We start from the raw sequence: 43,963 nt of genomic DNA, 5'->3' as shown, positions 1-43,963 counted from the left end.
CCAGCTGCGTGTCGGCCAGCACCCGGATTTCGGTCGGGGTCATCGCGGCGACCTGTGCGGTGGACAGCCCGCTCATCTGCGTCGTCGTCAGCCCCGACAAGGCCAGCGCCGGTAGGGAAGCAACCTGCCGCGTGGTCAACGCGGCCATTTGCGCCGGGGACAGCCCGGCAGCCTGAGTGTCCGACAAACCGGCCAGGCTCGTCACGGTCAGGTTGGCGATTTGGCTGGTGGACAGGGCAGCCAGCTGATCGTTGCTGAGCGCGCCCAGGCTGGTCGCGCGAAAGCCGCGAAGCTGCGTGGTGGACAATGCCGTCATTTGCGCGTCGGAGAGATTGCTGATCTGGTCGGTGCTCAGCCAACCCAGTTCGGTTGCTGTGAACGCGGCCAATTGGGTCGGCGCCAGCGTGCCCAACTGCGTTGCCGTCAGCCCCAGCACGTTGGTGGTGACCAGTGCGCCGATTTGCACGGTGGTGAGCGCGGCAAGCTGGCTGGTGGTGAAATCGCCGACATCGGTGCTGGTGAGGACCGATATCTCCGTCGTCGTGAGCGAGGCAACCTGCACCGGCGTCAGCGCCGCGATCTGCGTATCCGCCAGCGAACGCAATTGCGCCGCTGTCAACGCGCCAACCTGTGTCGTGGACAGGGCCGCGATCTGCCCCGTGCTGATGCCGGACAAGCCCAGGGCGGATAGCGAGGCAACTTGCCTGGTGGACAACGCGGCGAGCTGCGCCGTGGTGAGGGCGCCCGCCTGCGTATCGGACAGCCCGGCAATGCCGCCGACCCCGACCCAGGCCATCTGGCTGGGCGACAACGCCGCCAATTGCGCGGTCGTCAAAGCCCCGATGGCGACCGAGCCCAACCCCTGCATCTGGCTGGTGGACAGGGCGGCAATCTGGGTGGTGGCCAAGCCGCCCATCTGGATCGCCGTCAGCGCGCCCATCTCCGTCACTGTCAGCGCCGCCAACTGCGTGGGCGCCAGCGCGCCGATCTGCGTCGACGTGAAGCCCTGCATGTTCGTCGTCAGGAACCCGGTCATCTGCAGCGGCGACAGCGCGGCCAGCTGCGAGGTCGACAGCAGCCCCACCGCTGCCACCGATAGGCCGGAAATCTGTGTCGTGCTGAGCGTGGCGATATCGGCCGGGCTGAGCGAGGCGATCTGCGTATCCACCAGCATCCGTAACTGGGTGTAGGACATCGCCCCCACTTGCGCGGTGCTGAGCGAGGCGACCTGTCCGGTGGACAGGCCGGTGATGCCGGTCGTGGAAAGCCCAGCCACTTGCTTCGGCGTCAACACCGCCAATTGGTCCGACGTCAGCGCTGCCGTCTGCAGATCTGACAGGCCGCCCAGCGCCGAGGTGGTGACCCAGGTCAGCTGCGCCGGGGTCAGCGCCGCAAGCTGATCGTTGGTCAGCGCCGCCATGTCGCCGGAGTTCAACCCACGCACCTGGCCGGTCGCCAGCGAGGCGATCTGGCTCGGTGCGAAATAGCCGATCTGCGCGCTAGTGAGCCCTCCGAGCTCGGTCGTCGTTAGCGCCGTCAACTGAGTCTGGCTCAGCGCATTGATCTGGTTTGCCTGCAGCCCCTGGATCCCGTTGGTGCTGAACGCGGCGATCTGCGTCACCGCCAGGGCAGCGATCTGGGTGGTGAGCAGCGCCCCCACATTGCCCGCCACCATGCCGCCCAACTGGGTGATGTTGAGCACGGCCACCTGGCCGGTCGTGAAGGCGCCCATCTGCGTTGTGTTCATCGCCCGGAATTCCGTGGCGGTCAGCCCGGCGACCTGCGTCGTGGTCAGCCATGGCAAAGCAGTCGTGGTGAGCGCAGCGGTGGCGGTGGTGGAGAACGCGGCAATTTGCGTCGCAGTCAACGCGCCGACCTGGTCCGACGTCAGCGCCGCCGCCTGCATGTCGGTCAAACCGGCAATGGCCGCCGTCGAGAGCCCGGCGATCTGGGCCGGCGTGACGGCCGCCATCTGCGTGGAGTTTAGCGTGGCAATGGCGGCGGACGTCATGCCCGCGAGTTGCGCCGGCGTCAGCGTCGCGATTTCCCCGGCGGAGAAGGCGCCGATCTGCGTCGTCGTGAGGCCGCCCAACTGCGCTGGAAGCAACGCCCCCAGCTGCGCCGTCGACAGCGCCCCGATCTGCGCCGAACCCAACCCGGACACGCCGCCCCGGCTGAAGGCTGCGATCTGGCTGGTGGACAGCACGCCAAGCTGGTCCGTCGTCAGCGCCCCGACGGCGCCGGCGCTCATCCCGTTCAGCTGTGTGACCGTCAGCGCCGCGATCTCCGTCAGCGGCAGGGTGGCGATCTGGGTTTCCGTCAGCACGCCGATCTGCGTGGTGGTCACGCCGCCGAGTTGCGCGGTGCTGAGCGCGCCGAGCTGCGTGCTGCTGAGCGCGGCAAAGGCGGTGGTGGTCAGCGCGCCTGCCTGGCTGCTGGTGAGCGCCGAGAATTGCGTGGAGGTCAACGCCGCGGCCTGCGTGTCGGCCAGTCCCTTGACCGCGGTTGGCACCAATGCGGCCACCTGGTTGGCCGACAGCGCGTTCAATTGCAGCAGAGTGAACAGGCTGACCTGGCTGGAGCTGAGGCCCGAGATCTGGACCGGGTCCATCGTCGCCAACTGGGAGGGCAGCAGCGCACCGATCTGCGTCGCGTTCAGCAAGCCCATTTCGGTGGGCGTCAACCCAGCGAGTTGCGTGTTGCTGAGCGAGGTGAGCTGTGTGCCCAGCGCGGCCACCTGCGTCCGGGACAGCCCTCCCACCTCCGCCGCCGAGAACGAGGCGAATTGCGATGGCGTCAGCGCCGCCAGTACCGTGTTGGACAGGCCGGCGACTGCGGTGCCGGCGATCGCGCCCACCTGCGACGCGGACAAAGCAGCCAGTTGCGTGGTGCTGAGCCCCGTCATCCCGGTGACGGACAGGCCGCCGATCTGCGTCGTGGTGAGCGAGGCGAGGCGGGTGGTGGAGAGTGAGGCAACCTGGCTGGACGCCAAGCCACCCGCCTCCGTCGCCGTCAGCGCCGCGAATTGCGTGTCCGACAGAGTGGCGAGCGCCGTCGTGGTCAGCCCCATGATCGACGCCGGGGAGAGAGCGGCAATTTGCGCGGGCGACAGCACGGCCAATTGCGTCGTCGTCATCGACCGCAACTCGGCCGCGGTGAGCCCGGCAAGTTGTGCCGGGGTCATCACCGAGATTTCCGCCGGGCCGAACGCCGAGAATTGGTTGCCATTCATCGCCGCGAGTTGGCCGGCGCTGAACCCGACCTGCGCCGTGGTGATAGAGGCGATTTGCTGCATGGTGAGCGCGGCGACCTGATTCCCGGACAGTTCGGACAGCTGCACACCCGTGAGCTGTTCGAAATCCGTAATCGTCATCTGGCTCAGCCGCGTTGGCGCGATCGCCTGCAGCTGTGTCGATGTGTATGATGCGACCGATGTAACCACGCCACGTCTTCAGCAAGCGCGGTGCCACAGAAATTTGGCGGAAAACCGCCGTTTTATCGGTGCACCGCCTCTGCCTACCCGGCAATGCACGCCGGGTCCCGGCAATTCCTGCCGGCCGGTGCGGCCTTGACAGGACTCCCGCCCAACCCCGAGCGTTCGGCAACGCCGAACAGGGGTTCACATGACGGACATTCCACCCGCCTGGGCCGTAGCGACCGTCGAATGCGCGGGCACGCCCGTGGCGTGCCTGGAAGTCGCCGGGTCGCTGTATGCGCTAGCGCCGTCGCTGGCGCGCGTTGGGCTGCCGGGGATGCAGAGTGTCGCCGCATTGTTCGCAGACTGGGGTGTTGCCGCCCCTGCCCTCTCCCATGCGGCCACGGTGGTGGACCAGGCGGACCTGGTGACCCCAGTCCGGCGGCTGGCGCCGTTGCTGTATCCGGGCAAGATCCTGTGCGCCGGGGCCAACTACTTCGACCACCTGGCGGAAATGGGCATGCCCGGCGCCAAGAAGGCCGACCAGCGCCTGTTCTTCTTCATGAAGCCGCCGCGCAATGCCGTGGTGGGTGAGGGCGACACCGTGCTTATGCCGATCGGCACCAACGCCTTCGATTGGGAGGTGGAACTGGCCGCCGTCATCGGCACGCGCGCACGCAACGTGGTAGTGGAGGATGCCCTGTCCCATGTCGCGGGATGGACCGTAGCGGTGGACTTCTCCGCCCGCGACCACAACCGGGCGCCGGAGACGTTCTACAAGCTGGATTGGGTGGCCGGCAAAGCCAACGATACGTGCTGCCCGATGGGCCCGCGCATCGTGCCATTCGACGCATTGCCGAACCCGCAGGATGTGGGGCTGACGCTGGATGTAAACGGCGTGCGCAAGCAGAATGGTCGCTCCACCGAGATGATCTTTTCCGTCGCCGAGCAGATCAGCATCGCATCCCGCATCATGACGCTGGACCCCGGTGATGTGCTGCTGACGGGAACGCCCGCCGGCGTGGGCGTGCCCAAGGGAACGTTCCTCGCCGTGGGTGACCGGGTGGACGCCGCGATCGAGGGCATCGGCACGCTCAGCACCCGGATACAGCCACCGCAATAAGGGGGGTACGCCGTGATCATCCGACGCAGTTTGCTGGCCGGTCTCGCCGCACTTCCGCTGGCTCGCCCGTTCGTGGCGCGGGCACAAACCGCGGCGCTGCGGGTGTCGACCGCAGCGCCGCCCAGCGACTTCCTCAGCAAATCGCTGGAGGGCTTCAAGGAAGCGGTGAACGCGGCGAATGCGGGCATCAAGGTCGACGTGTTCCCCGCCTCCACCCTGTTCAAGCAAGGGACGGAGGTACCGGCGCTGCAACGCGGCACGCTGGAAATGAGCACGATGACCACGTTCGAGGTGGCGCAGCAGATCCCGGAAATGGGGCTGTTCAACCGCGCCTATTTGTTCCGCGATTACGACCATCTGCGACGTGTCTTCGATGGCCCTGTCGGCACGGACTACCGGGCGCTGGTGGCGGACAAGATGGGCATCGTGATCCTAGCCACGACGTATCTCGGCACGCGGCACGTGAATTTGCGCCAAGCCCGGCATGTCGCCGCGCCAGCGGATTTGTCGGGGGTGAAGATGCGCATGCCTGCCGGGCCCGAATGGCTGCTGCTGGGCCGCACCATTGGGGTGAGCCCGGTGCCGATGGGCATGCCGGAAGTGTACTTGGCGCTGAAAACCGGGACGATCGACGGACAGGAAAACCCGCTCTCGGTCATGTCGGCGGCCAAGTTTTACGAGGTGACGCAGCAGGTGGTGCTGACCACGCACATGATCCAGCCGGTGTTTATCAACGTCGCCAAACCCGCCTGGGATAAGCTGAGCCCGGCGCAACAGGCCGTGGTGCAGGATGCGGCGGCAAAGGCGGCCGCGGCCAACCAGGATGGGCGTCTGGCGGACGAACGATCCATCATCGATGCGCTGAAGGAGCGGAAACTGCAGGTGGATGCGATCGACCTCGCGCCATTTCGCGCCCTGGCCGACAAAGTCTACGCCGATTCCGACGCTGCGAAGGCGTGGGATGCCGGTTGGATGAAGCGGGTTGCCGCTGCCTAAGTTTCTGCACAAGGCGGCCGAGCTGGTTGCATGCGCGATGTTCGCCTGCGTGTTCGTCGTGTTTCTGCTGAAAATCGTGATGCGCTACGCCGCCGGGGACGCGCTGGCGTGGGCGGATGAAGTGTCCACCGTGCTATTCGTGTGGATGATCTTCTGGACCAACGCCTTCATCGTGCCGGACCGCCACCAAATAGCGTTCGACCTGCTGTACCGGCATTTGCCGCCAGCTGGCCGCCGGGTGATTGCCGCATTGCGCTTGTTGCTGGTGGGCGGCCTGTTCGCTTGGTCGTTGCCCGGCGTGGTGGATTACCTGCGGTTTCTTTGGCGGGAACGCACGCCCGTGCTGCAATGGCGGCTGGACCTGGCCTATGCCTGTTTCGGCATGTTTGTCGCCGCGGTGGTGGTGCGATCCGCGTGGCACTTGGTCGCTCTGGCGCGCGCCAACTGGCGCGACGAGGTTAAAATATGACCGGGCCATGTCCGTAGGATTATCCATACTGGCGGCCGTCTTCCTAGGTGCGGCGGTCTTAGGCTCCCCCATCGGGTTGTCGATGCTGGCGGGTGGCTTCGCGTATCTGATCGCGACGCATCAGGATGTGGGCCTGGTCGTCGACCAGACGATGAACGGGCTGTATAATTCCTACCTGCTGATCGCCGTGCCGCTGTTCATCTTCGTCGCCAACATGATGAACGCCAGCGGCGTGATCGAGCGGCTGCTCACGTTCGGATTGGCCTTGGTCGGCCGCTATCCCGGCGGGCTGGCCCAATTGAACGTGGTGTCCAACCTGGTGTTTTCCGGCATGAGCGGCAGTGCCGTGGCAGACGCCGCCGGGCCCGGGCTGATCGTGGCACGCATGATGACCAAGGGCGGCCGCTACCCGGCGGGATTCGCCGCCGCCACCTCCGTTGCATCGGCCACGATCGGGCCGCTGGTGCCACCGTCGATCCCGATGATCTTTTACTCGCTGATTGCCAATACCTCGGTTGGCGCAATGTTCCTGGCGGGGCTGGTACCGGCGATGCTGATGGCGGGCGCCTTGATGGTGGCCATCGGCATCATCGCGCGGCGCCGGGACTTTCCGCGCGAGGCGCCGACGCCGTTTTCCGCAATGCCCCGCCTGCTCTGGCGCGCGCTGCCACCGCTGGCGCTGCCCGGGCTGCTGCTGGGGATCATCTATTCCGGCATCGCCACGCCGACCGAGGCCGCCGCCATCGCAGCGGCCTATGCGCTCGTGCTCAGCCTGGTGGTGTATCGCACGCTGCGTCTGCCAGCTCTCATCCCAGTGATCCGCGACACGGTGCGCACCACGGCATCCATCGGGCTCATCATGTCCGGCGCCTTCGTATTCAACTACGCCATCGCCAATGAAGGTGTGCCGGGCGCGTTGCAGGCGCTGCTGCTGAGCCTGAACCTATCCGCCACCGGATTTCTATTGTGCATCAACCTGCTGATGCTGGTGCTGGCGGTGGTGATCGACGAAGTCACCATCCTGCTGGTCGTGGTGCCGCTGCTGGTGCCGGTCGCGCAAGGCATCGGCATCGACCCGGTGCATTTCGGCGTCGTCGTGGTGGTGAACATGATGGTAGGGCTGGCCCTGCCGCCGCACGGCCTGCTGCTGTTCGTGGTGCAGGGCCTCACCGGTACGCCGCTTGGTGAGATCTTCCGCGAAATACCGGTTTTCATCCTCACGATGATTCTGGTTCTGCTGATCGTCACCTTCGTGCCCGACCTGGCGCTCGCCCTGCCGCACGCCGTCGGCTACGACACGCGCTGAGTTATTCGGGTGGCAGGGGATTGCAGGCGGCGGCGGTCGATCGCGCCAGAAGCACCATGCGGCGCGCGGCGATCCCGGCGCCGGCCATTTCGCCCAGCGCATGCGTCAGCAACGGATTGGACAGCAGGGCGTGGGCGGCGGCGTTGATCGCGGCCTCCGACCCGGCGACCAACCCGGCCGCCAGCACACTGCGCCGAACCAGCCCCAGCGTGCCGAGTAGGCCCGGGCGCATGCCGTGCAGCGCCGCCACCTGGCGCACCAGGCGAATGCCGCGCCAACTCACCAGCAGCACGGCCAGCGCCGGGGCTGGCGTGGCCGCGATGCCGGCCGCCATTTGGAACGCCGCACTGCGGCCCAGCGCATCCGACCGGGCGCGCAGATTGGCCGCCGGGCCGGCGCGCAGCAGGGCGATGATGGCATCGGGGTCGTTCGCCGCATCGATGGCGGGGACCAGCGTTTCGGCCTCGGGCAGGGTTGCGGCCCAGCGGCGGGCGGCTGCGTGGATCCGGCCGGCCTCCCCGCTGCCCAGCGCTGCACGCAAGCGATCTACGCGGCCCAATGCGAACAGCCCGCGCAATTCGCGCCAGATCGATGCAAACAACAGCCCAAACCCGGCGACGGCGACCGCCAACGTCACCCAACCCAGCCAGGCCGCACGGTCGAATTGCGACAGGACGAAATTGCCCGTCTGCAGCGCGGCCAGCCCAACGACCAGCACCGCAACGCCCGCAAGCGCCAGTGTGGCGCCACCGGCGCGGGGCGCCGGGTCGACCAGCGCCTCGGCCACCGGCATCTCTGGATCCAGCCGCGGGGCTGTCGCGTCCTCGATGATCACGCGGGGGCCGGGCGGCCTCATAGCAAATCGTCCAGTAGGAAGGTGAGCAGGGCATCCAACTCGATATGCGGGACGCCCGCACGGCCGGCACCGGGGAGGCGCGTCGGCTCGAACGCTGGCAGGTCGAAGAACTCACCGGCCCAGAACGTGTCATCCGGTGGCGCGTCCGGCACCTCGCCGGGGTAGGACAACCCTACGCCCTGCCCGGCGATCCGCCCCCGTACGGCGGACACGGCGCGCCCGTCCAGTTTCATCGTCGCGTCCTCCGTGCAGCGGATCGAGCTGATGGCGAAATGCCGCGTTTCCACATCGCCGCCACCCGGCGTCAGCGCCGCGATCAGCGCCCGCAAATTGCCGCGCTGCCGGCTGGCGACGTGGTCGGCCTTGGTCGCGGCATAGGCGACCCGGCGGATGACCGGCGGCGGGCGGCGCAGGCTGAACAATGCCGCGATGGTTTCGGTAAACGACGCCCGCCAGCGCAGCGCCCCGGCCGCCGCCGTCAGCGCCGCCTGCGCGTCGGCGAAGCTGTCCCGCCCGGTGTGCAGCGCCGTCAGCAGATCGGCCAGCACCACCATCCGATCCAGATGGCCAAAGAGCGGCGACACCAATCCCTCCCGCACCGAGTCGCGATAGGCGTCGTATCGGTCGGTTAGCAGGCTGGCCAGGCCACCTCGGCCGCGCATCGGGAAGAAGCCGATCCAGGGTGGCTCGGCCCCTGGCGCCGGCATCAGGAAGCGACCTGGTTGCAGGAAGACCATGCCGTCCTCATCGCGCAGCCGGTGCATCGCCTCGCGATACAGGCGATGGCCGGTCGCGGCCAGCGCCTCGTCCCGCGGGGCAGTGCCTGGCAGGCCGGCAAGGAATTGCAGAAATGGCTTTGCAGCGTCCGCGCCCTCCAACCGGCGCAGCACACCGTCCGACCAGGCCGCAAACTCCACCGCCAGCAGGGGCAGATCCAGCAGCCATTCGCCGGGATAGTCCAGCAACTCCAAGCGCAGCACCCGTGGCGGCAGACTGCCGGCGAGGCCCGAACGCGGCACCGTCAGGTCCAGTGCGAGCAGCGAGACCGCCCCGGTGCGCGCAGGCCAGGATGGCGGGTCGGCGGCCAGGGCCTGCAGATGCGCCCCCTCGTCGAAGCGCGGCACTGGGCCAGCACCGATCGAGGCCAGGCGCACGCCCAATCGCCTGCCACCCAAACGTGCCGACAGCGCCGGCAACACCGGCACGCCCGCGCCCATCGCCAGCAGATTGGCCGCCAGCGAGGTCAAGAATGCGGTCTTGCCGGCCCGCGCCAGGCCGGTGACACCAATACGAACGGTGCCACCGACCAGGTCGGTGAGCGAAGGGATCAGCTTTCGCGTTGGATCAGCTCGATCTTGTAGCCATCGGGGTCCTCGACGAAGGCGATGATGGTGGTGCCGTGCTGCACCGGGCCGGCAGGCCGCGTCACCTTGCCGCCGCCAGCCTTTACCGCCTCGCACGACGCGGCCACGTCCGGCACGCCGACAGCCAGGTGACCGAAGCCGGTGCCAACCTCGTAAGGGGTCTTCTGGTCCCAGTTATGCGTCAGCTCGATCTCCGCCTGGTCGGGATTGGCGCCGTAGCCGACGAAGGCCAGGGTGTAGCGGCCGCCGGGCACGTCGCGGCGGCGAAGTTCCTTCATGCCCATGAGGGTGGTGTAGAACGCGACTGATTTGTCGAGATCCAGAACGCGGATCATCGTGTGCAGATAACGGCTCATGACGCCTCTCCGGTGTGTGGGTCCAGGCCGAGCAGGAACAGCCCGGCCGCATCCGCCCGGGCCACGCAGTCCGCCCGGTCGGTAAACAAGGTGCCGCCTGCCTCGAACGCAATCCCCCGTAGGCCGGCTGCAGCAGCAATGTCGATCGTGCGAGGGCCGATCGTTGGTAAATCTGCACGGCGATCCTGCCCCGGTTTCACCAGCTTGACCAGAACACCGCCTGGCCCAGGGCGGCTGAGCCCGGCGGCGCGGGTAACCATGGCATCCGTGCCCTCGATCGCCTCCACCGCCAGCACGATGCCCTGCTGCACAACGCAGCCCTGGCCGACATCCACCTGGCCCAGCGCTCGCACCACGGCTACGGCACGGGCAATATCGGCCGTTGCCTCCGCATCCGGCACGGCGCGGGACAGCAGGCCGCGGGGGCCGATCGCCTCCGTCAGCACCTCGTGTGCGCCGAGGACGCGAAAGCCTTCGTCGCCGAGCACCTTCACGATGGCGGCAAGGAATCCGTCGTCCCCGGCGAAGGCGGCACGGCCAATGCGGGCCAGCAGCCGGGCGCCCTCGGCGTCTGGGCGGAGATGTAGCAGGGAGGGGCGGCGGACCGGTCCGACCAATACGATGTCACGGCACTGGTGGGTGCGAAGCAGTTCCAGGATGCGCCCGGCAGCGCCCAAACGAGCGGGGGCATTGGGAAACGGCGCCACGACCACCGGTTCGGCGAAGCCGTCCAGCGCCACGATGAACACCGGGCGCCCGGCCGCAATCGCCGCCTCCGCCACACGGCCCGGCAGCGGGCCACCCCCTGCGATGATGCCCAGCGGGGCGCCCTCCTTTGGGGCCGGCCCGGCAGTCATGGGGTCAGCCCTCTTCCTCGGTCGCGAGGGGCGCGGTGCGGATCAGGCCACGTTTGCTGTGGACGCTGGCGAAGGCCACCATCTCCATCACCAAGGGCTGGTCGGCATATTGGGCACGCACTGTTTCCAGCCGCTGGGCGAACACACCCTCCGACCCGAAGAGCGTGCGGAACGCAGCGCGGATCGTATGCAGCCCGGCCTTGTCTACGCCGCGGCGGCGCAGGCCGATCACATTCAGGCCCGCCAAGCGCGCCCGGTTGCCGATAACGCTGCCGAAGGGAATGACGTCCGCCTCGACGCCAGAGACGCCGCCGACCATGGCAGCCCGGCCGATCCGCACGAACTGGTGCAGCGCCGCGGCGCCACCGATGACGGCGCCATCACCAATTTCCACATGACCGCCCATCACCACGTTATTGGCGATGATGACGCCGTTCCCCAGTTCGCAATCATGCGCCACGTGGACGACGGCCATCAGCAGGCAGTCGGCGCCGACGCGAGTGATGCCCGTGCCCGTCACCGTGCCGCGATGAATGGTGCAATGCTCGCGGATCTGGGTGCGCGCGCCGATTTCGCAGCGCGTCGGCTCACCCTTGTACTTCAGGTCCTGTGGCGCAAGCCCGACGGTACAGAACGGATACAGTACCGCGCCATCGCCGATGCTGGTATGGCCATCGACCACGACGTGGCTCACCAGCGTCGCGCCCGGGCCGATCTCCACGTCCGGACCGATGGAGCACCACGGGCCGATGGTCGCATCGGGGGCAACCCTGGCGCCTTGCGCAACAATGGCAGTGGGATGGATGGTCAAAACCGCTCCGCCCTGGCTAGGGAACATAACATGGGTGAATCCTTGCAGCCGGGGCAACCATGCGACGGCATTGCCGAGTTCGCCAAAACACGTGTTGTTACGCCGGTCTTATTCGCTGGGCGTCTGGCGATCCATGATCATGGCGGCGAACGTCGCCTCCGCCACCGAAACGCCGTCGACCGTGCCGACGCCGTGGAATTTCCACACATTGGCGCGCCGCCGCTCCTTCACGACGCGCAGGCGCAGCTGATCGCCCGGCACGACCGGGCGGCGGAACTTCGCGCTCTCGATCGTCATGAAATACACCAGCTTGCCGGCCGCATCCCCACCCAGCGTTTCCACCACCAGCACGGCCGCGGTCTGCGCCATGCTCTCGATGATCAGCACGCCGGGCATGACGGGATGGTTGGGGAAATGGCCCTGGAAGAATGGCTCGTCCACCGAGACGTTTTTCACGCCGATGGCGGAGTGATCCAGGATGACGTCCACGACCCGATCGATCATCAGCATCGGGTAGCGATGCGGGATGTCGTGCATGATGCGCGCGATATCCAGCGTTTCGAAGGTCACAGGCGGCTGAATGCTATCCACGCTTACGCTTCCCCCTTGGCGGGGCGGGCTGTCAACTTGCGTAATACGGCGACACTGCGAAAGAATTCGCGCACCGGCACGGCGGGCGCGCCCAGTACGTCGGCCCCTGCCGCAACATCCCGCATAACTCCAGATTGGGCGCCGACACGTGCCTTGGCCCCGATCCGAAGATGGCCAGTAAGGCCCGCCTGCGCCGCAACCACCACGAAATCCTCTAACACGGTGGAACCAGAAATCCCCGCCTGCGACACAACAATGCAGCAGCGCCCGAGGCGGACGTTGTGACCGATCTGCACCAGGTTGTCGAGGCGGGAGCCAACCCCGATCACGGTATCCTGAGTCGATCCACGGTCGATTGTGCTGTTGGCCCCGACTTCTACGTCGTCTTCCAGCACGACGCGGCCCAATTGCGGCACGGTGACAAAGCCGGCAGGCCCAACGGCGAAGCCAAATCCGTCCTGCCCGATCCGGGCGCCGGTGTAGACATAGACCCGCGCGCCTAGAATCGCATGGCTGATGGAGGCCAAAGCCCCGACCCGGCAATGCGGCCCCATCTGCACGCCCTCGCCGATTACGGCGCCCGGACCGATCCGGCAGGACGCACCGATTTCGGCCCCGGCGCCAATCACCGCGAGCGGCCCGATCTCGGCCGTTGGGTCCACAGTCGCGGCTGGGTCGACGACGGCGGAGGGATGGATGCCCGGCTTGGCCGGTGGCGCCGGGTAAAACAGGGCGGCCGCGCGAGCCCAACCGAGATATGGCTCTGGCGTCACGATCGCGATCGTCGTCGCGGGCACCCGTGCAGCCATATTGGGGTGCACGATCACTGCACCCGCACGCGTCGCTTCAAGCAGCGGTACATACTGCTTGTTGTCGAGGAAGCTCACATGCTCCGGACCAGCGGCCTGGAGCGGTGCCACGCCGTGCAGCATCAAATCCCCCGCCACGGCCACGCCTGCCGCCTCTGCCACGGCAGAGACAGCATGCGGGCCTGTGCGATGGAAGAACCGCGCGTCGCCTGCGCTAGCCGCGGTCACAGCCTGTTACCGCTTGGCTGGTGGCGCAGTCGGGGGCGCCGAGGCGGGTGTCGCAGGCGTCGCCGGGGTAGCAGCCTGGGCCTGGGCCAAAGGTGAGACGCCATCCGGCGGGATGGTGACCGACGGCATCACCTTGTTCATCTGCTGCGTCACCTGGTCGGTGATGTCGAACTCGTTGATGTTCAAGGCGACCTGAGCCCGGTGCAGCACCAGGTTCATGCCCCGGCTCTCCGCAACTTGACGAATGACACCGATCAGCGTCCGCTCGATCTGGCTGAGCGAGTACTGCGCCGTCTCCTGGATGATGCGGTTGCGATCACGGAAGCTCTTCTGCGCGTTGGTGATACGCTCCTGCAGCTCCCGCTCCTTGGCGCGAACCTGGTCGGGCGACATCGACCCGCGCTGTGCTGCGAGCTGCTGCTGCAGGTCGCGCCAGGCAGCCTGCTCCTTTTGGGCGTCCTCGTTCAGCTTCTCACGCCGTTCGCCTATCACCTTCTCCACCTGCTGGGAGGCAGTGGCGGCGCGCATGATCTCCGGCACGCCGAGCACGCCGATGACGGCGGCAGGCGGGGTTGCGCCCTTCGGCAGGGCGGGCAGGTCCGGCACGGGGATGTTCGGCAGCTGCACCGCAGCCTGCTGATCCGGCGCGTCGACGGCATCGGTGCCGCCGGGCACGCCAGCCATGCCGCCCTGGATCTGCACCGGGGGGGGCGGCGGCAGGTTCTGCTGCACGGGGGCAGCAGGGCGGGGTGCCGGACGCGGGGCCGGGGTCGCGGGCCGAGCAGCAGGCGCAGCGTTATGCTGCGGCGGGATGAAATATCCCTGCGCAGACGCCTGACCGACGCCGGCTAGTAGGGCCGCAGCGGCAAACAGCGCCGTGCGGAAGGGCGGGCGGGTGGTCAATTTGGTATTCAATTCAGAACCTCGTGCCGAAGCCGAACCGGAAGAACTGGGTCTGGTCATACTTCTTTTTGACCACAGCCTGCGCCAGGTCGATGTTGATCAAGCCGAACGGTGTCTTCCAAGAAACGCCCACACCCGTGCCGACGCGGGGGGATAGGCTGTCCGCGCCGACGATCTTCTGCGTGACGCCGCCCTGGATCGGGTTGCCATAGAAGTCGCGGGCAAACTGCGCCCCTTGCGAGCTCACCTGGCTCAGCCCACCCACGTCCACAAAGGCACGACCTGACAAGCCCAGATCGGCCGAGATCGGCAGGGGAAAGCGGAGCTCGGTAGACTGCGTGTAGATGAAGTTGCCGCCCACGCTGTCGGCACCGAAGATGATGCCGCCAGCCTGAATCGGAACCGAGTGCGGACCGGCGCCACCGGATTGGAAGCCACGCAAATTGTCGCCGCCCAGGAAGAACCGGTCGATGATGTTTTCGGTGTGGTTGCCAATCGAATTCAGGTAGCCGGCGCCGGCGGAGATCGCGATGCCCCAGTCGCTGTCGCCGGTAAACCGCTCCAACGGGATGTAGTACGTGCCGTCCAGCTTGTTACGCACATAATGCGCCGTGCCGCCGAGGCCCGCTACGTCCAACCCATACCGGATGACGAACCCGGTATGCGGATCGGTCTGGCTGTCTCGATAGTCGAGCGTGAGCGTCTGGCCGATCTGCGACAGCAGCGTGCCGCCGGCCTCGTTCTGGACATACAAGCTGGCGTCGTTGGTGACGTCGTACACGTTGCGATCAACCAGCGAGTAAGCCAGCGCCTGCCGCAAATGGTCGTTGATCTCGTAGCCCAAGCGCAGGGAGAACCCCGTCCGACGCTCGTTATAGTTCGAGATCGACTGGTTGTTGTTTTCGACATGGAACACGTCCACGCCGGCAACCAGGTTCTGGTCCAGGAAGTATGGGTCGGTGGCGGAGAAGTTGATCTCCGACCGCTTCTGCGCGAGCACGCCCGACAGGCTGGCATCGATGCCGGTGCCGATCAGGTTCTTCTCACGCAAACCCGCGCTCAACAACGCGCCGGCGTCGGTGGAGAACCCACCGCCAAGGCTGAGCTCGCCGGTCGCCTTCTCGTCCACCGCGGCCGTCACGATCGCCTTGTCCGGGGTGCTGCCCGGCGCGGAGGTGATGTTGACCGTGTTGAAATAACCCAGATCGTTCAACCGCTGGCGCGAGCGGCGAATGGCAGCCGCATTGAACGCGTCGCCTTCCGCAAGCTGCAGTTCGCGACGGATCACCTTGTCCTTGGTGCGGGTGTTACCCTGGATGTCGATGCGCTCGACGAAAATCCGCGGGCCTTCCGTCACGTCGAACACGAGATCGACCGTATGCTTGGCGGCGTCGCGCGCAATACGGGGCCGCACGAGCACAAAGTTGTAGCCCCGCGCCTGGGCCGCGTCCTGCAGCGCCGTCACCGAACGCTCGACGGCCTCACCGTCATAGATCTCGCCCTTCTGCTGCTCGACATACTGCAGCAGGTCGGCGCCGTTCAGGTTGCGCAGCTTGGAGTCGATGCTGATCGAGCCGACGGAGTATTGCGCGCCCTCGGTCATGGTGAAGGTGACGAAGAAGGAGGAGCGATCCGGCGCCAACTCGGCCGTGGCGTTCTTCACCTCGAAATCGGTGTAGCCATTCTTCAGGTAGAAACGGCGCAGCAATTCCTTGTCGTAGTCGATGCGCGCCGGGTCATAGGTGTCGCTGCTGGAGAGGAAGCGGTAGAACGCCTGCTCACGCGAGCTGATGATTTCACGCAGGCGGCTCTCGCTGAAGGCGCGGTTGCCGACGAAGCTGATCTTGCTGACCAGGGTCGCCGAACCCTCGTTGATCTCGAAAATGACGTCGACGCGGTTCTGGTCGAGGCGGACGATCTTCGGCTCGACCGTGGTGCCGAAACGGCCGCGCTTGGCATACGCGTCCAAGATCTTCTGCCGGTCGGATTGCGCTAGATCAGATGTGAAAACCGCGCGGGGACGCAGGTCCATCAAGGGTCGCAGCGTGGTGTCGACGATCTTGTGGTTGCCCTCGAACGCGATGCGATTGACGATCGGGTTCTCGACCACCTTGACGACCAGGTTCTGGCCATCCCGGGTGATGGACACGTCCTTGAACAGGCCGGTGGCGTAAAGCGTCTTCAGGCTGCGGTCGATCCGGTCGGGGTCAAACGCATCGCCGGGCTGGACAAGCATATACGACTGGATTGTACCAGGTTCGATCCGCTGGTTTCCGGTCACCTTGATGGCCGCGATCCCGGCGCCCGACCGAATGGGTGCGCGCGTTGGGGAACGCGCCGCCGCTTGGCGCGTCGCGTTGGCACGACGGGTCTGCGCCTGGGCCCCGTCGGTATGAACCATCGGAAGCGTCGCGATGCAGACGGTGGTGAGTAGCATAAGGCGTATACGGGACAACGGCTTTAATCCCCCCGGGACGGGCGCTTGTAGGCAGACATTGCCCGGTCGCCAAGACCATCGCACCACCAACTCGTCATACGTGGCACCATAGACACGGCGCCCGCGCCGCAACAACCGGTCTTAAGCACCGGGCGCGCGTCCCGTTTACCGCGATTTCACCCCATTAACCCGGCTACCCAGTGAAAGAGACCAAAGCTGGTTAGGTCATTCCATGTCACAAAAAGAAACAAGCAGGCGATCAATGCCAGGCCTGCGCGAAAGCCATATTCCTGTGCCCGCGCCGGCAGCGGCCGGCCCCGCAGGGCCTCCAGCGCGTAGAACACCAGGTGACCGCCATCCAGGATGGGGATCGGGAACAAGTTGATCAGCCCCAGGTTCACCGACAGCAACGCGATGAAAGAGACCAGGCTGCCAATGCCGTTCTGCGCTACCTGCCCCGATAGCTGAGCAATCTTCAGCGGGCCGCCGAGGCCTGAGGTGCCGCGCTGCCCAACGATGATCTGCCAAACGCCGACCAGCGTCTGCACTGCGACGTCCCACACATGGGTCACGCCATCGACCACGGCGCCCACTGGGCCGACCGGCCGCAACGCCCCGCCGATCCCCAGGACGCCCAGCTTGCCACCGCCACCGTCGTCGACAGAGGCGGGTACAACCGCCAGCGTCGCCGGAGCGCCATCCCGTAGGATCTGCACCTGCAGCGGCTTGCCGGGGCTGACTGAGATAATGCGAACGATGTCTTCGAAGTTGTTGATTTTACGATCGTTGATCTGCACGATGTGGTCGCCAGACTTGAACCCCGCGCTTGCCGCGGGAGAGTTCGCCATCACCTGCTGGACTACAGGATCCCCAGGCTCGCCCTGGATGGCGAACATCACGCTGAACAACACTGCCGCCAGCAGGAAGTTAGCGACCGGGCCGGCTGCGACAACGATGGCCCGGGACACGACGGATTTCTCGTGGAACGTGCGACCGTGCTGCCACCCGGCACGCACTTCGTCCGATACATCTTCCGGCCGTTCCTGGCCGTGCAACTTCACATAGCCACCAAGGGGCAGCCAGCACAGCCGCCATTCGGTGCCGACGCGATCGGTCCAACGGGCAAACGGCTTGCCGAAGCCGATGGAGAATGCCTCCACATGCACGCCGCGCCAGCGGGCGGCGAGGTAGTGACCCATCTCGTGGATGAACACCAACACGCCGAGGACGACGAGGAAGGAGATAACGGTCCGTAATGCGTCGGGCAAAATCATCATTCCGAATTCCTACGCAGCCGGGCGCGCGCTGGTGTTCACGACGTGCTCTGCCGCAAGCCGGCGGCCGGTCTGGTCCAATGCCATAACCTCCTCCAGCGACGTGGCGTGTGGTGCGCCCATCTGGTCCAGCACGGCCTCGACAATCCCGGCGATGTCCAAAAAGCCGATGCGACGGTCGAGGAAGGCGGCCACCGCCACTTCATTGGCAGCATTCAGGATTGTGGGTGCGCCACCGCCCGCTCGCAAGGCATCGCGGGATAGGCGGAGAGCGGGGAACCGAACCATATCAGGATCCTCGAACTCCAGCTTGGCGACCTTGGCCAGGTTTAGCCGGGGCGAGTTGGTGGACAGACGCTCCGGCCAAGCCAGGGTGTGGGCGATGGGGATGCGCATATCCGGGCTGCCCAGCTGCGCCAATACGCTGCCGTCACTGTAGCAGACCATGCCGTGCACCACCGATTGCGGGTGGATCAGCACGTCCACCTGCGATTCTGGCAGATCGAACAGGCGTGCGGCCTCGATCAGTTCCAGCCCTTTATTGAACATGGTCGCCGAATCGATGCTGATCTTGGCACCCATCGACCAAACGGGGTGGCGCAGGGCGGCCTCGGGCGTGGCGGCCTTCATCTCCGCGAGCGTCGCGGTGCGAAACGGACCACCAGATGCGGTGAGCACGATGCGCTCCACTGCGCGGCCATTCTGCTCGGCCATCGCCTGGAAGATCGCGTTATGCTCGGAATCGACCGGCAGCAGCGTCGCGCCCGCGTCGCGAACAGCCTGCAGCATGATCTCCCCGGCGCAGACCAGCGCCTCCTTGTTGGCGAACGCGATAGCGCCGCCACGGCGGATCGCCGCCAGGGTCGAGGGCAACCCGGCCGCCCCGGTAATCGCCGCCATAGTCCAGTCGACCGGAATGGAAGCCGCCTCCGTCACCGCATCGTTGCCGGACGCGACGCGGATCGGATGGCCCGACAAGGCCTCGGTCAGCGCTGCATGCTGTGTTGGGTCGCCGATCACAGCCAAGTCGGCACCAAGGGCAATGGCCTGCTGCGCGAGCACGGCCACATTCCGCCCACCCGTGAGGCAGCGGACCTGGAACCGGTCGCGATGGGAAAGCAGCAAATCAACCGTGCTGCACCCGACGCTACCGGTGCTGCCCAACACGCTAATGCTTCTCATGGCCGGGGCAACCCGGTTTGGGAAATCGCGGCGAACGCGGCCAGAGCCAGCCCGGCGACCAGCGCTGCGGCCATCAAACCATCCAGCCGATCGAGCATGCCGCCATGGCCGGGGATGAGCCGGCCCGAATCCTTCACCTTATAATGGCGCTTCACAGCACTCTCACCCAAATCACCCAATTGGGACGCCACGCCGAGGATCGCCGCAGCCAACCCGGCCCAAACGCTCAGTCCCGCTATCACAATTCCTCCCGCTATCGCCGCCGCCAAGCCGCCAACAGCGCCGCTCCAGGTTTTACCCGGGGAAATCGAGGGTGCCAAACGGCGCCCTCCGATCAGGCGGCCGGCCACGTAGGCGCCGATATCACTGCACCAAACAACAATAAGAATGAAAAATACGCCGCGCGCGCCCAAGATATCGCTCACGGCCCATAGCGCGGCCAGGGCAGCGGCGGCGTATAGCACGCCCAGGGCCAGCGGAATCGGGTGGCGGCGGCACATGACCGCCCACTCCCAAACCACGCCGGCAAAGCCCACCAGCAGCATCACCGCCAGCGGCCAGCCGCCGAGCCATGCGCATAGCAGGACGAGTGGGCCTAGGACCGATGCCGAAACCACACGCAGCCGCAGGTCCGCCCAACGCGACCCTTTCGCTTGCTCAGCCAGGACGGGCCCCGAACCGCCGTTCGCGGCGGCTGAACTCGGCCAGGGCAGCGGCGAACTCGGCCGGCCCGAAATCCGGCCATAGCACGTCGGTGAAGACCAGTTCGGCATAGGCCGACTGCCACAGCAGGAAGTTGCTCAGCCGGTGCTCCCCGCTGGTGCGAATGACCAGGTCCGGGTCGGGCATTCCGGCAGTGGAGAGCAGCCGGGCAAACGCCGTCTCGTCCAGATCGGCAAGGTTTAACGTGCCGTCGCGCACCGCTTCGGCCGCCAGGCGGGCCGCTGCCACGATCTCGGACCGGGCGCCGTAGGACAAGGCGACGTTCAGGTTGAGCCGGCTGTTCGCCCTTGTCTCGGCCTCGGCCCGGTCCAGATCGGCGCAGATATCGGCGTCGAACCGGTTGCGGTCACCCAGGATCCGCAGTCGGACACCCTGGGCTTTCAACTCGGCCAGTTCCTGGCGGATATAGTGGCGCAGCAGCCCAGTGAGGTCGAGGACCTCTGCCTGCGGGCGGCGCCAATTCTCGCTACTGAAGGCGTAAAGCGTCAGCCAACCGACCCCGCTCTCAATTGCGGCCTCGATCGTGCGGCGGACCGCCTGGGCCCCCGCCCGATGACCGGCGATCCGCGGCAGCCCCCGCCCAGTGGCCCAGCGCCCATTGCCATCCATAATAATGGCGACATGGACGGGCACTGGGAGCGCTGCTGCCTCCAATGTGGCACGATTGGGCTGCACGTTCACTTCGGACCCCGCTCCTCAGTTACGATGCCGACCTATACCTGCTTGATCTCGCGCTCTTTGTCGACGAGGGCCTCGTCGATGCGCTTGATGTACTGATCGGTTAGCTTCTGCACGTCTTCGGACCAGGTCTTCGCTTCATCCTCGCCGATCTCGTGCTTCTTCTCGGCCGCCTTGATCTGCTCCATCCCGTCGCGGCGCACGCCGCGCACGGCGACACGAGCGCCCTCGCCGTAACGACCAGCGGCCTTGGCCAATTCTACACGCCGCTCCGCCGTCAGCTGCGGAATGGGAACGCGTACCGTCTGACCATCCGACGCCGGGTTGAGGCCGAGCCCGGAGTCCCGGATCGCACGCTCGACCGCGCCAACCAGCGTCTTATCCCAGACCTGCACGGTAATCATGCGGGATTCCGGCACGCCGATCGTGCCCACCTGGGTGATGGGGACCTCGGAGCCATAGGCCTCCACCTTCACGGGCTCCAGCAGTGCCGGGCTGGCGCGACCTGTGCGCAGGCCGGCGAAATCGCGGCGCAGCGTTTCGATCGCGCCGTCCATACGGCGGGCGAGGTCAGTCTTCAGAACAGTCAGATCGGCAGGCACGATTGCACCTCGTTACAAGTCAGTCCCAACTCTTAGGACTTTTCGATGATAGTAGTGAATCGCCCCTCACCGCGCATCACTTGGGCGAAGGCGCCGGCGGCGTGGATGTTGAACACGACGATCGGCAGCCCGTTCTCACGTGCCACGCTGATCGCGGCGGCGTCCATCACGGCCAAATCGCGGGCCAGCACATCGTGATAGGTCAGTTCCTCATACCGCTCCGCATCCGGGTCCTTCCGCGGGTCCGCGGCATAGACGCCATCGACCTGCGTGCCCTTCAGCAGCATGTCGCAGTTCATTTCGACGGCACGCAAGGCAGCCGCCGTGTCGGTGGTGAAGAACGGATTACCGGTGCCGGCCGCGAAAATCACGCAGCGGCCCTTCTCCATATGGCGCATTGCCCGGCGCCGAATATACGGCTCGCACACGCTGGCCATGGGGATGGCGGACTGGACCCGGGTTGGAACACCCAGCTTTTCCAACGCGTTCTGCACACCCAGCGCGTTCATAACGGTCGCAATCATACCCATGTAGTCGGCCTGGGCACGGTCCATCCCCCTGGCAGCGGCAGAGATGCCGCGGAAGATGTTGCCGCCGCCAATGACGAGGCACACCTCGTGCCCCAGGGCGATGACGTCTTTTACGTCGGTGGCGATCCGCAGCAAGGTGTCGCTGTCGAGGCCATACTCGCGAGTGCCCATCAGGGCCTCGCCAGACACCTTCAGAAGCACCCTCTTATGGGTCGAATCGTCGGTCATGGCGTTCCCCAAATGTGGCGGTGGATCGTGGCGGGCGCACCCTAGTGATACGGGCACGACGTCACAAGCACGCTCCCACAGAACGGCCCAATATCGGTTAATTCAGGGCGCCGATTCGGCAAGGTGGAGAGGCGGCGCGGGAACACGCCGCCCCTTCCGTAGCGGTCCGGCTAGTGCGCGGTGGCACCCTCCGCCCCGATACCGGTCTGGGACCGTAGATATTGCGCCTCGAATCGGGCGGCTTCGATCCGCGCCTGGTCGCTCGACTTGTCCATCACCGAGACGACGTAGCAGGCGATGAAGGCGAGCGGCATCGAGAAGATGGCAGGCGCATTGTACGGGAATATCCCGGCCGGGAAGCCCAGCACGTCGCGCCAGATCGACGGGCTGAGCACGGTAAGCGTGAACGCCACGATCAGCCCCAGCCAGCCGCCGACCGCGGCCCCCTTCGTCGTCAGCCCCTTCCAGTACATAGACAGCAGCAGAACGGGGAAGTTGCAGGAGGCCGCGATGGCAAAGGCGAGGCCGACCATGAAGGCGACGTTCACCTTCTCGAACGCCGCACCCAGCAGGATCGCCACCACACCCAGCGCGACCGTGGCCCACTTGGACACTCGCACCTCCGACCCGTCGCTTACCCGGCCACGCCGTATCACGCTGGCATACAGATCGTGGCTGATGGCGCTGGCGCCGGACAAGGTCAGCCCCGACACCACAGCCAGGATGGTCGCGAACGCCACGGCGGAGATGAAGCCGAACAGCGCGTCACCGCCCACCGCACGGGCCAGATGGATCGCCGGCATGTTGCCGCCGCCCTTCAGCGCCGCCGCCGCTGTGAAGCCGCCCGCTGCGGGGTTGGCGGCGTAATCCATGTTCGTCCCCACCAGCACGATCGCGCCGAAGCCGATGATGAAGGTCAGGATGTAAAAATAGCCGATCAGCCCGGTGGCGTAGAACACGCTCTTTCGCGCAGCCCGCGCATCCCGAACGGTAAAGAAGCGCATCAGGATATGCGGCAACCCAGCCGTGCCGAACATCAGCGCCAGCCCGAGCGACACGGTGCCGATCGAGTCGGACACGAAGGCGCCCGGCGCCATGATGGCGGCGTGCTTTGGATGCACCTCGACCGCCTTGGCAAACAGGGCCAGCGGGCTCCAGCCAAACTGGGACAGCACCGCGCCCGCCATGAAGGTGGCGCCACCCAGCAGCATCACCGCCTTGATGATCTGCACCCAGGTGGTGGCCAACATGCCGCCGAAGGTCACGTAGCAGACCATCAGCACGCCCACGAGCACGACGGCGTAGAGATAGTCGAGCCCGAACAACAGCTTGATCAACTGCCCGGCGCCGACCATCTGCGCGATCAGGTAGAACGCCACCACCACCAGCGTGCCGCTGGCCGACAGGATCCGCATCGGCGTCGCCTGCAGTCGGTAGGAAACGACGTCGGCAAAGGTGTATTTGCCCAGGTTGCGCAGCCGCTCCGCCATCAGGAACATCACGATCGGCCAGCCGACCAGGAAGCCGATGGAGTAGATTAGCCCGTCATACCCGTTGGAATAGACCAGGGCCGCGATGCCCAGGAACGATGCCGCGGACATGAAGTCGCCCGCGATCGCCAGGCCGTTCTGCAGCCCGGTGATGCCGCCGCCGGCGGCGTAGAAATCCGCGGTCGATTTGGTGCGCCGGGCTGCCCAGTAGGTGATGACCAGGGTCATGCCGACGAAGATCAGGAACAGGACGATCGCCACCACGTTCAGCGGCTGCTTGTCCGCCTGGCCCAGATCGGGACCGGCCGCGTGTGCCGCACCGGCGATCAGCGTGAAGACGGCGCCCAGCAGGATCCGGAATGGGATCATCGCAGCGTCTCCACCAGGCGGCCGCCGACCGTGACGGTCGAACGCCTGGAATGGCCGACCACTTCGGCCGTCAGCCGGTCGAACTCCGAATTGGCGCGGGCGACGTAAATCCCCGTCAGCACCACCGCCGCCACAATCACGCCCAGGCCCAACGGAAAGGCCAAGGTCAACGGTCCCTCGCCGATCTGCTTGGCAACAATCGCGTGGTCGAACGCCACCAGGAAAATAAATCCGAGATAGATCACCAGCATCAGAATGGTCAGCGACCAACTGAAATTGCTGCGCTTGCGTTCCAATTCGAGGAAAGCAGGATCGTTCCGGATACGGGCCACTTCAATCGCGTCCATATCGATACCCCCCATCGAGCGGCCATTTCCCGGCCGTCTCGTCTTTGTTTCTCTCGCGCTGACGAATCGCGGTCCTAGCGGCCGCGATCACGCATCACGTGAATGCTCAGGTTCAAGTGTTTCGAATTGTTTTGCAAGCTAATTGCGCCCGAACCGGCCCAATCCAGGCCCATGCCACCGCCGGGTCAGACGTATCGGATCAGCCCGAAGCCCAGCACCGCCAGCACCGCCGTCGCGATCAGGATCCAGGGCAGGCGACGGTCGATGAACACGCGCGCCTGGTCGCCGAACGCCATCAGCAACCCGGCCTCCAGAAAGAACCGCACGCCACGGGTGACGGCGCTGGCCACCACGAAGGTGACGAAATCGAATTTTGCCGCCCCTGAGGCGATGGTGATGATCTTGTATGGGATCGGCAGCAGCCCCTTGATGAGGATGATCCACAAGCCAACCTGCGCGAACCGGTCCTGAAACGCGGTATAGGCGGCCTCGTAATGGTACAGTGCCAGCAACGGCCGGGCGACCTGCTCGAACAGGGCGTAGCCGATCCAGTATCCCAGCATCCCGCCGGCGACGCTGGCGACCGTCGTGATCAAGGCGTAGCGCAAGGCCCGGTCGGGGCGGGCCAACGCCATCGGGATCAGCAGCGCGTCCGGCGGCACTGGAAAAAAGCTGCTTTCGGCAAACGCCACGACGGCCAGCCAAACCGGCGCAAACGGGCTCGCGGCAAGCAGAAGCACGCGTTGGTACAGATTTCGGAGCATGGGCCGACCCATGGCACGTGGACGTGCGCGCATCAACGGCTGGCCCCCGTCCGGGCGCCCCGCTACGATGCGGGATTACTACCACCCCGAGGTTCTCTATGCGCCGTGCCGCCGTTCCGCTGGCCCTGCTTTTGCTGACCAGCACCGCCTTTGCCCAAACCCGGCAGCGGCCCGAGCCCGGGCATCGTGCCCCCGCCTCCAGCGCCCCGGGCCAGCGCGCGCCGGCCGCGGGTGCGCCACCCCATGCCTGGCTGTTCGGCGTCTGGACCGGGGGGCTGTTCCCGGTGCTGGACGGCATGTCGACGCAGGACTGCAAGGCGCAACCGACCGTCGTGTTCGGCCGCGACTCGGTGGGCCACGCAACGCTGTTGGGAACGCAAATCGTCCAGCGTGTGATCGAGACGGTGCGCACCACGCCAACCGGCGCCGAATTCCGGTTCACGCCGGGTGAGGATGCTAGCGACACGTTCGGCTGCGAAGACCCGAACGTCCTGCACGTCGATCGTGGCGCGCCCGACACGGTGACGTTCCCCAATTGCAGCGCCTTTCCCTATCCGCTGCATCGCTGCGGCGCGTAGCGTCTAGACCGGCAGCGTCACCAGGGCCCGTATGCCGCCTCCGGGGCGGTTGGTCAGAACCACGTCGCCGCCATGGGCGCGGAGGATATTGCGGGAGATTGGCAGGCCCAGCCCAGTGCCGCCGGTTTCCCGGTTCCGGCTCGGCTCCAGCCGGTGAAACGGCTCGAACACCCGTTCTAGCTCGCTTGCCGGGATGCCCGGCCCGGTATCCTCCACCATCACCGACACAGCGCCCTCCTGCGGGGGCGCCAAACTCACCTGGGCACCGCCGCCGTATTTGACGGCGTTCTGCACCAGATTGGTCAGCGCCCGCTTGATCGCCACCGGCCGGGCGCGCACCACCTGGTGGTCCGGCCCGGTGAAGCTGATCGCCTCCGCCGCATCGGGATGAGCGTCGCCCGCTTCGTCCAGGATGGTGCGTAGCAGTTCGACCAGGTCGAGCGGGGTGGGCGGCTCGGCATTGGCGTCGTCCCGCCCGAAGGCCAGCGTAGCCGCGACCATCGCCTCCAACTCGTCCAGGTCTGCCAGCATCTTCCGCTGCTGCTCCTCGTCATCCATCCACTCGGCCCGCAGTTTCAGCCGGGTGATGGGGGTGCGCAGATCGTGGCCGATCGCGGTCAGTAGGAAGGTCCGGTCGCGAACGAAGCGGCGAATGCGCTCCGCCATGATATTGAACGCGCGCGCCGCCTTCACGGCCTCCGCCGTGCCCTGCTCGGGCAAGGGTGGGGAATTTACATCCATGCCCAGCCGCTCCGCCGCGGCCGCCAGGTCGCGCATCGGCGCACTGAATTGCCGCACCGCCCAGATCACCGGCACCGCCGCCGCCAGCGTCATCAGCAGGAAGGATACGAGGAACGTTTCCGACAGGAACGGCAGAAACCGGCCGATGGTCACGCGAACATTCAGCCACTCACCGTCCGGCAGCCGCATGCTCACCAGCAAACGCCGTTGGGAGGGGACGCCACGCACCAGAAGCTCCCGCCAGCGCATGCCCTGCGGAATGGGGGCGAACTGCATGCTGATGCGGATTGCCCGCTGCACCGGCGGCGGTGCCGGCTCCAGATCGCTGGTGGCCGGGCCCGCATCCAGCGTGGCCGCGAAATCCGACGCCTCATCCAGCCCGCGCAACCCGGCCTGCCGCTCATCCGGGGCCGACATCACGACCGACCGGTAGACGTTGCTGACACGCAGGCCGAGCGACTGCGCCTCCGCCAGTCGCAGCAGGTCGATCCGGTCCAGCGTATAGATCAGCAGGCCCCCGCCCTGGACCAGCGCCAGGCCAGCCAGCAGAACAAGCGCCGTCCGATTGGCCAGGCTATGCGGCCAGATAAGCCTCACCCAACGCTGAATCACGCCCGCTGAACGTCCGCCGCTAGGACATAGCCGCCACCACGCACGGTTTTGATCAGCTGCGCCTGGCGGCCGTCATCCTCCAGCTTGCGACGCAGCCGGCTGATGGCGACGTCGATCGCACGGTCGAACGGGCCAGCCTGCCGGCCGCGCAACAGGTCCAGCAGCATATCGCGCGTCAGCACACGATTGGCCCGCTCCACCAGCGCCACCAGCAGGTCGTATTCGCCGCCGGTCAGCGGCACCTCGACCCCTTCCGGGTTCAGCAGGCGGCGGCGCGCCGGTTCCAACGTCCAGCCGGCGAAGCGCAGCGCGGCGGCATCGTCGGTGCGGCGGCCAGTGCGATCGGCGGTGCGGCGTAGCACGGCGCGCATACGGGCCAGCAGTTCCCGCGGGTTGAACGGCTTGGGCACGTAATCGTCGGCGCCCAGTTCGAGACCGATGATGCGGTCCGTCTCCTCACCCATCGCGGTCAAGATCACGATCGGCACGTCGCCCTGGGATCGCATCCAGCGCGCTAGGTCCAATCCGCCCTCACCCGGCAGCATCAGGTCCAGCACGACGAGCTGGAAATGGCCGGTCGGCCAGGCCCGCCTTGCCTCGCGCCCATCGCGCACGGCAGTGACGCGAAACCGGTGTCGCTCCAGGAACCGCGCCAACAGGTCGCGGATCTCCCGATCGTCGTCCACCACCAAGATATGCGGCATCGTTTCCATTCGGACACCATACAAGGGAGAATCCCAGTGCGGGAGGCGGCGTTGCAATTGGTTGCATTTCGCCGCGCTCCGGCCTTGTTCGGCTTGGCAAGGTGACGGCGTTCAACTCCAGTCGGACCAATATACAATGCGCAAGACGATCATGCTCGCTCTCGTTGCCGGCAGCCTGGCCGCTGGCGGTGGGATTGCCGCCGTGGCGACCGAGGCGCACGCACAGGGCGCGCCGCCCGCCGCCGCCCCAGCTGCCGACGATGCCACCATGCCGGGGGGCGCCGGGCCGGGAATGCACCGGCCGCCCATGGGCTTCATGGGTCATGGCCCGATGGGGGGTGCTGATCGTGGCCCCATGGGCCGTATGCATGGCGGCATGATGCGCCGGATGCGCGCCTTCGCGCTGATCTACCCGGTGGCGGACCGGAATCTGTCCGGCGCCGACGTGCAGAAGATCGCCGAGGCGTTCCTGCTGTTCAACGGCAATCACACATGGAAAGTGACAGAGGTGAAGGAGGAGCCAAACCGCGTCACCTTTGCCCTCGCAACGCCCGATGGCACCGCCATCGCCCATTTCGCGATGGACCGCCACACCGCCCGCCCCCAACGGCTGAACTAGCGGCTGCGGGCGATGGTGGCGTAGCGTTGCCGGGTGACCCTGCCCGACAACGCCCGCGCGGCCATCGCCCAGCTTCTTCTCCTCGACCCGGATCTTGCCGGGATCGAGGTCGCGGCTGGGCCGCTGCCGTGGCGCACCCGCGCTGTCGGCTTTCCCGGCCTGCTGCAGGCGATCATGGGCCAGCAGATCAGCAACGCCGCTGCCGCGGCCATCTGGCGCCGCCTGGCGGCGATACCCGGCGCACTGCACCCCGCCGAGTTTCTGCTGCTGGATGACGAGGCACTCCGCGGGGCCGGCCTGTCCCGGCCGAAGATGGCGCATAGCCGTGCCCTTGCCCTCGCATTCTCGGACGGACGGCTGCATGCCGACGCACTTGCTGCGATGGATGACGAATCAGCCGTCGCCGCCTTGTCCGCCGTGCGCGGTATGGGGCGATGGACGGCCGAGGTTTATCTGCTGTTTGCCTTGGCGCGGGAGGATGTGTTTCCCGCCGGCGATTTGGCGCTGGCCGCAGCCGTCGCCGACCTGAAGGGGCTGCCAGCGCGGCCCACCCCCGTGGCACTCCGCCAGATCGCCGCTGCCTGGGCGCCACACCGTGCGCTTGCCGCCCGGCTGCTATGGCACCATTGGCGGTTCCGCACCGGGCGTCCCAGCATGGATGACCCGGCTGACTAACGGGCTGTTAATAGGCTTGCCGTAGCATCAAGCCGTGCCGAATCGTACAGCGAACCAGAGCTTTCAGCCGACGACCTTCCTGGAACGGGGGGCGTCCGTGTCATTCACCACCCCGGTGCTGGCCGGCGCCCGCGTGCGCCCGGCGGACCGGTTTGGGCTGGAGCTGATCGTTCCCAACCCGTCTGGCGGCCGCGGCGAATACATCCTGCCCTGGACCGGGCTGCGCAGTATCTGCCGCCCGACCGTCCACGACGTTCAACTGACCGAGCAGATTGCCGGGCTGCGGGGCGTGACGCCGGCGAGCATCCGCAATGCCACCCGCCATGTCGCCTCCCAAGGGCTGGCCGGACGTGCCGCGATCTCCGCCGCCAGTTCCGCGCTCGCGGAGGAGGAGGAGAGCCGGGTCTACACCAACTTCGAATTGCTGCTGCGCTTGGTACAGCAGGCCGAATTGCCGGGCACATCGACCATCCGGCCGGAGGACGAGCGACCTGCCGCGCTGGAGCAGCGCGCCCGCCGGGTGATCACGCAGATCGCGCCGCAATTGCGCCAGGATAACGAGATGATCGGCGTCGCCCTGGAAGGCCTCGCCACTCTGTTCAACCCCGTCGGGGTCGGCGCCCGCGCCACCCGCGCCCGGCTGCCGCATGCGCTGGCGTCGCTCAAGTTGATGCGCAAAGAAATGCTCGATTTCCCCTTGGACCTGGACGACCAGGTCCCCGGGCTGGTCCAGATGGTCGTCGCCACCGCGAACATGACGGTGGAATGTGTCGACGTCACACTCGGCCAGGCCCGCGCCTTGGCCGACAATCTGCTGGATTTGCTGGGCGCCTGGCGCACCGACCCTGCCGGGGTCAGCCGTCAACTGACCCGAACCGACTGGTTGATGGATGGGTGGGAACGGATATGCCGGCTTTGGTCGCGGTCCGAAAAGATCGCCGCCCGCCGCGACGCCCTGGACGAAATCGGTGCCATGCTGCCGATCATTCCGCGGGAAGCCGGCGAATGGGTCGGGTTCCATATCGAAATCGAGGCGCCACGCCGCACCCACCGCCTGGTGACCGGCCACGAGGATTGGCGCACCGGCCATCACGTGCAGGACATGATCGCGCGCAACGAAGCACTGCTCGCCGGATGCTGACACAACCCAAACCCACCGATGCCAAGGTTCGCGAGGTCGTTGCCGGGTTGGCGCAGGCGCGCGACGCCCAAATCGCCCGCGTCGTCGCCATGGTGGACGACATGCCGGACCGCGGGCAGGCCGATTCGCTCATTGCGCCGCTGCGGGGACGGTTGGCGCAGATCCGCCCGGCGCGCCCGTTCACCGTCACCCGGCTGCTGTTCAGCCCGCTCGACTCCGTCATCATCGCCGGCACGCGGTGGCGGCGTGGCGAGGTCGGCATTCCCCGCCAGGCTTTATCGGCGCTGGGCAATGCCGTCCAGGCGGCGCTGCCAAGGCTTGCCGAGATGTTGGAACCGGATGCCTGCCGCGTGGCACCGGATGATCGCCGGGCCATCGCGACGCTGGGTGGCGCGCTGTGGTCGACCGCCGCGGAAGCGATGCAGGGCATGCGCGCGCCGCCGGACTGGGCGGAAACATCCGGCCTCAAAGACGCGGATTTCACCCAACTGGTCGGCGTGATCGCGGCCATCCTGGCGGAGGCGTCGGAGATCGAGGACCTGGCGCTGTCCCGCGCGGCGCCGGGCGATGCCGCCATCCGGGCCGTGCTGTCCCGCACCGAGCCGCGCGGCGCGCTTGCGATGACGACGCTGGTGTCGGTGTTGCTAGCGCGCTTGCCCGTGCCCTCCCGCGTGCTGGCCTTGGCGGCGGAGATGCCCAGCCATGCGCGCAGCCCGGCGACCGATCGGGCGATGGACCACACGCTCGCCTCGCTGCAGGCGTCCATGGCAGACGGCGCCGCCGATAATGGTGACGCGACCGAGGCTGCGATCGAGGCCGCCCGCGTCGCCTCCCTGCTGACCGGGCTGGAAGAAACCGCGCACACCAACCCGGAGCGCCGGCGCCGCCTGGAGCAGATCCGGCGCGAGGCCGATGCGTTGTGCCGCCGCCGGTTCGACCGCGCCATGGCTAGCGCCACGTCGCAGGCTGCAGTCGCCGTGACGATTGAGGGCGGGGACGAGGCATTGGGCGCCATGGAAGCCACTGCCCGCGACCTGCGCCGGCTGGAAAGCGCCGGCCGCCGCCTTGGCAGTGGCGAGCATTACGATGCGCTGATGCAATCCCTATCTGCCCAGTTCCGCGACCACACCAACGGGCTCGGCCTGGCGGATCGCGTGCGCCTTGTGGAAATCCTCTCTGGCCCGGACGAGGCGCTGGCACTGCTGCTGTCCCAATAGGTCGCCCGGCTGGTGCGCCTGCGACGCGTTGGCTCTATCATCCCGGGATTATGTTGGAACCGATCATTTCGGGCGAAATCAGGCCAGGTAGCCCCTTACTCGCCCTGAACAATGCCCATGCTGCAGAGTTGTCTTGGCTGGACCTGGACCGGCTGCGCCATCTGGTCGGCACGGCCTATCTGGCGGCGCGGATCGGGGCGGCGGATGCGCTGCTGCTGGTGATGGACCAACACGCCGACTATGACAGTCCAAATTTCCTGTGGTTCCACGCCCGGTATTCGCGGTTCGTCTATGTCGATCGCGTCGTCATCGCGCCGGCCGCACGCGGTCGCGGCTATGCCAGGTTGTTGTATGACGCCCTGTTCGCAAAAGCAGCGGCGGATGGGTATTCGCAGGTGGTTTGCGAAGTGAACTCCGATCCGCCAAATCCAGGATCGGATGCCTTCCACGCCCGGCTGGGGTTTGCGGTCGTGGGCAGCGCCAGCATCCACGGCGGCAGCAAGACCGTGCGCTATCTGGCGCGGTCGCTGCCGTAGTTTCAGTCCACCCGTGCGACCGGGTCGCCGACGCGGATCTCGCCGGGTTCGATCACCCGGGCGGTCATGCCGCCCTGGCCGCGCACCGCGTTGTAGCCGCCGGGGCCAAAGATCTCTTCCATGCGGGAGCACGGGTGGCATTCGCCGGAAATCTCCAGCAGGGCGGCGCCGATCCGCACCTGGTGGTCCTTCAGCGCCAGCAGGTTGATGCCACGCACCAGAATGTTGCGGCGGAGCAGATCGGGCGAGACCTCGCGGCCTAGGAAGCTGGCGATGGCGTGCAGATGCTCCTCCGCCAGCAGGCTCACTTGCCGCCCGCCAGTGGGCCGGCCGCTCCAGCGATCCCCGACAAGGCCGACACCCGGCTCCAGCATCGCGGTCTGCACCGGCACGAGCGGCTCGCGGCGCCCGGGCCGGAGGCCAATCCAGCGCACAACGCCGGGCCGCACCGGCGCCCCCAGCAACCGGGCCAGCGGCGAATTGGGGTTCAGCGCGACGGCCGGTGCTCCAGCCCGCACCACTCGGCAATTGTCAGCGCGATGACCTTCGTCGTCTGGATGATGCAGTCCAGGCCGACGCTTTCGTCGATGCCATGGATATTCTGCGCGTCGGGGCCGTAGCAGGTCGCCTGCGTGCCACCCGCCAGCACGTAATGCCGCGCGTCCGTCAGCCCGGCGGCGCAGTAATGGCGCACCGGCTCGCCAGCCACCGCCTCGTGCTGGGCGGAGACGAGTTGGGCGATCGGTTGATCCGCCGGGAACACGCAGCCATCGGCCATGAAGCCCTTGAACTCCACCGACAGCATGGCGCCGCGCAGCCGCTCGTCGTGGGCGGTCTTGGCGACCAGCGCCTCGATCTCCGCCTTTACGGCGAAGCAGGATTGGCCCGGCATCACGCCGACGCGGATGCCCAGCTTGGCGCGGGTGGCGACGGAGCTGTTCCACTCGCCACCCTCGATGGTGCCGATATTCACATTGATCGGATGGTTGTCCCCGGCAAACGCGGGATGGCGGCGTTCGGCGCGATTGGCCTCGTCCTCGTAGCGGCCGAACGCCTCCGCCACGATGGCGGCAGCCTGGATCGCGCTGACGCCGGCATGCGCCTCGCGGACATGGACCGGGCGGCCGGTGACGGTGACCCAGGCCCAGATCACCCCCACCTCCGCCACGTAGATGGCGGCGAAGCCAGGGCCGGGCTCGGGAATGAGGCAGGCGTCGGGCATCGGCAGTGCATGCATTACGGCGAGCGCGCCGTTGCCGGTGCATTCTTCCTCGATCACGGCGGCGAGTTGCAGTTCGGCAGCGGGTTGGACGCCGGCGGCGTGCAGCGCGCGCACCGCCATCACGATGCTGGCCAGGCCGGCTTTCATGTCCCCGGCGCCGCGGCCATACATGCGGCCGTCGCGAATGCTCGGTTGGAAGGGCGGCGTGGTCCACAGATCGGCCGCGCCCTCGGGCACCACGTCGACATGGCCCTGCAGCATCAGAGACCGTCCGGTGGCGTTCACCGGACGATGGATCGCGACCACGTTGTCCCGCCCGGCGTAGGAGATCAGCGGGGGCGAGAAGCCCGGCACCTTGGCCAGCGCATCCACGTCCAACGGCACTTTCCTCGGTGCCAGACCCAGGCCCTCGTAGGCGGCGGCCATGGCGTCGATGGCACCGTGCTCCTCCCCGAGCAGCGAGCGATGGCGCACCAATCCCTCCAGCAGCGTCACCCCCTCCCCGGCCTGCGCATCGATGGCGGCCAGGATGGCACCGCGAAGGGCGGGGTCGAGCGAGGGTTGGGGCATGCGGAAATTCCAGAAGGTGCGGCGGCAGAATGCGCTCGGCTCGCCTGGTGACAAGAGCCGGTTCGACCCCAATTGCCCTTGCAGTTCGCCGGTGTTCCGGACGAGATGGATAAAAGGTAAGGTCTGCCCATGCCCATCATTCCTGCCTACCCCCTGCACGCACGAGTCGCCGGGGGATTGTGGGGTTGAGCCGTCCCGGTATGCAGAAGCGCATCGGCGTCATCGGCGCCGGGCCGGGCGGACTGGCGGCGGCGATGCTGCTGGCCCAGGCAGGTGCCGACGTCACGGTGTTCGAGTCGCACGCCAAAGTCGGCGGCCGGTCCGCCACTATCGAGGCGCCGAGCGCTGCTGGCACCTTCCAATTCGACACCGGGCCGACCTTCTTCCTATATCCCCGCGTGCTGGAGGACATCTTCGCCGCCTGCGGGCGCGATCTGCGGCACGAAGTGGACCTGATCCGGCTGGACCCGCAGTACCATCTGGTGTTTGAGGCCGGGGGAGAGATCCAGGCTACCAGCGACATGGACCGGCTGGCGCAGGAGATCGCCAAGATCGCCCCGGCGGACGCCGCCGCCCTGCCGCGGTTCTTCGCCGACAATCGGGCAAAGCTTGCAGCATTCCGGCCGATCCTGGAATCGCCGTTCAACAGCCCGCGCGACCTGTTTCGCCGCAAGATGCTCAGTTCGCTGAAACTGATGCGGCCGCACCGGACCGTGGATTCGGACCTCGCGACCTATTTCAGTGACGAGCGGGTTCGGCTGGCCTTCTCGTTCCAGGCGAAATACCTGGGCATGTCGCCGTTCCGCTGCCCCAGCCTGTTCACCATCCTGTCGTTCATGGAATACGAGTTCGGCGTGTTCCACCCGCGCGGCGGCTGCGGTGCCGTCATGACCGCGATGGAGCGGATTGCCCGCGACATGGGCGTCAAGTTCCGAATGGGCGAGAAGGTGCAGGAGATCCTGTTCGAACGGCACCGCGCTACGGGGTTACGCACCGCTGCTGGGGAGGCAAGGTTCGACTCGCTGGTGATCAACGCCGATTTCGCTCAGGCGATGGCCACGCTGGTGCCCGACCGGCTGCGCCGCAAATGGACCGACCGGAAGCTGGCGAAGAAGAAATTCTCCTGCTCCACCTTCATGCTGTATCTCGGCATCAAGGGCGATCTGCCGGATCTCGCACACCACACGATCTTCCTGTCCAAGGACTACCGCCGCAATGTTCAGGAGATCGAGGACGGGTTGGCACCGAGCGATCCATCGATTTACGTGCAGAACGCCTGCGTCACCGACCCGGCATTGGCGCCCTGTGGCTACTCCACGTTGTATGTGCTGGTGCCCGTCGGCAACCGCGTGGGCGCCGGCATCGACTGGGCCGCGGAGCAGGCAAGCTACCGCGCGCTGGCATTGCGGCAGCTGGAACGGCTCGGCGTGCATGACATCGAAAAGCGCATCGTGTTCGAGAAGGTGATGACTCCCACCGATTGGGAAATCGACCTGAACGTGTTCCGCGGCGCCACCTTCAATCTGTCGCATACGCTGCAACAGATGCTGCACCGTCGGCCGCATAACCGGTTCGAGGATCTGGACGGCGTCTACCTCGTCGGCGGCGGCACCCACCCCGGCAGTGGCCTGCCCGTCATTTTCGAAAGCGCCCGCATCACCAGCCGTTTGATGGTGGACGATTTGGGGCTGACCCCGCACTGGGCCCCATCGCTGATGGACAGCCCGCGCTACGAACCCGCCATTGCGGAGACAGTATGAGCAATTTGAACCCCGTTGCCGTCATCGGCGGCGGCCTGGGCGGCCTGGCAGCGGCCTGCACCCTGGCGGCGCGCGGCCACAAGGTGATCCTGTTCGAGAAGAATGACTGGGTCGGCGGCAAGGCCGCGCAATGGGAGGAAGCCGGCTTCCGGTTCGACATGGGGCCGACCATCCTGACCGTGCCCGCCGTGCTGCGCCGCATCTTCGCCGAGGCGGGTCGCGACATCGACCAGGCACTGGACCTGCGCCGGCTGGACCCGCAATGGCGTTGCTTCTTCGACGATGGCGCCGTGCTCGACTTGACCGAAAACACCGAAAAGATGGCCGGCAATCTGGACGCGTTCAGCCCCGGCAACGCCCAGGGCTACCGTGACTTCCTGAAGATGAGCGAGGGGCTGCACGACGTCAGCCAGAAATTCTTCTTCTGGCGCTCCGTGGAAGACCTTTGGGACACCATGGACTTCAAGAAGAACATGGACCTCGACACGCTGCGCGACGTGCTGAGCCTGAAGATGGGCAGCACCGTCGCCAAGCAGATCCGCAAGAAGGTGCCGGACGGCCGGGTCGCGCAGATGCTGGACCATTTCGTCCAGTATGTCGGGTCTTCGCCGTATAACTCGCCCGCAGTGCTGTGTTCGATCGGGCATATGCAGACGGATGGCGGCGTCTGGTATCCCATGGGCGGCACCCGCGCCGTGCCGGTGGCCCTGGCCAAGCTGGCGGAGGAGTTGGGCGTCGAGATCCGCCTAAACACCGGCATCAGCCGCATCGTTGCCGACCGCGGCGTGGCGAGCGCAGTGGAGACGGAGGCGGGCGAGATCGTGCCGGTCTCGTCCGTCGTGTCCAACATGGACAGCGTGCGCACCTATCGCGAACTGGTCGGTGGCAAGCCCGCCGCCACCTTTGGCAAGCGGTGGAAGCGGGAGCCGGCGTGTTCCGGCGTGGTGCTATATCTGGGCCTGGACCGCGCCTACGACCATTTGCTGCACCACGACTTCGTCTTCTCCCGCGATCCGGAGGAGGAGTTCGACTGGATCTACAACAAGGGCGAGCCTGCACCGGACCCGACCTGCTACATCGCTGCGACTTCCCGCACCGAACCCGGCGTTGCCCCGCCGGGTGGCGAAGCGTTGTATGTCCTGGTCCACACCCCCTATTTGCGGCCGCATCATGACTGGACGAAGATGCTGCCGGCGTATCGCAAGGTGATCCTGGAAAAGCTGGCCCGGTGCGCCGGCATGCCCGATCTGGAAAGCCGCATCGTGGTGGAGCGGACGCTGACCCCCGCCGACATCCACGAGCGCTACCGTGTGCTGAACGGCGCCATCTACGGCCTGGCCAGCCACGGCAAATATCTCGGCGCCTTTAAGCCCGGCAATCGGTCACGTGACCTCGCCGGGCTGTATCTGGCAGGCGGTGCGGCGCATCCCGGGCCGGGCATGCCGATGGTGCTGATGTCCGGTTGGATTGCCGCCGACAGCCTGGACCAGGACCGCAAATCCAATGCGGCCCCGCTCCGCGCATGATGCCGGGATGACAGCGGACCCCGCCGTAGAGCGCCGGCTCGCCCGGCGGTCTCCCGTGCTGTTCCGGCTGTTTGCGTTGTATCTGCGCTGGTATGTCGGCCGGCGCTTCCACGCGGTGCGCCTGTCCCGAACCGGCGTGCCGCACGTGCCAGCCGGGCCGGTGATCGTGTATTCGAACCACCCGTCCTGGTGGGACCCGACGCTCTATATCCTGCTCTGCGACATGCTATTCCACGGCCGCGCCGGGTATGGGCCGATGGACCAGGTCGCTTTGGGGAAATACGGCCTGCTGGAGCGAATGGGCGTGTTCGGCGTGGCGCAGAACGACCGGCGGGGCGGCGTGCAGTTCCTGCGCACCTGCACCGCGGCGCTCGCCCGGCCCGGCGGGATGCTGTGGATCACGGCGGAGGGCGCCTTCACCGACCCACGCGTTCGCCCGGTGACCCTACGACCTGGCCTGGCGCATCTGGCCCGGCACATCCCAGGCGCCACCATCATCCCGCTGGCCATCGACTACCCATTCTGGAATGAAAGCCGCCCCGAGGCCCTGTTGCGGTTCGGCGAGCCGCTGTACAGCGGTCGGGAGGGGAGCGTGGCCGATTGGACCGCGCGGTTGGAGTTCGCCTTGACCGACACGATGGATACGCTTGCCGCCGAATCCGTGACCCGGAACCCGGCGCTGTTCACGCCGCTGCTGCACGGTATGGCCGGTGTGGGCGGCCTTTACGATCTGTGGCGCCGGCTCTGCGCTGCCGCGATCGGCCGCCGCTTCGACCCCAGCCATGGCGGTGAAGGATGATCCTGGCACTAGGGATCGTCACCCTGGTGCTCGCGTTCGGCCCGTTCGTGCTCACCCTGCTGAACCTGCACGAACTCGCCACCCCCGCACCGACGACGCTGCCACACAAGATATCGGTCCTGATCCCCGCCCGGAACGAGGAAGCCAATATCGGCCCGGCCATCGCCGCGATCCTCAGCAATACCGGGGTCGAGATCGAGTTGGTGGTGTTGAATGACGGCTCCACCGATCGCACTGCCGACATCCTGCGCGAGATCCCGGACCCGCGGCTGCGCGTCATCAGCGGCCCGGCGCTGCCTGCCGGGTGGTCCGGCAAGCAGCACGCCTGTGCCATACTGGGCCGGGCGGCGCAGCACGACCTGCTGGTGTTCGTCGATGCAGACGTCCGCCTGGCGCCAGAGTCGCTGTCGCGCATGGCCGGATTCATGGACCGCAACCCCGTCGGCCTAGCCAGCGGCTTTCCGCAGCAGGCGGTCCACACCTGGTCGGAACAATTACTGTTGCCGCTGATCCACTTCCTGCTGGTCGGCTTCCTGCCGATGCCAATGATGCGCCGCTCGCCCTCCGTGGCGCTGGGCGCTGGCTGCGGCCAGTTGTTCATCGCCCGCCGCGCTGCCTACGACCGGGCGGGCGGGCATGGCGCGATCCGCGCCTCCCTGCATGACGGGCTGACGCTGCCCCGCGCCTTCCGCCGGGCCGGGGAGATGACGGGCTTGTTCGACGCCACCAGCTTCGCCACCTGCCGCATGTATAGTTCGGCCGCGGAGTTGTGGTCCGGCCTGGGCAAGAATGCGACCGAGGGCATGGCAAAGCCGGTGGCGTTGCTGGCTTGGACGGCGCTGCTGGTCGGCGGTCAGATCCTGCCGGCAATCCTGATGCTGGCGGCGCCCAGTTCGCCGGCCATGCTTGCATTGGTGATGGGCATCGGGATGCGCCTACTGCTTGCCGCCCGGTTCCGCCAGCCGGTGTTGAGCGCGCTGGTGCATCCGGTGGGAGTTGCCGGCCTGCTGGTGGTGCAGTGGGCCGCGTTGCTGCGAATGCTGCGCGGTCGCCCGGCCACCTGGCGCGGCCGCGCCTACGTCGCGCAGTGAAAGCCCGCATTGTCGTCGCGCTGCTGCTGTCGGTGGCAACCGCCCGAGCCGAGCCGGGCGTCGTCGAGGTGACGGTAACCGGCGTGCACTCCGCCACCGGGGAGGTGCTGGTCGCGATCTGTGACCGGGCAACTTTCCTCCAGGAGACTTGTCGCTACCACGCCCGCGCGCGTGCCAACCCCGGCTCCGTTACCATCCGCATCAGCGGCGTGCCGCCCGGCACCTACGCGGCGCAGGCATTCCAGGACGAGAACGGCAACGACAAGATCGACCGCAGTTTTCTGGGCATGCCGAAGGAGGGGATCGGGTTTTCCAACGATGCGAAGATGCGGTTCGGGCCGCCTTCGTTCGACGACGCTGCGTTTCAGCTTGGTCCAACCGGCGGTGTGATCCACTTCGCCCTGCGCTACTTTAATTAGCCGCGCAGCAAGTAAGCGTAATCAATGATGCAGGGAACGCAGTTGCCGATTGCGTAACAGGCTCAAACATGGTGGACTTGCGGCGCCTCCACAAAAAAAGAAGGCGGCGCCATAGGCACCGCCAAGTTTAGGGAGGAAACGTCCAAGAAGCAGCGAGGCCAAAGCCTCACCGCGCCGTTAATTTATGACAGACGAGGCACGTCTGCAAGAGAAATTGTGCGCTGCACAATATTTTTTGCCGACGGCTGCCAGCGCGCCGCTGTAGTGGCAACCTCCGGCAAATTCGGTCGTCATGACGGGTGACCCAGGCACAATCGCCACGCTACAGTGATGGAAAACGGGGAAGCCGATCCAATGCTGGAACTCACCGCCGGCGATGCCGCGCTCCTGATTTGCCCCGCCATCGGCGGCAGCGTGGGGGGATGGACCAGGCGCGGGGTCGATATATTCCGGCACACGTCACCCGAAATCCTCGCCGGCACCAATTCGCGGCTACTGTCCTGCTTTCCTTTGATTCCGTTTTCAAACCGCATCGCCTGGGGCCGCTTCACCTTCGAGGGAGAGGAATTCCAGCTCGAGCGCGATTTCGGTGACCACCCCCACACTATCCACGGCAATGCTTGGCAGCGCGGGTGGGAGGTATCAAACCAGACCGCGACCGAGGCGGAACTCACCCTGCGCCACGACCCAGCGACCGACCCTACGGTCAAACCGGGTGGTTGCCGCTGGCCTTATCGCTACACGGCCACCCTGCGCTACTCGCTGAAGCCGGACGAGTTGGACGTCACGATCACGCTGACCAACACCGACACGCGCAACCAACCAGTAGGGCTCGGGCTGCATCCGTTCCAGCCCCGCACGCCGCAGACGGCATTGGCGTTCCGCGCCGGATCCGTCTGGCATACAGGCGCCGACTCACTGCCGGATGCCCGCCTGCCTCTCGATGGCAATTGGAGCTTCGATCCAGGCCGGGTCATCGACGGCCCGGCCTTGGACAACTGCTACGCTGCGTGGACTGGGCGGGCGGAGATCACCCGGCCAGAACATGGCATCCGGGTGACGATCGCCGGCGACGATATTTTTCGCCACCTGGTGGTTTTCACGCCCGAGGCAAAGCCGTTCTTCGCCGTGGAACCTGCCAGCAACATGACCGACGCGATCAATCACATGGACGACGTGGCGGATCACGGTCTGCGGGTCGTCCACCCCGGCGATACGTTGCAGCGGCAAATCCGCTTCACCGTCACCGACCTCTAATAGGTGGAGCGACCGCCGGTGATGTCGAACACTGCGCCGGTGGAGAAGGAGCAATCCTCGCTCATCAGCCACACCGCCAGTGCCGCGATCTCCTCCACCTTCACGAACCGGCCCATCGGAATCTTGCCCAGCATGTAGGCGATCTGCGCCTCGGTCATCTGGTCGAACAACTCGGTCTTGGCGGCAGCGGGGGTGATGCAGTTCACCATCACGCCCTTGCCGGCCAATTCCTTGCCCAGCGACTTGGTCAACGCGATCAACCCGGCCTTGGACGCGCTATAGTGGGAGGCATTGGGATTGCCTTCCTTGCCGGCCACGCTGGCGATGTTGACCAGGCGGCCGTAGCCCCGCGCGACCATACCGGGCAGCACGGCGGCGCTGACCAGATAGGGCGCGATCAAATTCACCTCCACCACCCGCCGCCACTCCGCCACCGGCAGTTCCCAGGTCGGGGCGTTGCCGCCCGTGATGCCGGCGTTGTTCACCAGGATGTCGATCCGCCCCTGCGCTGCCTCCGTCCGGGCCACGGCATCGCGCACGGCCGCCTCGTCGGTCAGGTCGACGGCGATGCCGGCGGCACCTGGAAGCGAGGCGACGGCTTGCTCCAGCCTGGCAGCGTCACGATCCCACAGCACGACCGTGGCGCCGGACTGCGCGGCCCGGTCCGCGACTGCCAGGCCGATGCCACGCGCACCGCCGGTCACCACGGCCACACGGCCCTTTAGGTCGATCTGGTTCATTGCGAGTCCTCCCACCGTTTCGCGCCAGCCTAGCGGCGGGTAGCGCAACCGCAATGGCGTCGCTACATGCCGGGCTATGACCGAACACCTCAGCGCTATCGTGACCGGCGGCGCGCAACGCCTGGGACGATCCATTGCGATGGCGCTGGCTGCTGCCGGCCATCCGGTTGCCATCCATTGCCGCGGCAGCCGCAACGCGGCGGAGGCCACGGCCGCCGACATCCGCACCGCCGGCGGCCGCGCCGCGGTCATCACCGCCGACCTGGCGCAGGAGGCTGAAACCGCCGCACTCATCGCCGAGGCGACTGCGGCGGTGGGACCGATCGGCATCTTGGTCAACAACGCCAGCGTGTTCGAGCGTGACGAATGGGACAGCGCCGATCGCGCCAGCTGGGACGCCCATATCGAACCCAATCTGCGCGCGCCCTTCGTGCTGAGCCAAGCTTTCGCCCGCGCGCTGCCGCCGAATGCCGAGGGGCTGATCGTGAACATGCTGGACGAACGCGTGTGGTCGTTGACGCCGCATTTCGTCTCCTACAGCGTGTCGAAGGCCGGGCTGTGGGCGCTGACGCAATCGCTGGCCCTGGCCCTGGCGCCGCGCATCCGGGTCAACGCGATCGGCCCTGGCCCTGCCCTGCCCAGCCCGCGCCAGACGGCGGAACAATTTGCCCGGCAATGCGCCTCCACCCCACTCGGTCGCGGCACCAGCCCGACGGAGATCGCGCAGGCCGTGCTCGCCATCCTTGCCCTGCGATCCATGACGGGCCAGATGATCGCCCTGGATGGCGGCCAACACTTGCAATGGAGTCCCGCCAGGGACGGGGGGCCTGTGGAATGATCGATCCGCCACGACTAGCCGGGCGGGGCATCCGCCACGTGTTCCTGCGGGACATGGTGCTGCCCGCCTCCATCGGGATATACCCACACGAACACGCCGCCAAGCAGCGCATTCGCATCAACGTCGACCTTGGCGTGGCGGAGGAGACGGCCACTGGCACCGGATTGTCACGCGCCGGGGTCGGTCGCGACGAGTTGGGGCGGGTGGTGGATTACGAGGCGGTCGCACGCTCGGTCCGCGCGATAGTGGCCGCCGGGCATGTGATGTTGGTGGAGACGCTGGCGGAACGGCTGGCCGAAATCTGCATGGCAGACGACCGGGTAAAAGTCGTTCGGATCCGTGTGGAAAAGCTTGACGTTTTCGACGATCTCGCATCCGTCGGTGTGGAGATCGAGCGCGAGCGAACAAACTTGTCCACCCGGGGTGATTGACACGCAATAAAGTCAGTCGACTAACGCCATGTTCTAATTTCGTGACAAAGCGATCTGGCAAAATATAATGAAATCAGCGTGTTAAGCAGAGTGCCCAAATGCTAGGCAAGGCGACGGAATCCGCAGAAACCTGCGGAGTCGGGGTCCTTCACACATGGTCCCCCACAGAGTTATCCACAAATTCGGTGGATGAATTTCGCAGACCCGTGTTCGTTTCAGAGGCAGCTTTTGTCCGAGTTGGTTAATGAAGTTCCGCTCACCGGAGTCGGTGTGATCGAGCGAGCGTTGGCCACCATGCCGACCAGCCCGGGCGTCTATCGTATGCTCGATACAAAGGGTGACGCCCTCTACGTCGGCAAGGCACGCAGCCTGAAGAAGCGGGTGACGAACTACACCCAGTTGGGCCGGCTGGAGGAGCGGCTGCGGCTGATGGTGTCGCACACCGCCAGCATGGAGATCGTCACCACCCATACCGAGGCCGAGGCGCTGCTGCTGGAGGCCAACCTCATCAAGCGGCTCAAGCCGCGCTACAACATCGTGCTGCGCGACGACAAATCCTACCCGTGGCTGATGTTGACGGAGGAGCACGCCTATCCGCAGATCGCCAAGTTCCGCGGCAACCAGGTGAAGGGTCGCAGCTACTGGGGGCCCTTCGCCTCCGCCTGGGCGGTGAACCAGACCGTGGTGGCGATGGAGCGGGTGTTCCTGTTGCGATCCTGCGCCGACACGGTGTTCCGCAATCGATCCCGCCCGTGCCTCCTGCACCAGATCAAGCGCTGCAGCGCACCGTGCGTGGGCCGCATCGAGCCAGATGCGTATGCCAAGCTGGTGGCGCAGGCCAAGGCGTTCCTGCAGGGCCGCGCCGCCGGGGTGCAGGCGGAGTTGGCGGCCGAGATGGAAGCCGCCTCCGCCAACCTGGAGTTCGAGCGCGCCGCCGCCGCCCGGGACCGGATCCGCGCGCTGACCCATGTGCAGGGCACCGGGATCATGAACCCGGCCAGCCTCGAGGACGCCGACGTCATCGCCGCCTACCAGACCGCCGGGCAAACCTGCGTACAGGTATTCTTCGTCCGCGGCGGCCGCAACAACGGCAACCGCGCCTTCTACCCCACCCACGCCCGGCACGAGGAAGCCGGCCAGGTGCTGGAGGCATTCATCGCCCAGTTCTACGATGACAAGCCGCCGCCGCCATTGCTGCTGACCAGCCATGCCCTGCCCGAGACCGAGTTGGTGACCGAAGCGCTTTGCCTGAAGGCGAGCCGCAAAGTGGAAATCGCCACCCCGCAGCGCGGCGAGAAACGCGCCGTCGTGGAACACGCCGTCACCAACGCCCGGGAGGCGCTGGAGCGGCGGCTGGCGGAAAGCGCCGGGCAGGCCAAATTGCTGGAGGGCGTGGCCCAACTATTCGACCTGGGTGCGGCGCCAGAGCGCATCGAGTGCTATGACAACAGCCACATCATGGGCACCAACCCATACGGCGTGATGGTGGTGTTCGGCCCGGAAGGCCCCAATAAGAACGCCTACCGCAAGTTCAGCATCCGCAGCGCCATCACACCCGGCGACGATTTCGGCATGATGCGCGAGGTGTTGGAGCGCCGGTTCGGCCGTGCCCTGCGGGAGCAGGCGGAGGGTGACGCCAGCAACTGGCCCGACCTGGTGCTGATCGACGGCGGCGCCGGCCAGCTTTCTGCCGTTCGTGGCATTCTGGCCGATCTGGGCGTGCAGGACGTGAAGATCGTCGCCATCGCCAAGGGACCCGACCGCGATGCTGGGCGCGAG

General features: G+C 66.6%; 43 protein-coding genes. 19 read left to right on the top strand and 24 right to left on the bottom strand.

Annotated elements, in window-relative coordinates; all coding sequences use genetic code 11:
- The coding region (locus GSQ76_RS27455) for a hypothetical protein (RefSeq protein ID WP_216851322.1) at positions 1–3,373 on the bottom strand (3,373 nt) is incomplete at its 3' end.
- Between the two features lie 250 nt (positions 3,374–3,623).
- Here GSQ76_RS27455 and GSQ76_RS27450 point away from each other — a divergent pair.
- The 4 genes from GSQ76_RS27450 to GSQ76_RS27435 are packed head-to-tail and all read left to right on the top strand — an operon-like array spanning position 3,624 to position 7,309.
- Positions 3,624–4,538 carry a fumarylacetoacetate hydrolase family protein gene (locus tag GSQ76_RS27450; RefSeq protein WP_158747241.1) on the top strand — a complete coding sequence of 305 codons (915 nt, stop codon included), beginning with the start codon at positions 3,624–3,626 and terminating at the stop codon, positions 4,536–4,538.
- Between the two features lie 12 nt (positions 4,539–4,550).
- Positions 4,551–5,534 carry a DctP family TRAP transporter solute-binding subunit gene (locus tag GSQ76_RS27445; protein ID WP_158747240.1) on the top strand — a complete coding sequence of 328 codons (984 nt, stop codon included), beginning with the start codon at positions 4,551–4,553 and terminating at the stop codon, positions 5,532–5,534.
- Positions 5,521–6,003, top strand: coding sequence for a TRAP transporter small permease (locus GSQ76_RS27440; RefSeq protein ID WP_158747239.1), 483 nt, complete (start codon positions 5,521–5,523; stop codon positions 6,001–6,003). Before GSQ76_RS27445 ends, GSQ76_RS27440 begins: the two co-directional genes overlap by 14 nt.
- 7 nt (positions 6,004–6,010) lie before the next feature.
- Positions 6,011–7,309 carry a TRAP transporter large permease gene (locus tag GSQ76_RS27435; RefSeq protein WP_158747238.1) on the top strand — a complete coding sequence of 433 codons (1,299 nt, stop codon included), beginning with the start codon at positions 6,011–6,013 and terminating at the stop codon, positions 7,307–7,309.
- A 1-nt stretch (position 7,310) separates the two neighbouring features.
- Here the strand turns inward: GSQ76_RS27435 and GSQ76_RS27430 are convergent, their stop codons facing one another.
- The 18 genes from GSQ76_RS27430 to GSQ76_RS27345 form a co-directional block, all read right to left on the bottom strand.
- Positions 7,311–8,165 (bottom strand): DUF697 domain-containing protein, encoded by an 855-nt coding sequence (locus GSQ76_RS27430; protein ID WP_158747237.1) that lies wholly within the window; start codon positions 8,163–8,165, stop codon positions 7,311–7,313.
- Positions 8,162–9,412, bottom strand: coding sequence for a YcjX family protein (locus GSQ76_RS27425; RefSeq protein ID WP_174247408.1), 1,251 nt, complete (start codon positions 9,410–9,412; stop codon positions 8,162–8,164). Before GSQ76_RS27425 ends, GSQ76_RS27430 begins: the two co-directional genes overlap by 4 nt.
- Positions 9,413–9,492: 80 nt before the next feature.
- The gene (gene gloA, locus GSQ76_RS27420; protein WP_158747235.1) at positions 9,493–9,885 is read right to left on the bottom strand and encodes a lactoylglutathione lyase; all 393 of its coding nucleotides are present in this window, start codon (positions 9,883–9,885) and stop codon (positions 9,493–9,495) included.
- Positions 9,882–10,742 (bottom strand): LpxI family protein, encoded by an 861-nt coding sequence (locus GSQ76_RS27415; protein WP_158747234.1) that lies wholly within the window; start codon positions 10,740–10,742, stop codon positions 9,882–9,884. Before GSQ76_RS27415 ends, gloA begins: the two co-directional genes overlap by 4 nt.
- A gap of 4 nt (positions 10,743–10,746) precedes the next feature.
- A complete protein-coding gene (lpxA, locus tag GSQ76_RS27410) occupies positions 10,747–11,580 on the bottom strand; it encodes an acyl-ACP--UDP-N-acetylglucosamine O-acyltransferase (RefSeq protein WP_158747233.1) in 834 nt (277 codons plus the stop codon).
- 81 nt (positions 11,581–11,661) lie between these two features.
- Positions 11,662–12,144 carry a 3-hydroxyacyl-ACP dehydratase FabZ gene (fabZ, locus tag GSQ76_RS27405; protein WP_254070669.1) on the bottom strand — a complete coding sequence of 161 codons (483 nt, stop codon included), beginning with the start codon at positions 12,142–12,144 and terminating at the stop codon, positions 11,662–11,664.
- A gap of 2 nt (positions 12,145–12,146) precedes the next feature.
- Positions 12,147–13,181: a UDP-3-O-(3-hydroxymyristoyl)glucosamine N-acyltransferase gene (gene lpxD / locus GSQ76_RS27400; protein ID WP_158747232.1), complete on the bottom strand. Its 1,035-nt coding sequence runs from the start codon at positions 13,179–13,181 to the stop codon at positions 12,147–12,149.
- A 6-nt stretch (positions 13,182–13,187) separates the two neighbouring features.
- Positions 13,188–14,084, bottom strand: a complete 897-nt coding sequence (locus GSQ76_RS27395; RefSeq protein WP_254070668.1) for an OmpH family outer membrane protein — start codon at positions 14,082–14,084, stop codon at positions 13,188–13,190.
- A gap of 13 nt (positions 14,085–14,097) precedes the next feature.
- On the bottom strand, positions 14,098–16,539 hold the full coding sequence (bamA, locus tag GSQ76_RS27390) for an outer membrane protein assembly factor BamA (protein WP_256367028.1): 2,442 nt from the start codon (positions 16,537–16,539) through the stop codon (positions 14,098–14,100).
- Between the two features lie 158 nt (positions 16,540–16,697).
- Positions 16,698–17,795 carry an RIP metalloprotease RseP gene (gene rseP, locus GSQ76_RS27385; protein WP_174247416.1) on the bottom strand — a complete coding sequence of 366 codons (1,098 nt, stop codon included), beginning with the start codon at positions 17,793–17,795 and terminating at the stop codon, positions 16,698–16,700.
- Positions 17,796–17,807: 12 nt separating this feature from the next.
- A complete protein-coding gene (gene dxr, locus GSQ76_RS27380) occupies positions 17,808–18,977 on the bottom strand; it encodes a 1-deoxy-D-xylulose-5-phosphate reductoisomerase (protein ID WP_158747231.1) in 1,170 nt (389 codons plus the stop codon).
- Positions 18,974–19,594 carry a phosphatidate cytidylyltransferase gene (locus GSQ76_RS27375; protein ID WP_254070667.1) on the bottom strand — a complete coding sequence of 207 codons (621 nt, stop codon included), beginning with the start codon at positions 19,592–19,594 and terminating at the stop codon, positions 18,974–18,976. The genes dxr and GSQ76_RS27375 overlap by 4 nt, the downstream gene beginning before the upstream one ends.
- 40 nt (positions 19,595–19,634) lie before the next feature.
- Positions 19,635–20,309 (bottom strand): polyprenyl diphosphate synthase, encoded by a 675-nt coding sequence (gene uppS / locus GSQ76_RS27370; RefSeq protein ID WP_158747415.1) that lies wholly within the window; start codon positions 20,307–20,309, stop codon positions 19,635–19,637.
- A gap of 104 nt (positions 20,310–20,413) precedes the next feature.
- Positions 20,414–20,935: a ribosome recycling factor gene (frr, locus tag GSQ76_RS27365; RefSeq protein ID WP_216851335.1), complete on the bottom strand. Its 522-nt coding sequence runs from the start codon at positions 20,933–20,935 to the stop codon at positions 20,414–20,416.
- Positions 20,936–21,012: 77 nt separating this feature from the next.
- Positions 21,013–21,738, bottom strand: coding sequence for a UMP kinase (pyrH, locus tag GSQ76_RS27360; RefSeq protein ID WP_158747228.1), 726 nt, complete (start codon positions 21,736–21,738; stop codon positions 21,013–21,015).
- A 170-nt stretch (positions 21,739–21,908) separates the two neighbouring features.
- Positions 21,909–23,597 carry a cation acetate symporter gene (locus GSQ76_RS27355; protein WP_158747227.1) on the bottom strand — a complete coding sequence of 563 codons (1,689 nt, stop codon included), beginning with the start codon at positions 23,595–23,597 and terminating at the stop codon, positions 21,909–21,911.
- Positions 23,594–23,944, bottom strand: coding sequence for a DUF485 domain-containing protein (locus GSQ76_RS27350; protein WP_158747226.1), 351 nt, complete (start codon positions 23,942–23,944; stop codon positions 23,594–23,596). Before GSQ76_RS27350 ends, GSQ76_RS27355 begins: the two co-directional genes overlap by 4 nt.
- A 185-nt stretch (positions 23,945–24,129) precedes the next feature.
- Positions 24,130–24,708, bottom strand: a complete 579-nt coding sequence (locus GSQ76_RS27345; RefSeq protein ID WP_158747225.1) for a YqaA family protein — start codon at positions 24,706–24,708, stop codon at positions 24,130–24,132.
- 98 nt (positions 24,709–24,806) lie between these two features.
- Between GSQ76_RS27345 and GSQ76_RS27340 the strand changes: the two genes are divergently transcribed.
- A complete protein-coding gene (locus GSQ76_RS27340; RefSeq protein WP_158747224.1) occupies positions 24,807–25,286 on the top strand; it encodes a hypothetical protein in 480 nt (159 codons plus the stop codon).
- A gap of 3 nt (positions 25,287–25,289) precedes the next feature.
- On the opposite strand, the gene GSQ76_RS27335 is transcribed toward GSQ76_RS27340, so the two are convergent.
- Positions 25,290–26,624, bottom strand: coding sequence for an ATP-binding protein (locus GSQ76_RS27335; protein WP_254070666.1), 1,335 nt, complete (start codon positions 26,622–26,624; stop codon positions 25,290–25,292).
- Between the two features lie 11 nt (positions 26,625–26,635).
- Positions 26,636–27,352: a response regulator gene (locus GSQ76_RS27330; RefSeq protein WP_158747223.1), complete on the bottom strand. Its 717-nt coding sequence runs from the start codon at positions 27,350–27,352 to the stop codon at positions 26,636–26,638.
- Between the two features lie 127 nt (positions 27,353–27,479).
- Between GSQ76_RS27330 and GSQ76_RS27325 the strand changes: the two genes are divergently transcribed.
- From GSQ76_RS27325 to GSQ76_RS27305, 5 genes are read left to right on the top strand one after another with little or no spacing between them, the layout of a single operon-like run.
- A complete protein-coding gene (locus GSQ76_RS27325) occupies positions 27,480–27,962 on the top strand; it encodes a hypothetical protein (RefSeq protein WP_158747222.1) in 483 nt (160 codons plus the stop codon).
- A 33-nt stretch (positions 27,963–27,995) separates the two neighbouring features.
- Entirely contained in the window at positions 27,996–28,637 is a 642-nt protein-coding gene (locus GSQ76_RS27320; RefSeq protein WP_158747221.1) for a DNA-3-methyladenine glycosylase, read from the top strand.
- 34 nt (positions 28,638–28,671) lie between these two features.
- Entirely contained in the window at positions 28,672–29,778 is a 1,107-nt protein-coding gene (locus tag GSQ76_RS27315) for a hypothetical protein (protein ID WP_158747220.1), read from the top strand.
- Entirely contained in the window at positions 29,772–30,995 is a 1,224-nt protein-coding gene (locus tag GSQ76_RS27310; RefSeq protein ID WP_158747219.1) for a hypothetical protein, read from the top strand. The genes GSQ76_RS27315 and GSQ76_RS27310 overlap by 7 nt, the downstream gene beginning before the upstream one ends.
- Positions 30,996–31,045: 50 nt before the next feature.
- Positions 31,046–31,531, top strand: coding sequence for a GNAT family N-acetyltransferase (locus GSQ76_RS27305; RefSeq protein WP_158747218.1), 486 nt, complete (start codon positions 31,046–31,048; stop codon positions 31,529–31,531).
- 2 nt (positions 31,532–31,533) lie between these two features.
- On the opposite strand, the gene GSQ76_RS27300 is transcribed toward GSQ76_RS27305, so the two are convergent.
- Together GSQ76_RS27300 and GSQ76_RS27295 are read right to left on the bottom strand one after the other, a co-directional pair.
- Positions 31,534–32,052: an MOSC domain-containing protein gene (locus tag GSQ76_RS27300; RefSeq protein WP_254070665.1), complete on the bottom strand. Its 519-nt coding sequence runs from the start codon at positions 32,050–32,052 to the stop codon at positions 31,534–31,536.
- Positions 32,019–33,323 (bottom strand): ArgE/DapE family deacylase, encoded by a 1,305-nt coding sequence (locus tag GSQ76_RS27295; protein WP_158747217.1) that lies wholly within the window; start codon positions 33,321–33,323, stop codon positions 32,019–32,021. Before GSQ76_RS27295 ends, GSQ76_RS27300 begins: the two co-directional genes overlap by 34 nt.
- 185 nt (positions 33,324–33,508) lie before the next feature.
- Between GSQ76_RS27295 and crtI the strand changes: the two genes are divergently transcribed.
- From crtI to GSQ76_RS27265, 6 genes are all read left to right on the top strand, one after another.
- Positions 33,509–35,083: a phytoene desaturase family protein gene (gene crtI, locus GSQ76_RS27290; protein ID WP_254070664.1), complete on the top strand. Its 1,575-nt coding sequence runs from the start codon at positions 33,509–33,511 to the stop codon at positions 35,081–35,083.
- Positions 35,080–36,609: an NAD(P)/FAD-dependent oxidoreductase gene (locus tag GSQ76_RS27285; RefSeq protein ID WP_158747216.1), complete on the top strand. Its 1,530-nt coding sequence runs from the start codon at positions 35,080–35,082 to the stop codon at positions 36,607–36,609. Before crtI ends, GSQ76_RS27285 begins: the two co-directional genes overlap by 4 nt.
- Positions 36,610–36,616: 7 nt before the next feature.
- On the top strand, positions 36,617–37,408 hold the full coding sequence (locus tag GSQ76_RS27280) for a lysophospholipid acyltransferase family protein (RefSeq protein WP_158747215.1): 792 nt from the start codon (positions 36,617–36,619) through the stop codon (positions 37,406–37,408).
- Complete coding sequence (locus GSQ76_RS27275) at positions 37,405–38,499, top strand: glycosyltransferase family 2 protein (RefSeq protein WP_158747214.1); 1,095 nt, start codon at positions 37,405–37,407, stop codon at positions 38,497–38,499. The genes GSQ76_RS27280 and GSQ76_RS27275 overlap by 4 nt, the downstream gene beginning before the upstream one ends.
- Positions 38,496–38,918: a DUF2141 domain-containing protein gene (locus GSQ76_RS27270; RefSeq protein WP_254070663.1), complete on the top strand. Its 423-nt coding sequence runs from the start codon at positions 38,496–38,498 to the stop codon at positions 38,916–38,918. Before GSQ76_RS27275 ends, GSQ76_RS27270 begins: the two co-directional genes overlap by 4 nt.
- Positions 38,919–39,272: 354 nt before the next feature.
- Complete coding sequence (locus tag GSQ76_RS27265; protein ID WP_158747213.1) at positions 39,273–40,175, top strand: aldose 1-epimerase; 903 nt, start codon at positions 39,273–39,275, stop codon at positions 40,173–40,175.
- On the opposite strand, the gene GSQ76_RS27260 is transcribed toward GSQ76_RS27265, so the two are convergent.
- A complete protein-coding gene (locus GSQ76_RS27260; RefSeq protein WP_158747212.1) occupies positions 40,172–40,915 on the bottom strand; it encodes an SDR family NAD(P)-dependent oxidoreductase in 744 nt (247 codons plus the stop codon). The genes GSQ76_RS27265 and GSQ76_RS27260 overlap by 4 nt on opposite strands.
- 76 nt (positions 40,916–40,991) lie before the next feature.
- Here GSQ76_RS27260 and GSQ76_RS27255 point away from each other — a divergent pair, with 76 nt between their 5' ends.
- From GSQ76_RS27255 to uvrC, 3 genes are all read left to right on the top strand, one after another.
- Positions 40,992–41,753, top strand: a complete 762-nt coding sequence (locus GSQ76_RS27255) for an SDR family oxidoreductase (protein WP_158747211.1) — start codon at positions 40,992–40,994, stop codon at positions 41,751–41,753.
- Positions 41,750–42,184 (top strand): dihydroneopterin aldolase, encoded by a 435-nt coding sequence (locus tag GSQ76_RS27250; RefSeq protein ID WP_158747210.1) that lies wholly within the window; start codon positions 41,750–41,752, stop codon positions 42,182–42,184. The genes GSQ76_RS27255 and GSQ76_RS27250 overlap by 4 nt, the downstream gene beginning before the upstream one ends.
- A gap of 294 nt (positions 42,185–42,478) precedes the next feature.
- Positions 42,479–43,963, top strand: a 1,485-nt coding sequence (gene uvrC, locus GSQ76_RS27245; RefSeq protein ID WP_254070684.1) for an excinuclease ABC subunit UvrC, incomplete at its 3' end; no start/stop codon positions are given.

This window comes from Acidisphaera sp. L21 (assembly GCF_009765685.1).
Classification (GTDB): domain Bacteria; phylum Pseudomonadota; class Alphaproteobacteria; order Acetobacterales; family Acetobacteraceae; genus LMUY01.
Note: the sequence above shows the minus strand (reverse complement) of the source record. Positions and strands in the feature narration are given on the sequence as shown.

Coding starts and splice junctions, on each gene's coding strand:
- GSQ76_RS27355 (WP_158747227.1), bottom strand. CDS start 23,597: ATGATCCCATTCCGGATCCTGCTGGGCGCCGTCTTCACGCTGATCGCC.
- uppS (WP_158747415.1), bottom strand. CDS start 20,309: ATGGATGGCAATGGGCGCTGGGCCACTGGGCGGGGGCTGCCGCGGATC.
- GSQ76_RS27325 (WP_158747222.1), top strand. CDS start 27,480: ATGCGCAAGACGATCATGCTCGCTCTCGTTGCCGGCAGCCTGGCCGCT.
- GSQ76_RS27305 (WP_158747218.1), top strand. CDS start 31,046: ATGTTGGAACCGATCATTTCGGGCGAAATCAGGCCAGGTAGCCCCTTA.
- GSQ76_RS27435 (WP_158747238.1), top strand. CDS start 6,011: ATGTCCGTAGGATTATCCATACTGGCGGCCGTCTTCCTAGGTGCGGCG.
- dxr (WP_158747231.1), bottom strand. CDS start 18,977: ATGAGAAGCATTAGCGTGTTGGGCAGCACCGGTAGCGTCGGGTGCAGC.
- GSQ76_RS27285 (WP_158747216.1), top strand. CDS start 35,080: ATGAGCAATTTGAACCCCGTTGCCGTCATCGGCGGCGGCCTGGGCGGC.
- rseP (WP_174247416.1), bottom strand. CDS start 17,795: ATGATTTTGCCCGACGCATTACGGACCGTTATCTCCTTCCTCGTCGTC.
- GSQ76_RS27350 (WP_158747226.1), bottom strand. CDS start 23,944: ATGGACGCGATTGAAGTGGCCCGTATCCGGAACGATCCTGCTTTCCTC.
- GSQ76_RS27295 (WP_158747217.1), bottom strand. CDS start 33,323: ATGCCCCAACCCTCGCTCGACCCCGCCCTTCGCGGTGCCATCCTGGCC.
- GSQ76_RS27250 (WP_158747210.1), top strand. CDS start 41,750: ATGATCGATCCGCCACGACTAGCCGGGCGGGGCATCCGCCACGTGTTC.
- frr (WP_216851335.1), bottom strand. CDS start 20,935: ATGGACGGCGCGATCGAAACGCTGCGCCGCGATTTCGCCGGCCTGCGC.
- GSQ76_RS27275 (WP_158747214.1), top strand. CDS start 37,405: ATGATCCTGGCACTAGGGATCGTCACCCTGGTGCTCGCGTTCGGCCCG.
- GSQ76_RS27330 (WP_158747223.1), bottom strand. CDS start 27,352: ATGGAAACGATGCCGCATATCTTGGTGGTGGACGACGATCGGGAGATC.
- GSQ76_RS27430 (WP_158747237.1), bottom strand. CDS start 8,165: ATGAGGCCGCCCGGCCCCCGCGTGATCATCGAGGACGCGACAGCCCCG.
- lpxA (WP_158747233.1), bottom strand. CDS start 11,580: ATGTTCCCTAGCCAGGGCGGAGCGGTTTTGACCATCCATCCCACTGCC.
- GSQ76_RS27310 (WP_158747219.1), top strand. CDS start 29,772: ATGCTGACACAACCCAAACCCACCGATGCCAAGGTTCGCGAGGTCGTT.
- GSQ76_RS27450 (WP_158747241.1), top strand. CDS start 3,624: ATGACGGACATTCCACCCGCCTGGGCCGTAGCGACCGTCGAATGCGCG.
- GSQ76_RS27415 (WP_158747234.1), bottom strand. CDS start 10,742: ATGACTGCCGGGCCGGCCCCAAAGGAGGGCGCCCCGCTGGGCATCATC.
- pyrH (WP_158747228.1), bottom strand. CDS start 21,738: ATGACCGACGATTCGACCCATAAGAGGGTGCTTCTGAAGGTGTCTGGC.
- GSQ76_RS27280 (WP_158747215.1), top strand. CDS start 36,617: ATGACAGCGGACCCCGCCGTAGAGCGCCGGCTCGCCCGGCGGTCTCCC.
- GSQ76_RS27260 (WP_158747212.1), bottom strand. CDS start 40,915: ATGAACCAGATCGACCTAAAGGGCCGTGTGGCCGTGGTGACCGGCGGT.
- GSQ76_RS27265 (WP_158747213.1), top strand. CDS start 39,273: ATGCTGGAACTCACCGCCGGCGATGCCGCGCTCCTGATTTGCCCCGCC.
- GSQ76_RS27340 (WP_158747224.1), top strand. CDS start 24,807: ATGCGCCGTGCCGCCGTTCCGCTGGCCCTGCTTTTGCTGACCAGCACC.
- gloA (WP_158747235.1), bottom strand. CDS start 9,885: ATGAGCCGTTATCTGCACACGATGATCCGCGTTCTGGATCTCGACAAA.
- GSQ76_RS27345 (WP_158747225.1), bottom strand. CDS start 24,708: ATGCTCCGAAATCTGTACCAACGCGTGCTTCTGCTTGCCGCGAGCCCG.
- GSQ76_RS27255 (WP_158747211.1), top strand. CDS start 40,992: ATGACCGAACACCTCAGCGCTATCGTGACCGGCGGCGCGCAACGCCTG.